Raw genomic sequence first — 57,671 nt, forward strand, 5'->3', positions numbered from 1 at the left:
GGTCGCTCGTGTCACGCAGCCAGTCGCATACATGATGCGCATAGATGCGCCCAGCGCGTCCAGCTGCCTGGATGGATGCTTCCAGATGCGGGTCCCACCAGCAGTGGTAGATGTCGATTGCAACACCAAGAAAGCCCGAGCGTTCCGGGTCTACGTCATCGCAGACCTGCAGGGCTTGCTCTATCGTGCTGAGCACGGAACGGTCGGCGGCGTACATCGGATGCAGCGGTTCCAGAGCAAGCGGCACGCCGGAATCGCGCGCGGCGCCAAGCAATTCTGCTATCCCTTCGCTCACCTGTTCGCGCGCTCCCGCGAGATCCCGGCTGCCTTCGGGCAAACCACCGACCACCATCACGAAACAACGCGCACCGAGTTCGGCGGCATCGAGTAACGCAGCCTTGTTCGATTCGATGTTCGCCGCGAATTGCGCTCGGGTGGCCGCCGGGAGATAAGTCGAGCGACAGTATCCGGTGACCGTGAGACCCAGCGACCTGATTTGCCGCGCGATGTCGCGGACATTCGTGTCTTCAACCTCGCGGCGCCAGGGCGCGATCCCGCCGAAGCCGGCTTTCGCAATGCGATCAATCGTACTGCTGAGTGGTTCTCGATGCCCGAGGGTCGCGGTGTTGATCGAGCACAGATCGAGTCTTCCTTGCAGGGTTCTCATAAATTTCCAGATCGATATCGAAGACTATCAGCCCTTGCACACCGCCATCGAGTGCTTCGATAAGACGCTCCCCGATCGCACGGTGCGTGGGATGTGCGAGATATGAAAAGCACGCGTTGCGGCTCGCAAAGTCCATCATGAAACCATCGGCGAAACCCATCGCATACCCTTCCGGCGAGACATTCGGGCCACCTTGAAAGTTGCTGAATTCGATGCCGGGCACTTCGGTGAGCCGCCGTATCTGCTCGAAGAAAGCCGCCCGACGTTCGGGTGTCACGTCGCGGCTGAACTTGCACAACACCATGTGTCTGACAGGTTGCATCGATTGCGACATGGTCAGTCTCCGCAACCGAGCGACGTCATGGTCCTGCGTATCCGATTCAAAGCGTCCGCAGGATCGCGCAGCAGGCCGGCTTGATCGGCGAGCCGGAAGACATCGGCGAGATAGGCGGGCGGACGCATGCCGTGATGACCGCCCAGCATGAAGAAGTGATCCTGGAAGCCATTGAGGTAAGCGAGGAACACCACGCCCGTCTTGTAGTATTGCGTGGGCGCACGGAAGATATGGCGCGAGAGCGGCACGGTCGGTGCGAGCAGGGCGTCAAAGCGCGCCCGATCGCCGGTGGCCAGCGCCGCGAGTGCTTGCGATGCCGCAGGCGCAATGGCATCGAAGATGCCGAGCAGCGCATGGGAGAAATGCGCGTCATCTCCGGCAATCAACGCTGGATAGTTGAAGTCATCGCCGGTGTACATCTTGACCTGTTGCGGCAGGCGTCGCCGGAACGCGATCTCCTTGTGATCGTCGAGCAACGAGATCTTGATGCCGTCCACTTTCTCCACGTTCTCGCCAATGATGTCGAGGCACACATCGGCCGCTTCTTCGAACGTGGACACGCCCCAGTAACCCGCGAGTTCCGGATCGAACATGTCGCCGAGCCAGTGCAGGATGACGGGCTGGTCGCACATCGCCAGCACCTCGCGATATACACGCCGATAATCCCGTGGCGACTTTGCCACGCGTGCGAGCGCGCGGCTTGCCATGAGGATCACGCGGCCGCCGAGACGCTGCACCGCTTCAAGTTGGTCGGCATACGCGCGGATCACGTCGTCGCAATTTGTGACCGTGTGCAACGTCACGTGATCAGTTCCGCAACCGGAGGCGATCAGCGCATCTGGAATGTCGCGCGTTTCCGCAAGCGTGCGCGTGATGAGTTCAAGCGCGCTGCTCCATGGCAGCCCCATGCCGCGCTGCGCGGTGTCCATTGCCTCGGCAATGCCCAGCCCCTGATTCAACAGGTAACGCCGATAGTCGATGGTACGTGCCCAATCGATCACAGGCGGCGCATTCAACTCACCCGCACGCAAAGGGTCGGCCACGACATGAGCGGCCGAATAAGCGATTCGGTTGAACGGACGCGCGGGCTTGACGATGGAAAGCGGCACGCCCTCCAGGCGATAAGGTTCCATCGTGCCGAGCGCCGTGGGAAGTCTGAGTGTCGAGTTCATGTGCGTATCAGTATTTGTTGACGAGCAGGCCGCCATCGACGCGGATCGCCTGTCCAACGCTATACGGCAAGCCGCCGGTGACGAGTGTCCTGACGGTCGTGGCCACTTCCTGAGGCGTGCCCCAGCGCTTGATGGCCGTCAGCCCTTGTTCCATTTGTGCGTCGTAGCGCGCTCGGGAAGGCGCGGTCATTTCGGTTTCGATCAAGCCCGGCTGGACTTCATACACGCTGATGCCATGCTCAGCGAGCCGCAATGAGAAGAGCGTGCTTGCCATCGACAGCCCCGCCTTCGATACGCAATATTCCGCGCGCAGCGGCGAGGCCGCGACGGCGTTAGACGAAGTGATCGTGACGATGCTTGGATGCGGCGCCACGCTCGGACGACCACGCGCAATGACGTGCCTGGCGAACGTCTGCGTCAGGAAGAACGTGCCGCGCGTATTCACGCCCATGCAACGGTCGAAGCTCTCCGGGCTCACATCGAGCAGATCGCCGCGTGACATCACCGAGACGCCCGCGTTGTTCACGAGGCAATCGATCTGACCACCGAGGCGTTCTTCGATCTCGATCAATGTGGCTTGATGCGTATTGATATCGGCGAGATCGGACGCTACCGCGATAGCGCGAACGCCGGTTTGCTCGACCTCGGCCACCGCGTGATCGAGTTCATCCGACGCAGCCATATCGGTGAGCGCCACATCGAATCCCGCGCGGCCGAGTTCGATCGCAATCGCCCGGCCGATGCCACGCCGGCTTCCTGTCACGAGTGCAATGGGGCGGGCGCTCACAGTTGCGCTCCATTGGCGATGAGATCGCGGGCAATGATCGTGCGCTGGATCTGATTCGTGCCTTCATAGATCTGCGTGATCTTCGCGTCACGATAAAGCCGCTCCACTTCATAGCCGCGAATGTAGCCGCTGCCGCCAAAGATCTGCACCGCGTTGGCGCTGTGCTTGACCGCTGTATCGCCGGCGAAGCACTTGGCCATCGAGCAGGCGATACTTGCCCGGTCGCCCGATTCGAGTCGCGCCGCCGCGTCGTGCACTAGCAGACGTGCCGCCTGAATGTCCTTCGCCATGTCTGCGAGCATCCATTGAATGCCCTGGAACTCTGCGATCCTGCTGCCGAATTGCTTGCGTGTCTGCGCGTAGTCGAGCGCGGCCTCGAGTCCCGCCTGCGCAATGCCCACAGCAAGCGCCGCGATACCTACGCGGCCTTTGTCGAGCACGCTCATCATGATGTGAAAGCCGCGTCCTTCAGCACCGAGCAGGGCATCGCGGGAAAGCTTCACGCGATCGAAATGCAGCTCACCGACTTGCGACGCGCGCTGGCCCATCTTGTGTTCCTTCGGTCCCTTCGATACGCCGGGCAGATGGCAATCGACCACGAAGATGCTCATGCCGCGCTTGCCCGCCGCGGGATCGGTGCGAGCGAGCACGAATGCAAGATCGGCAACCGGCGCGTTGTGAATCCACAGCTTCGCGCCGTTCAGTTCCCAGCCGTCGGCCGTACGCGTCGCGGTGGTGCGAATGCCTGATACGTCGGTGCCGGCATCGGACTCGGTGATGCAGTACGCCGGCCGCAACGCCGCGCTCAACAGCGGCTGCATGTACCGGGCGCGCTGGGCGTCGGTGCCATGCACGCTAAGCAAGGTGCCGACGAGTTCGAGCAGGCCGCATTGATCGGCGACGGATGCGTAACCTCGCGACAATTCTTCCATCACGATCGCATACGCGGTCACATCCAGCCCTGCGCCGCCGAACGCTTCGGGCACCGTGATGCCGAACAGTCCGAGCTCCCCCATCTGCCGGTAAATCTCCGCTGGAAAGCGTTCGTCGCGGTCCAGTTCCTCAACGATCGGACGAATCATCTCTTGCGCAAATCGCCGCGTGGCGTCGCGGATCTGCTCGTGCGTTTCTGAAAGTTTCATGCTGTGTCCCTCTGTTTTGTGGGATCTGCAAAGTGCCGGATCACGCCTCTGCAGGTAAACCCGAGCGCGATGCGACAAGCCTTGAATTACCCGGATCGATGTGCCAACATTGGCAACAAGTAACCATCTGGTTCGTTATTTAAGACCAACGAAGTACCGCTGTCAACGAGCTTTTAGGTCGATCTGAGTGGAGGGTGTGTTGAATAAGTGGATGGATTGCGCAGAGGCGGTCGAGGCAATTTTCGACGGTGCGACGATCGCGCTGGCAGGGTCGGGCGGTGGTTTGCTCGAGCCGGACGCCGTGCTTGAAAAGCTCGAACAGCGCTTTCTCAAGACCGGTCACCCGCGCGACCTGACGGTGGTTCATGCACTGGGTATCGGCGACGGTAAAGGCAGTGGCCTCGGCCGTTTTGCGCATGCGGGCATGGTCAAGCGGGTGATCGGCGGGCACTGGAGCTGGTCGCCGGCCATGCAGCAAATGGCGAAGGACGATGCGTTCGAGGCGTACAGTTTTCCTGCCGGCGCGATCTCCACGTTATTGCGCGAGATTGGCGCGGGTCGTCCCGGGCTGATTACGCATGTGGGGTTGCGCACCTTCGTCGATCCACGCATCGATGGCGGCAAGATCAACGCACGCGCGACCGAAGATCTGGTGGAGTTGATCGAACTCGACGGGCGCGAGTATCTTCGCTACAAGCCCTTCAAGGTGGACTTCGCGATTGTGCGCGGGTCGTCGGCAGATGCGAGCGGCAACGTCACGTTGCGTCGCGAACCGGCGGATCTCGATACCTACGCCGCCGCGCTCGCTGCACACAACAGCGGTGGCCACGTCATCGTGCAGGTGAAGGAGCGTGCGCGCGATGGTTATGTGCCGGCCCGGCTCGTACGCATTCCGGGCATTCTCGTGGACACACTGGTGGAGGTTCCAACCCAGGTGCAGTGCGTTGTGTCGGACTACGATCCGGCGTTGAGCGGCGAGGTGCTGAGCCCGATCGATGACGGGTTTTATGAAGTGCCGACGGGCATCCGTCACATCATCGCTGCGCGCGCGGCGGACGAACTACACGAAGGGCAGTCTGCGAACTTCGGCTTTGGCATTCCCGGCGGCATCCCCGGAATTCTTGCAACGCAAGGACGTCTGGGCACATTCTGGGGGTCGGTCGAACAAGGCATCCACAACGGCGCAATGCTCGACGGTCCCATGTTCGGCACGGCGCGCAACGCCGAAGCCATCCTGTCGAGCGTCGATCAGTTCGACTTCTATAGCGGTGGCGGCGTGGATATCACGTTCCTCGGCATGGGTGAGATGGACGGCGAGGGAAACATCAACGTGTCGAAACTTGGCGCGACGGTGGTGGGTCCGGGTGGTTTCATCGACATCACTCAGGGCGCGCGAAAGATCGTGTTTTGCGGTAGTTTCGAAGCGAAGGGGCTGCAGGTCGAACGTGTGGGAGATGGAGTGAACATCGTCAAGCCGGGAAGCGTTGGCAAGCTGGTCGAACGCGTTCAGCACATTACGTTCAGCGGCGCGCAAGCGCGCATTGCCGGGCAAGAGGTCTTGTACGTGACGGAGCGCGCGGTTTTTCGACTGGAGCCGGAAGGCGTGAGGCTGATTGAAGTAGCGCGAGGCGTGGATCTGGAGCGTGATGTACTGGCGAGAATGGCGTTTCGTCCGCTGGTGGACGACGCGCTTTTGCAGCAGAGCAAGCGCGAGACGGTCGCGTAGAAAACGTGCACGGGGCTTGCCCCGTGCAGCGCGGGCATCAAGGACGCAGCAGTCGAAGCACCGTCTCGACGTTGAAGTCGAGCCTGTTCTTCAAGGCTTCCTTGCTCATGAAGTCGATGTCGAAGATCACGCCGCTGGTGTAGCGGTTAGTGAGGTAGTAGTAGCCGATAGCGGCCATGGTGATATGCAGTTGACGTGCATCGACACCTGGGCGAAAGGTCTTGTCCGCCACGCCGCGATCGAGGATGCGTTGCAGCATGGAGATGAAGCCTTGATGCAGTTCTTTGAAACGTTCGGACTTCTTCACATGGCGCGCTTTATGAAGGTTTTCGCTGTTCACGAGCGTCATGAACTCGGGGTTCTTCAGATAGTAGTTCCAGGTGTGCGTGGAGAGCGCGACGATAGCGTCTTCGGGGGAAAGATGATCGAGGTTGAGTTTCAGTTCGGCAGACCGGATATCGGCATAAGCGTCTTCGAGCACGACCTGGAACAACTCTTCCTTGCTGCCGAAGTAATGGTAAATCATGCGCTTGTTGGCTTTCGCGCGCGTCGCAATAGCCTCTACCCGAGCGCCGGCCAGGCCGAGTTTCGCGAACTCCTTCTTGGCCGCTTCGAGAATGCGTGCGCGGGTTACTTCAGGGTCGCGTTGTCGCGGAGGCTGCTGCGTGCCGGTCGCCGTGGCGGGTTTCGCAGTACGGCTTCTTGGCGTGGTCGCAAGGGTCATGGTGTCGATCTGGATGAGGGGAATGGGCGCGGGTGGTCGCCGCGTCGTTTGAGCGACTATAGACCAAAAAGGCATTGCGATAAAGTAACCGGATGGTGCAGAATGAGCCGCAAAATAGCCCGGGGCGAATGCGCCGATGGGCACGCCGAATGATGCCGCGCTGCCAGCGTGCAGCGTGGAGCAATAAACTGGAGATATCGATGAGCAATCCGAGCAATCTGAGCGAACTCGCATCGCAACTGCGTCTGCCGGCCGAGCCGGTCCGCACGCCGATGTACATCGACGGGAAGGATTATTCCCGCGCCGGCAGCGAGTTTGTCACGCGCAAGAGCCCGGGACATGGCGTGCCGGTGACGGTCACGAGCCGTGCATCGGTGGACGACCTGAACGTTGCGGTAGCCGCTGCTCGCCGCGCATTCGACGACGGCCGCTGGTCGCGTTTATCGGGCGAACAACGCGCCACGGTGCTGCTGAAAACGGCCGTGTTAATCCGTGACAACGTCGAGGTGCTCGCGTATCTGGAAACGCTGGAGAGCGGCAAACCCATTGGGCAGTCGCGGGGCGAAGTGAACGCCGCTGCCGGTATCTGGGAATATGCTGCGGGCCTTGCACGGGTGGCGCATGGCGACTCGCACGACACGCTCGGCGCCGATATGTTCGGACTCGTCGTGCGTCAGCCCGTTGGTGTGGTGGGCATTGTCACGCCGTGGAATTTTCCGTTCTTCATTCTTTCTGAACGTCTTCCGTTCGTGCTCGCGGCCGGTTGCACCGCCGTCATCAAGCCGTCGGAACTGACTTCGACCACCACGCTCAAACTCGCTGCATTGCTCACCGAGGCGGGTCTTCCGGACGGCGTGGTTAATGTAGTGACGGGCTTCGGTTCGGTCGTGGGGCAGGCACTGGCAGAACACATGGACGTCGACATGATCTCGTTCACCGGTTCGACACCCGTCGGCCGCTCGGTGCTCGTTGCAGCGGGTGGCAACATGAAGAAGGTCGGACTTGAACTCGGTGGCAAGAATCCGCAGATCGTGTTCGCGGACGCCGATCTCGACGATGCCGCCGACGCCATCGCGTTCGGTATCTGTTTCAACGCGGGTCAGTGCTGCGTGTCAGGCAGCCGTCTAGTCGTGCATCGCTCGGTTGAGCAGGAGTTAGTCGAGCGTGTGAAGGCGGTGATCGAAAAAGTGCGCGTGGGTGATCCGCTCGATGCCACAAATCATGTGGGCGCGATTGTCGAAGCACGTCAGTTCGACAAGATTCTCGGCTTCATCGAAGCGGGCAAGCGCGACGGTGCGCAGCTCGTTTGCGGTGGCACGGCCACGAGCGAAGGCGAGCGCTTTTTCATCCAGCCGACGGTGTTTCGTAACGTCGATGCCCATAGCGAACTGGCGCAAGAGGAAATCTTCGGTCCCGTGCTTTCCGTCACGTCTTTTGACACCGCGGAGCAGGCGATGCAAATCGCCAACAGCGTGCCGTACGGACTTGCCGCGAGTATCTGGACGCGTGATCTGCAGGGTGCGATTCGCAGCGTGCGCGACGTGCAGGCCGGGCGCATCTGGGTGAACTGCACGATCACCGGCGGCCCGGAATTGCCTATTGGCGGCGTGAAGCAATCGGGTATTGGCCGTGAGACCGGGCGCTACGGAATAGAAGAGTACACCGAACTAAAGTCGGTTCACATCCAGCTCGGTAACCGGCCGCGCTGGATCGCCTGACCGGAATCGCGTGATCCCAAAGCGGCCGGCAAGAGCCGCGTGAACTGGATGCGTTGGCGTGAAGAACAGTATTGGAGACAGCAATGTACGACTATGTGATCGTGGGTGGTGGTGCGGCGGGCTGCGTAATGGCCGCGCGGCTGAGCGAGGATGCGGGCAACCGGGTACTGTTGCTCGAAGCCGGTCCCGCCGATACCGACCCGTACATCCACATGCCCGCCGGTTTCGCCAAGATGACGGGGGGGCCGCTGACCTGGGGTTATCGCACGGCGGCTACCGCCGAAACCCAGCGCCGGGAAATCCCGTTTGCGCAAGGCCGTGTGCTCGGCGGCGGCGGCTCGATCAACGCAATGGTGTACACCCGCGGCCAACCGTCCGATTACGACGGCTGGGAACGCGATGGTTGCGCCGGCTGGGGCTTTCGCGAGGGTGTGCTGCCCTATCTTCGACGCATGGAAGACAACGAGCGCCTTTGCAATGAGTATCACGGAGTTGGCGGCCCGCTTGGTGTGTCCGATCTCATCAGCGTCAACGAACTGACGCGCGCGTTTGTGCTGGCTGGACAGCAGGCCGGCATGCCGCACAACAGTGACTTCAACGGTGCGCAACAGGAAGGGGTGGGCGTCTATCAGGTCACGCAGCGCAACGGCAAGCGTTGCAGCGCGGTGGTGGGTTATCTGCGCGAAGCGCGCTCGCGCAGTAACCTGACGGTCAAGACCGATTGTCTCGTATCACGCGTAGTGATCGAAAACGGCCGCGCGGTCGGCGTGGAATATTCCACGCGCCATGACCGCTCGAATGTGACCCTTGCGCGCGCCGAGCGCGAGGTCATCGTAACGGCTGGTGCGATCGGCTCACCCAAACTCCTGATGCTCTCGGGTATCGGTCGCGCGGCGGATCTAGAACGCGCGGGCGTGAAGCCGCTGCATGCGCTCGACGGCGTCGGACAGAATTTGCAGGACCACTTCGATATCGACATTGTGTACGAGCTCAACGGCCCGTACAGCCTCGACAAGTACGCGAAGAAGCACATGATGCTGCTTGCGGGTATCGAGTACAAACTCTTCAACAAGGGTCCCGTTACCTCGAACATTGCGGAGGGCGGAGCCTTCTGGTACTCGGACCAGAACGTGCCGACGCCTGATCTGCAGTTTCATTTCTTGCCGGGCGCGGGCGTGGAAGCCGGTGTGCCGCCCGTTCCGTCCGGCTCCGGATGTACGTTGAATTCGTATTTTTTGCGCCCTCGCAGTCGCGGCAGCGTGACGCTGCACAGCACTGATCCTGCCGATGCGCCGATTATCGACCCCGCGTATATCCGCGACCCGTACGACCTCAAGGTGGCCGTGGAGGGTATCAGGCAGAGCCGCGAGATCATGAGCCAAAGTGCGTTGAGCAAGTACCTCAAAAGCGAACACTTTCCGGGCACATCGGTCCGTACGCAGGCCGAGTACGAAACCTATGCACAGCAATATGGCCGCACCGGCTATCACCCGGTCGGAACCTGCAAGATGGGTATTGACCCACTGTCGGTCGTCGATCCGCAGTTGCGCGTGCATGGCATTGAAGGGCTACGGGTAGCGGATTCGTCCGTGATGCCGCGCATCGTCAGCTCGAACACCAATGCGCCGACGTTGATGATTGCCGAGAAAGCTTCGGACTTCATCCGCGGCCGCGCCGCGAGTACCGAGCCTGCAAAAAAGCGTTTCGCAACAACGCAGGAGCACGCGGGCCGCGAGGCGACTGCGGTATAGAAGTAGCAGGAAAGCCCGGGTAAAACTGGGTTCTCCCGATATTTTATAAATATCTGGTTATTTATTTATAGCGGCTCGGACCAGCCGCTCATCTTCATACGGAGGAGACACATGTCAGCCAAAGACAATCACTCGGGCGTATCGCGCCGGGACTTCATCAAGCTGGGTGCAGGCGCCGCATTCGCGGTCGCCGGAAGCGCTCTCCCTGGTTTCTCGTCGGGTGCGGACCAGACCACGCTTGCGTGTTCGTTCCGCTCGCTGACCAACCCCTATTACACGTCGTTCAACAAGGGCGCTCAGAACTTCGCGAAGAGTGCCGGGCTGCCGTATGTGCCGCTCACGACCGAAGGCAGTTCGGAGAAAGGTATTGCGGACATTCGCGCGTTGCTTCAGAAAACGGGCGGCAACCTGGTGCTCAACGTGGACCCCAACGACTCGGCCGACGCGCGCGTGATCGTGGAAGCGTGCCAGAAGGCTGGCGCGTTCGTGACCACGATCTGGAACAAGCCGAAGGAGCTGCATCCCTGGGACGTGAACCCGAATTACGTGGCGCATCTTTCCTACGACGGCGTGGAGTACGGCGAAGCCACGGCGACCGAGCTATTCAAGTCGATGGGCGGCAAGGGCGGCATCGTCGCGCTCGGCGGTATCTTCAGCAATGTGCCGGCGATCGAGCGCAAAGCGGGTCTCGACGCGGCATTGAAGAAATTTCCGAACATCCAGTTGCTCGATTTTCAGGTAGCCGACTGGAATTCGCAAAAGGCGTTTCCGATCATGCAGGCGTGGATGACGCGATTCAATTCAAAGGTCAAGGGCGTGTGGGCGGCGAACGACGACATGGCGCTCGGGGCTATCGAAGCACTGCGCGCTGAAGGGCTCGCCGGCCAGATTCCGGTGACGGGCATGGACGGCACGTCACCGGGACTCTCGGCGATCAAGAGTGGCGAACTGGTCGCATCGGTCGATTGGGACCCGTACTGGCTCGGCGGCATTGGTCTTTCCATGGGACTGGAAGCGAAGCAAAAGAAAATCGACGTCGCTACGTTATCGAAGGACAAGCGCGAATCGTTTTGCAAGGCGACCTTTGTGACGAAGGCCAACGTGCAGGACGTGATCAAGCGCGCGGCCGATCCCACGGTTGACTGGAATACGCTCTATGCCCGCGTGGCGGGTCCTGTGGTGTACAGATGAACAAGCTAACCGCAGCGCCTTCCCGGCAGGCCGTGCATGGCACATCGCCCGGGAGCGGGGAGAAGACCGCACTGCACCTGCTGAGAACGCTGCTGCGGCGCTATTCGCCGTTGCTGGTGCTGCTCGCGCTGGGTGCCTGCATCGGCGCGGTCAATCACGATTTCTTCGACCCCATGAACTTCACCCGGATCGCGATCTCGGCCGCGATCCCGCTGACCATCGCGCTCGGCGGAACCTTCGTGATCCAGTTGGGGAGCATCGATTTGTCCGCGGAGGGGATCGTCGCGGTGGCGGCGATCGCTGTTTCGATGCTTGTCGAGAACTCGTACAACGACAATCACTTCGGCCTTTGGGTACTCGCCGTCGCGGTGGGGGCGGGTGTGTTGCTCGGACTTGCGAACGGCGTGCTGCATGTATTCTTGCGTATCCCTTCGTTCATCACCACGCTCGCGATCGGCTTCGTGGCGACGGGTATTGGCACTGCTGTTCTGTCGGGCAATACGATTCGTGTCAGCGATACCGCGCTGCGTTCGATCTCGATCACGCGCTACGCCGGTCTCCCGTTGTCGGTGTGGATTGCATTGCTCGCGCTGGCATTCGCGTGGTTCGTGCATCGCCATACGCTCCTCGGGCGCCACACGCTTGCGATTGGCGGAGGCGAGGATCTGGCGCGTCTGAACGGCGTGCGCGTAGCGCGCATCCGCATCGCGGTATTCGCGCTGGCGGGCGCGTTTTATGGCGTAGCGGGCATCCTCGCGGTCGCGCAGTACGGACAAGGACACGCAATGATCGCGGACGGCCAGTTGTTCGTCGCGATCACGGCGATTGTGGTCGGCGGTACTTCGCTCGCCGGTGGCAACGGCAGTCCGTTCAGTACGCTCATCGGCACGCTGGTGGTCGTGGTGCTCGCGAACGGAATGGTGTTGCTTGGCGTGCCCCCGTACGTGCAGCAGGGCATCCAGGGCGTGTTGATCATCGTGGCAGTGACGCTGGCGCTGAACCGCTCGCGCCGCAGGATCGTCAAGTAGGCGTCAAGCACGCATATCTGCAAGTCATGGCACGCAATAGCCAAGGAGCCACACTTCCATGCTCACACTCAAGAACATCACCAAACGCTTTCCGGGTGTCCTCGCGCTGGACGACGTATCCATTGAAGTCAGGCCGAACGAGATCGTCGGCCTGATCGGTGAGAACGGCGCGGGCAAGTCGACGTTGATGAAACTGCTGACCGGCTCATATCGTCAGGATACCGGCGAGATCACGCTTAACGGCAAGCCGCTTGCCATCAGGAACCCGCGCGATGCGACTTCCAAGGGCATCGCGATGGTGTACCAGGAACAATCGATCCTGCCGAACCTGACGGTTGCGGAGAACCTTTTTCTCGGCCGCGAGCAGGCTTTCGTGACGTTGGGGCGGATCAACTGGACGAAGCTCAAGCGTGCCGCAGTTGCCGAACTTGCGACCGTGCGTTTGGATATCGATCCGCTGACCTACTGCGAAGACCTCTCGTTCGGGCAGCGTCAGATGGTGGAACTTGCCAAGGCGCTGTCACTGGCGAGCCGTGCTGGCAGCATGCCGGTCATTCTTCTCGACGAACCGACTTCAGTACTCGAAGCCGCTGAAATCGAGATCCTTTTCCGGCTCGTGCGCGAGCTTAAGTCGAGGGCGTCGTTCGTGTTCGTATCGCATCGGCTGGATGAATTGCTGTCGCTTAGCGACCGGGTGTATGTGATGAAGGATGGCAAGGTGGTGTCGGAGATGGCGTCGGCCGATGCGTCCGTCGGACGATTGCACGAACTGATGGTCGGCCGCACGATGGACGGTCAGTACTATCGTGAAGCGTTGCAGAAACCTTGCAGCAATACCGTCGCGCTGTCGGTGCGAAATGCATCGCTCGGCTACGCGCTCAAGGACGTTTCATTCGAGGTTCACGCTGGTGAGGTGTTCGGCGTGGCGGGCGTGGTCGGGTCGGGGCGCGAGGAACTATGCCGCGTGCTGGCGGGGCTTGAAAGCCTGGACGCGGGCGAAGTGTGCGTGGGCACGACACGTCTCAAGCCGCAGGCGAACCATGCGGTCGCGCTAGGAATTGGCTACGTGCCGCGCGAGCGGAAGATTGAAGGACTGGTGACGGAGATGACGGTTGCCGAGAACCTGACCTTGCCACGTCTTGGGGCGGTGAGCAGGGCAGGTATCGTGAAAAAAAGCAGGGAGCGCGGATTCGCCAACGACTGGATCGCACGGCTGCACATCAAGACGCCCGGTCCCGATGCGTCTTGCCGCAACCTCTCGGGCGGCAATCAACAGAAGGTCGTGCTGGCGAAGTGGCGTTTTGCAGGCAGCCGGATCCTGGTGCTCGACCACCCCACACGCGGACTCGATGTTGGCGCAAAGGAAGAGGTCTATCAACTCATTCGCGAGTTGACGGCTGAGGGCGTGGCGGTGGTGCTGACCGGTGACACGCTTGAAGAAATCCTCGGTTTGAGTCATCGCGTGATGGTGATGCGCGACGGCCGTGCACAACGCATTCTTCCCTGCGAGGTCGGGCGCAAGCCGTCGCAGATCGAAGTCGTCGAACACATGGTCTGAGGCCGATATGTCATTGATGAACTCTTCTATTAAAGCGAAGCTTGGCGACAACGCGCCCTTCGTCGCGCTCGTCGCGCTGTATTTGCTGATCGAAATCGCGCAGCCCAGCTTTCTCGCGTTGCCCACGCAATTGGGTCTGCTCGCCGACAGCTCCACGCTCTTTATCATGGCGGCCGGTACGACGTTCGTGGTGCTGCTCGGCAGTATCGACTTGTCATTGCAGGCGGTGGCGTCGCTCTCCAGTGTGATTGTCGCCATGCTCCTGCCGCGCTATGGGCCGCTCGCCGCAGTGGTCGCCCTGGCAGCTTCATTCGGCATTGGATTGTTGAGCGGCGTGATCCAGACCGTGCTGCGGATTCCCTCGTTCATCGCGACGCTGGCGGTAGCGGGTATTGCTTCCGCTGCTGCGCTGACGTTGTCGGGAACGCGCTCGATCGCGATCAGCGACGAGACGCGTAACGCGTCGCTTGGCTGGACCACGGGTACGTCGTTCGGCGTTCCGCACGAGATCCTGCTGGCGATCGCGGTGTTCGCATTCTGCCTGTTCCTGCACCGGTCCACGGTGTTCGGGCGGCGTGTCAACGCCATTGGCGCGGGCGAACCGGCGGCGATTGCCTCCGGGGTGCGCGTGTCGGCGACCAAGTGCCTGGTCTTCGCGACCTCGTCATTCTTCGCCGGGCTGGCCGGTGTGATCATGGCAGGCCGCTTAGGCAGTGGATCGCCGACGCTTGCTGATCAGTTCCTTCTGCCGGCGATTGCCGCGGTGATCGTGGGCGGAACCGCATTGACGGGCGGGGCCGGCGGCATTGCGCGGACGCTTGTTGGCGCGTTGCTCGTGTCGGTAGCGCGGGTCGGGATGACGTTCGTTGGGGTTAGCGTGTTTGCACAGCAGATTGTGTTCGGCGTGATCCTGATCGTTGCCGTGACGGTGGCGTTCGATCGCTCGAAAGTGCTCGTCATCAAGTAAGCGACGGCGTTTTCGCGTGCGTAAAACCTTAGCCTCGATGGAGTTGTTTTTAAATGAAAGTGTTAGTAGCGGTCAAACGCGTGGTCGACTACAACGTGAAAGTCCGGGTCAAGCCGGATGGCAGCGCAGTGGACATCGCGAACGTGAAGATGTCGATGAATCCGTTCGATGAAATCGCCGTGGAAGAAGCCGTGCGCCTGCGCGAAGCGGGTGTGGCGACGGAAGTGATCGCCGTGTCCTGTGGCGTGACGCAATGTCAGGAGACGCTGCGCACCGCCATGGCGATCGGTGCGGATCGCGCGATCCTGGTCGAATCGACTGAGGAATTGCAGCCGTTGGCGGTGGCGAAGATTTTGAAGGCGCTGGTCGATAAAGAGCAGCCGCAACTGATCATCCTCGGCAAGCAAGCCATTGACGACGACTCGAATCAGACGGGTCAGATGCTCGCCGCATTGGCCGGTTTGCCGCAAGCGACGTTCGCCTCGAAGGTGACAGTGGCCGACGGTAAAGTCACGGTGGCCCGTGAAGTCGATGGCGGTTCGGAAACGCTTTCCCTGACGTTGCCCGCCGTGATTACCACGGACTTGCGCCTGAACGAGCCGCGCTATGTGACGCTGCCCAACATCATGAAGGCCAAGAAGAAGCCGATGGAAACGCTCAAGCCCGCGGACCTCGGTGTCGACGTGACGCCGCGCCTGAAGACGCTCAAAGTTGCTGAACCGCCGCAACGCTCCGCAGGCGTGAAGGTGCCGGACGTGAAGACGCTGGTCGAGAAATTGAAGACCGAAGCCAAGGTTCTGTGAGGGAGTTTCCAAAGTGACTATTCTTGTAATTGCAGAACACGACAACGAGTCGATCAAATCGGCGACGTTGAACACCGTCGCGGCCGCGCAGAAGATCGGTGGCGATATCCACGTGCTGATCGCAGGTTCGAACGCGCAAGCAGCAGCCGATGCAGCGGCGAAGATTGTGGGCGTATCGAAGGTATTGCTTGCCGACGCACCGCAACTCGCCGACGGCCTGGCCGAGAATATCGACGGAACGGTGGTCCAGATCGCGAAGAACTACTCGCATATCCTGGCGCCGGCGACCCCGTACGGTAAGAACATTGCCCCGCGTATCGCGGCGCATCTTGATGTGGCGCAGATCAGCGACATCACGGCTGTAGATTCGCCGGATACCTTCGAGCGTCCGATCTACGCGGGCAACGCAATCGCCACGGTTCAATCGAGCGATGCAATCAAGGTCATCACGGTGCGCACCACGGGTTTCGATCCGGTGGCGGCAGAAGGCGGCAGTGCTACGGTGGAAAAGATCGAAGCTTCGGCGGACACGGGTATCTCCAAGTTCGTGAGCCGCGAGTTGACGAAGCTGGACCGCCCGGAACTGACGTCGGCGAAGATCATCGTGTCGGGTGGGCGGGGTTTGGGCAGCGGCGAGAACTACACGAAAGTGCTCGAACCGCTGGCGGACAAACTCGGCGCGGCGCTGGGCGCATCGCGTGCGGCAGTCGATGCAGGGTTCGTGCCGAACGACTATCAGGTCGGTCAAACCGGCAAGATCGTGGCGCCTAACTTGTATGTCGCGGTCGGCATCTCGGGCGCAATCCAGCATTTGGCGGGGATGAAGGACAGCAAGGTCATCGTCGCGATCAACAAGGACGCGGAAGCCCCGATCTTTGGCGTGGCGGATTATGGACTCGTGGGCGATTTGTTCACGGTCGTGCCCGAGTTCACAGAGTCGGTCTGATAAAGCTTCCGCGTCAGTTTCAGGTTAGCGAAAGTACCGAGTCTCCAGGAGATGGCTTTGCGCAAGACACGAATAGCGATTATCGGTGCGGGTCTTGCCGCGACGCCTCACGCATTGGCGCTGAACGAGTTGCGTGACGACGTCGAGGTGGCGTGCGTGACGGCAACAGGCCGGTCGCGCGAGCAGCTCGAGACGTTCGCGCGAACGCATGGCTTCCCGATCGGCTCATCACCAGACGAGGCCTTGAGCGACACGCGTATCGACGCCGTCCTGATACTGACACCGCCCAGCACGCATCTCGAGCTGGTTCAAAAAGCGGTCGCGGCGCACAAGCATGTCCTGCTGGAAAAGCCGTTGGAGATATCGACTGACCGTGCTGAGCGTCTCGTCGCCATGTGTGTCGATTCTCGTGTGAAACTGGGCATCGTATTTCAGAATCGCTTCCGGCCGGCGGTCCGGAAACTGGCCGCAATCATGAAAGCAGGCGAACTGGGCAAGCTCGCTTACGCAGGCGTTGACATGAGATGGTGGCGGCCGCAATCCTACTACGATGAGCCCGGCCGAGGCACCTACGCGCGTGACGGCGGCGGCGTTCTCCTGACTCAGGCAATCCACGCGCTCGATATCCTGATGTGGCTGGCCGGCGACGTGGCCTCGTTTACATCCATGCCCGCTACCACCGTCCTGCACGCAATGGAAGCCGAGGACTTCGTGTCAGCCGGGCTGACCTTTGAAAGCGGCGCGGCAGGGCACGTGCTTGCCACCACGGGGGCGTTCCCAGGCTTTCCCGAACGAATCGAATTCGTGGGGTTGAAGGGGACGGCGGTACTCAACGGCGGTCATCTGCAAGTCTTCTATCAAGACGGCCGGGCCGATGAGTTCAAAGATACCGCCGCCACGGGATTCGGCGCGCGGCCGATGGATTTCTCCCACACAGCGCACCGCGAGTTGTTGCACGATTTCGTGAACGCTATCAGGGAGAATAGAAATCCTTCTGTCACGGGCAATGATGCACTGCGGGTCCAAAAGCTGATCGAGCGGATGTCGCCGCGACCTGAGCGAGTTTGATCGATGACGAGAATCGATGGAGAAACCCAGGTTGTCGCCATACTCGGGGACCCGATCGCCCAGGCAAAATCGCCTGAGCTGTTCAACGCGTTGTTCGCCCGGCACGGCATCAACGCGGTGCTCGTACCCTTTCACGTAGCCCCTGAATGGCTTGGATCCGTGCTGGACGGCATCAGCGGGATCCGCAATCTCGCCGGTGTGGTGGTGACTGTGCCGCACAAGGTCGCGGCCCTGGTGTTCGCCGCCAGGCTGGCAGGCCCGGCGTTGCAGACGGGTGCGGTGAATTGTCTGCGTCGTGAGATGAACGGCGAATGGACCGGCAGTATGTTCGATGGCACTGGCTTCGTGCAGGGCTTGCGCTCACAGGGATGTGAGCCATACGGCAAGCGCGTACTTCTTGCCGGCGCTGGCGGTGCGGGAACCGCTGTCGGACATGCGCTGGTGGAAGCGGGGATTGCGTCGCTGGATATCTTCGATATGAACACCGCGTCGGCCGCCCGTCTTATCGATGCATTGCGTCTTCGGCGCACAGGCGCCGTCATCGGCGAAGGCTGCGCAAACGCTCGCGCATTGCACGATCTGATTATCAACGCGACGTCGTGCGGCATGCGGATGGACGATCCGCTTCCCGTCGACCTGAGCGCGGCGAACAACCATGCCGTTGTCGCCGATCTGATCATGAAGCCTGCTGAAACACGCTTGCTGGGCGAGGCGAAAGCGCGTGGATTGATCACCCATCCGGGCCGACACCTGCTTGAACATTCGATCGAGGCGATCGCCGGATTCTTGAACTTGCTATCTGCGCTGGAAGTCAGGGAAAACCCCCTTTGATACAAGCTCCCATGAGACATAATATCAACCTTAAGTAACTATCCGGTGAGTTACAAAATAGCAGAAACGAGTTCCATAGATGAACCGCACAAGGAGAGGGCGATGGACCCGGCAGCAAAACGAAAATGGCCCCGTTCGGGGCTTGAGACAACGGTGATGGGCTTCGGCGCCGCGCCGATCGGCAACATCTTCAGGCCGATCAGTGAAGAAGATTCCACGGCACTCGTCAAGGCCGCATGGGACGCCGGCGTGCGCTACTTCGACACGGCGCCTATGTATGGACACGGCTTGAGCGAAGCGCGTTGCGGGCAAGCGCTGCGCTGGTATCCGCGTGACCAGTTCGTGCTGTCGACGAAAGTAGGGCGCTTGCTCAAGCCACGCAAGCGCGCCGAAATCAACTTCGCGCCGTGGGTCGACGGACTGCCGTTCGAGCCGCGTTTCGACTACAGCTATGACGGCGCGATGCGTTCGATAGAAGACAGTTTGCAGCGGCTTGGACTGGAGCATGTCGACATCGCGTTGATCCATGACGTGGATGTCTTCACGCACGGCAGCGAACATCAGCCGGCCATCTTCGACGCCGCGATGTCAGGGGCAGCGAAGGCCTTGCTCAAGCTGCGCGATGAAGGCGTGGTCAAGGCGGTGGGAGTCGGGGTGAACGAATGGCAAGTGGCGCACGAAGCGATCAGGCAGCAGGACTTCGATTGCCTGCTGCTGGCCGGACGTTACACCTTGCTCGAACAGGACGCGCTGGACGGCTTCTTGCCGTTGTGCGAAAAGCAGCAAGTCTCCGTGATCCTGGGCGGCGGCTATAACAGCGGCATCCTGGCGACAGGCGCCGTGCCGGGCGCGAAATACAACTACGCGCCGGCGCCTGAAGCGATTCTCGACCGGGTCCGCAAGATCGAAAATGTCTGCCACGACTTCGCGATCCCGCTCAAAGCCGCATCGCTCCAGTTCGTGCTCGGGCATCCTGCAATCCCGACGAATATACCGGGCGTACGCACGGTCGCTCAACTCGACGACAATCTTCAGACTTTCAAGGCAACGATTCCGCCCGAGTTCTGGACCGAACTCAAGCGGCGCGAACTGATCCGGCCGGACGCGCCCACGCCACACCAGGTAGTTGATAAAAACAGATAAGTATCGCTAAACAATTAAGACCCGGCTCCGGTGGGACCTTGACGTCTCGCCGGATGGGTCATGCCGTCCCGACGCTTCAAGTCAGAGAGAACGCTCATGAAAGCAGCCGTGCTCGTCGCACCGAGGCAATTCGAATTACGTGACGTACCCGTGCCCGAATGCGGTACTGGTGATGTGCTGGTCAAGGTCGAGCGTTGCGGCATCTGCGGCACGGACCTGCATATCTATCACGGCAACTATTCGCTCGACAGGTTGCCGCTGATTCCCGGCCACGAGTTCTCGGGAACCATCGCGGAAATGGGCTCATCGGTCAGTGGTTTGCACATTGGCCAGGCCGTTACCGCTGATATCAACCTGGGCTGTCGCAGCTGCTTCTATTGCCGCAAGAACGAGATTCTCAACTGCACGAAAATGGTCCAGATCGGCATTCATGTCGACGGCGGCATGGCCGAGTATGTACGAGTGCCGGCGCATGCAGTCGTGCCGTTACCCGCTGCAATGTCGTTGCAGGAAGGCGCGATGGTCGAACCGCTGTCGTGCATCGTGCGGGCGTTTCGCAAGAGCCAGTTGCGGCTTGCCGAGAGCGTGCTGGTCATCGGCGCGGGACCGATCGGTCAGATGCATTTGCAACTTGCGTTGCGCGCGGGCGCGGCGCCGGTCATCGTCGTCGAACCTAATGTGCAGCGCGCGCAACTGGCGAAAGAGCTTGGCGCCGATGTCGTCATATCCGATGCCTCTCAAGTCGATGCAGCCGTGCGCGCGGCAACCGACGGCCGCGGCGTCGACGTGGCGATCGAAAGCGTGGGTTCTCCCGAGCTTTATGAAAAAGCCTTCACGCTGATTCGCCCCGGTGGCCGCGTGATCGCGTTCGGTCTCGCAAAGCCTGGGCAAACCTTCCGGATCAGTGCGCTCGATTTCGTCCTGCGTGAGCAGGGTCTGCAGGGCAGCGTTGCCGGCATGGGCGACGACATGCGCGAAGCGGCCACGCTGCTCGGCTACAAACGTATTGACGTTGCGCCATTTCTCACCACGATCTACCGGATCGACGATGTCGAACATGCCTTCGCGCGGCTCGCGGAAGACAAGAGCGTGCTGAAGATCCAGTTGCAAGTCGCGTAGATGAAGCGAGGCGCGCGAGCACGTTGCATCCCGTATGTCGACGAGTTACAAGAGGCGGCAATGAATGCTCTGGAAGTGAAGGGAATCAGCAAGGCCTATCCGGGTGTGCGCGCGCTGGACCGGATTGGATTTGCGTGCCGCAAAGGCTCGGTCCACGCGCTCGTGGGCGAGAACGGCGCGGGCAAGTCCACGCTCATCAAGATCCTGAGTGGCGCGAGCGCACCCGACGAAGGCGAGCTGCTGCTCGACGATCAACCCTATTTGCCGGCGTCGCCGAGTGAAGCGGTGGCGTCGGGGGTATCGACGATATACCAGGAGTTCAACCTGATACCCGGCTTGAACGTCGCGGAGAACATCTTTCTCGGACGTGAGCGCATGACAAACGGACTGCTCGACAGTGCTTCGATGCGCAAGGAAGCGCAAGCGTTGCTTGCTCGTATCGGTGCGCCTATCGATGTACGCCGGCGGGTGGGTACGCTATCGGTCGCCGAGCAGCAGCTTGTGGAGATTGCGAAGTCGCTCGCCGTATCCGCTCGGGTGCTGATCATGGATGAACCATCGGCCACCTTGTCCGATCACGAACTCACGTTGCTTTACAACGTGGTGCGAAAGTTATCGGGCGAGGGTGTCACGATCATTTATGTCTCGCATCGGATGGATGAGATTTTCGACCTCTGCGATACCTGCACGGTGATGAAAGACGGCCGATCGGTTTGCACGCGGCCGGTTGCCGAACTCAGCCGGGCCGCCCTGATACAGCTTATGGTTGGCCGCGAAGTGGATACCCGGTTCCCCGATAAGCGGACGGCCGGTTGCGGTGAGATCGTGCTTGAAGTCGACGGCCTGCGCCTCGGCCAGCGCGTGCGCAACGTCAGCTTCAACATTCGCGCAGGTGAGATCGTCGGGCTGGCAGGACTCGTTGGCGCAGGCAGGACGGACGTGGCGCGAGCCATTTTCGGGTTGGAGCACGTCACCGCCGGGCGAATTTCACTTCACGGTCAATGGCATCAGCCTGCGTCGCCGGCGCAAGCGATCGCAGCGGGCGTCGCCCTCGTTCCCGAAGACCGTAAGGCGCAAGGAATCGTACTGGGCCTTAGCATCCGCGAGAACGCGATTCTGCCGACCTTGCGTAGCATTTGCCGGTTCGGTTTCGTCGGACGCCGCAAGGAAAGGGAACGGGTTGCTCGGGTCTGCGAACAACTCGCGGTGTCGGCTTCGAGCATGGAAGTGCCGGTTGCCACGCTCTCCGGCGGCAACCAGCAGAAGGTGGTCTTCGGCAAGTGGATGGCGCATTCATATTCGTTGCTGATCCTTGATGAACCAACACGCGGTGTCGACGTGGGGGCGAAGATCGAGTTTTATCGCCTCATCGATGAAATTGCGCGTTCAGGAAAAGCAGTACTGCTGATTTCTTCAGAACTGCCAGAACTGATCGGCATGGCCGACCGCATTGTAAGCCTGCGCGATGGTGTGGTCACCGGCGAAGTCATGGCGCTCGCCGCCACCGAAGAGTCCGTCCTACAAATGATCGCGAGGTAATCATGGCTGTTGCCGAATCAATATCGAACGCCGCATCGAGCGAGCGGTTTTCCAGCAATGCCTACCGGCGCGTCGAACTGGTTCAGCGCTATGGCATTCTCGTCATCTTCCTTTTGCTGTGTGTCACCGCCGCTTTGTCGTCACCGTTCTTCCTGGCGCCGGAAAACCTGCTTAACGTGGTGCGGCAGGTATCGGTAGTCGGGTTGACCGCGCTCGGCATGACGTTCGTTATCCTGACTGCGGGTATCGACTTGTCGGTCGGGTCGATCCTCGCATTAACGACGCTGGCAGTGGCAGGATTGAAGCCCTATGGACCGGTGGCATCGCTCGCAGGAGGACTCGCTGTTGCGCTCGCTTGCGGCTGGCTCAACGGTTTCATCACCACCAAAGGGCGCATTCAGCCGTTCATTGTCACGCTCGGCATGATGACAGCGCTGGTGGGCGTGGGCCTCGCTTATTCCGATGGCCAGCCGGTGATTGGCGTGCCCGCGTCCCTTGCGTGGATCGGCCGCGGCAGGCTCGGCGGCGTGCCGGTACAGGCAATTCTCTTCGTCGCGATGGCGGTGGCGTCGGCCGCCGTCCTGAAGATGACACGCTATGGCCGGCATGTCTATGCGGTCGGCGGCAACGCCGAGGCGGCGCGCTTGTCGGGCGTCGCAGTCGACCGGGTCCGCGTGATTGCGTACTGCCTGTCAGGGTTATTCGCAGGACTGGGCGGCATCGTCATGGCGGCGCAACTGAATATTGGCGAGGCGAACCTTGGGAAGGGTCTCGAGCTCGATGCGATCGCGGCCGTCGTGGTCGGCGGCACCAGTCTTTCGGGCGGCGCGGGCGGCATTGGCGGAACCATCATTGGCGTACTGCTGATCGGCGTGCTCAACAACCTGCTCAACCTTCTCAACATTCCCGCTTATACGCAACTGATCGTGAAGGGCGCCATCATCGTGATAGCTGTCTTGATTCACGCGCAGCTAAGCCGTTCCCGGGGTCGATAAGGATTCCGACATAAAGGAGACGAAAATGAATCAATCGAAAATCATGCTGGCCGTCATGACTGCGGCCCTGACACTCGGTGGTGCAGCAACGGCCTGGGCCGCGCCCGAGACAATCGGGCTGTCGCAGGAAAGTCTCGACCATCCGTGGCTCGCGACCCAGCGCAGGCAGATCGATGCGGCTTCAAAGGTGGCGGGCGTAAGGCTGCTTGCCACTGACGGCCAGGGCAATGTCGCCACCCAGATTGCGGGCATCGAGGACATGCAGTCGAAGGGCATACAACTGTTGATGGTGCAGGCGGGCAAGGCCGAAGGATTACGCCAGGAACTGCAGAGCCTGAAAGAGCGCGGCATTCCCTACATGTTCGTGGGCAAGCCGATCGAGAACGCGGGCGCAATCACAATGGTCTCCGGCGACAACCGCGCGCTCGGTGTGGACGCGGGCCAGTTTATCGTCGATACCTTGACTCAGAAGAACGGAGCGCCCAAGGGTAACATCGTGTTCATTGAAGGGATTCCTGGCGACGAGACGTCGCTCAATCGTGTTGGCGGAGCGACCTCGGTCACCAGCAAGTATCCCGGCATCAAGGTCGTGGCAACTCAACCGGGCGATTATCGGAGGCCCAAGGCGTATGCCGTGATGCAGAATATCCTGCAGGCGCATCCGCCGGGCACGCTCGACATGGTGTTCGCGGCCAACGGCGAGATGGCGCTCGGCGTGATCCAGGCGGTCAAGGAGAGTGGCCGGTCGAAGGAAATAAAGGTGATTGGACTCGACGGGCAAAAGGAAGAGTTCGATGCAATCCGCGCCGGCGACGAAGCGGCCACCTGGCTCTATCCACCCGCCGGCACCGAAGGCATGGCCGTCGCACTGAAGATCTTGAAGGGCGAAAGGGTGCCGCCGAGGATTGTGCTGCCGACGGTACGCGTGACGAAGGAAAACGTCGATGCGGTCCAGCCGGCATTTTAGTTCCACATAGCCCGCAACCGCGATTAATTCGGCATGTTTATGGATCGGCCAACCCTGCGACAACATGAGGAGAACGCCTGGTGAAACTCTATGGCATGGAGAAGGTACGCCGGACGCAGTGGAGGGTATTGCTGCGTTTCGTGATAAATGTCCCCCGGTGTTAAAAAGGATGGAAAAACGAGAACCGGACTGGCGAACACGTGGCTGGCACCGCTGCTGCCGGCTATGGCGAAGAACATCGAGGTCTTTGAAGGAGCAGCGTCATGGGTGGCAATTTTTATTTGAACATTGGCGAAGAAGTCGTCCTGAAGAAAGAAGTGACGGCTAGCGCCATAGATGAGTTCGCCCGTTTGAGCGGTGACTTCTCTCCTGCCCACATGAACATGGAAATCATGTCGCAATCGCCTTATAAGACGCGTATTGCGCACGGTGCCCTGCTCGTTGCGTGGATGTCGCATTGTTCGACCGAGGTGGTAGAGCGGCTCCCGGATTTGCGCAGTGCAGGTGAGACTCCTGTTTCGCTTGGTTATGACCGGATTCGCTTTCTCAGGGCCGCGCTTATCGGTGAGACGCTGACTTATACCTATCGAGTACATGCTGTTGACCTGGAGAAGCGGCGCGCCGTGTCGAAGCTGGAGGTGGTGAATCAAGAGAACGAACTGGTTTGCGTGGCCGAACACATCCTCAAGTTCATACCATTGGCCGGCTGGTGAACCGGATCCGTTTTCGATGCTTTTGCAGGACATGGCGTTGTTTCATCTGGTCGTCGTGCGATCCGGTCGGCCTGAGAAATCGCATGTCAGGAGGTTTACGGGCGCTCCCGGGTTGCGTCATCTTTGTGCCTGTTCAGTAATGCAAACCGTTTCTTCAGATGATGCAGGGGAGAGCGCCGGAACATCTCGCGCCGCTCCTCTTCCTCGAAGAACGCGAGCGACGGCTTCACGAGGTCGCTACGGCTTATCAAGCCGACTAGACGACGCGACTGCGCGTCCGACACCACCGGCAACCGCTCGAGTCCATGCACCGCCAGCCGGTTGGACACGATCCGGCAAGTTTCCTCGGGAAATGCCATGATCGGTATGTTTGCGCCGAACAGGTCGCTCATGACCTGGATGGCTGGATTGCCGGTGCGCGAGATCAATCCTTCACGCTCGATCATTCCCACCAGCGCGCCGTCTCGCGTCACCGGAAACGCGCGATGGTTTTGTTTTTCACCAAAGTATTTCGCCATCACCTCGGCGACCGGCAGCTCTGCATCGATCGTCTGGACCTTGCGCGTCATGACTTCCTCGACGAAATGGCGTTCGAGAGGATCGATGCCGTACTCCCGATAGATGTGGTAACCACGCCGTGCGATCTTCTCGGTCAGGATGGAGCGCCGCATCAGCAGCACCGTGAATCCGTAGGCAACAGCCGAAGCCATGAGCAGGGGCAACAGTACGTTGGCGTCATGGGTGAGTTCGAACGCGAATACGGTTGCCATGATCGGTGCGCGCATCATTCCGCCGAGCGTCGCCGCCATGAAGACCAGCGGCCATACTGCCGGCTCCCCGCCAGGCAGGAACGGTCCGACGATGGTTCCCATGGCCGCACCCATCATCAGCAGCGGAGCGAGTACGCCTCCAGACGTGCCGGAGCCGAGGGCGATGACCCAGATGATCGCCTTCACCAGTATCAAGCCGGCCACGACGCTGATAGCAAGATGGTTGTGCAGCAAATCGCCGATGACGTCATACCCTACGCCGAGCGCGCGTGGCTCGACATATCCGCCGATGCCCACGGCAATGCCGCCAAGCGCCGGCCACCACATCCAGTGGATCGGCAATTTGCCGAAGAGGTCCTCGACCTTGTACAGCGCCGATGACAGGCCCCAGGACATCGCGCCGGCCATGAGACCCGCAACCACGCATGAAACGAGGCCGAGCGGACCCAGTGCGATGGTTTGCAACGGGAAGAGGGCGCCGCTGCCGATCAGAAGGGGCCGGGTGAAACCGGCCACCGCACACGCGACGGCAACGGGCAGCAGGCTACGCGGGCGCAGTTCGAACAGCAACAGTTCGACCGCGAGCAGGACGGCGGCTACAGGCGTACCGAAAACCGCGGTCATGCCGGCGACGGCGCCGGCAACGAGCAGCGTCTTGCGTTCACCCGCTGTCAAATGGAAATACTGCGCGAGCAGCGACCCCAGTGCGCCGCCTGTCATGATGATTGGCCCTTCCGCACCGAACGGGCCGCCGCTGCCGATGGCGATGGCGGAGGAAAGAGGCTTGAGCACGGCGACCTTCGGCGACATCTTGCTCTTGCCGAACAGGATGGCTTCGATCGCTTCCGGAATGCCATGCCCGCGGATGGCTTCGCTGCCATAGCGCGCGATCAGTCCAATCACGAGTCCGCCGATTACGGGAATCACGATCACCCACAGACCGAGAGTATTTCCGGCGGGCGAGCGACCGTCGAACGATAGCGACTGGAAGAAGAAAAGGTTGGTGAAAAAATTGATCAGGTGGAGCAGGACATAGGCCGTGACCGTGCTCAACGCGCCGATCACTACTGCAATGGCCGTGATGCGCAACAGGTGAGCATTCGCTGCAAAATCCCCTCTTGAAGCGTTTTCGTGCACATTAACTCCTCATCAATTCAGATTGCGTTGCATCGGTTGCCGGAACGGCGTGACCTTGCTGAAATTGAAATGCCAGCAAAGGTGGGCAGTGTCGGTATGCCCGATCTAAAGGTCGATCTGCGGAACGCGGAAGGTGCCCGCGAGGGACTTCAGTTCTGCCCGATGCAATTGGGCGAGCCGCGAGAGGATCTTCTCTCCGGGTTTCAGCAAATGAACCTCGACCTGACGGCGATCGATTTCGCTGGGCTTTCTCTTGACCAAGTCCAGCGCCTCGCATCGCGACACGAGCGAAACCACTCCGTGGTGATGCGCCTGAAGCCGTTCAGCCAGTTCGCCGACAGTTGCCCAATCCCGGTCCGGGTAGCCCTTGATATGCAACAACAGCAAATACTGCAGCGGAGTAATGCCTTCGTCCTGAGCAGCCTGCTCGGAGAACCGCTCGAACCGCCGCATCTGGTAACGAAATTCGGACAGCTGTTCAAAGTCTTCTTTTCTCAAGGTGCGAAAGGTTTCTTTCATGGGGATAGTCCAGTCAGGATCCTGGGTTAAAATAATATCACATCATGATATATATGGGCGCGTGCTGAATGTGCAGGGCCGGGAGGCCTTGGCGTGACGAGCGCTTGGCTGATGGGCGGCAGCGCAAGCAGTGAGCGCGGCCACGCACGTCAGTGATAGCAACTATATGGGCTGCGGTGACTGCTTGGAAATTTGGAGTACGAACGAATTGTCAGGGGCGCGCAAGTCCCGTAGATTCCCTATTCCCTTTTGCGTGCACGGAGGGGGGCGACGCACCCCCAAGCCAGAACATGAGGCGGACCAGAAGCGGCGTTCCACGCAAGATCGGGACAACCATGCCGATCGCGCTTTTCAATAACCATTCCGGGGGCCGCCGCCCTGCCCCTTAAACCACTCCAAGCAACTCTTTCAATTGCGCGGTTCTCGACCGGCTAACCGGAACCTGCGTCTGATCGGCGTCGTCCATTACAAGGTTGACGCTCTCCTCCGACTTGACCAGTTCGACCGCATACGGAAGGCTCACGATATGACTGCGGTGCACGCGCAAATAGATGCTGTCGTCGAGTCGCAGTTCCAGATCCGCTAGCGAAAGATTGGAAAGATACCGATCATCCCGGGTGACAATTGTCGTGTAATGTCCGTCTCCCTGAAAGCGGACGATGTCCTTGAGATCGATCAGGATCACGCGGTTCTTCCGGTAGACGGGAATCTTGAACAGCCTGCGCGGCAGTGCAGCATTGCCGCCGGATTGCTGCCCCGACGGTTCGGTCGTGAGATCGGTGACATCGTAGAAAATCATGCAGGTGCCGCAAGCACCCTGGGCGCCGCTCATTTTCGACACCTTGATCATCAGGATCCGGTCGGGGATGTTGATCATCATCGCTACCGGCGGCGGCGACTTGATCGGGCAGCCGCCCGCGTCCTTCGATTGCAGCAGGAAGCGCAGCTTGTCGCGGCTCTTCTCCGGGTGCAGTTGCACCACGTCGATGCCGAACAGCTTGTCCTGGCTGACCCCCAGCGACTGCTCGCCGGCCGGCCCGAGGATCTGCAGTGCGACGTCGTTAAAAGCCGTCACGTGCCCTTGCTCGTCGAGCCAGACCATCCCCGGATTGAACTGCTCCAGCTTGTGCTGGAATGTCTCGTTGCGACGATGTTCCGACGTCGGCGGCCCGGCGTGTTCAAACGGTTTCATCCAAGGCCTCCTGCCCTGAAAAGCGGTCGCCGCTCTCTGGCGGCTGTTCTTCGTTGTATGTCTTTTCCGAAATTCGCGCAAGTTTTCGAGCCGTTCACGCAGGTAAACCCGCCATTCAGGAAATCCGCTTGAACTGCTGCGCTGTGTCGTGAAATCGTGATTTCTCGGGCCGGGCGGGCGAAGCGTCGCGCATGGCGGGGTCACTCGGCCCGTCTCGGGTTTCATGCCCGTTTTCCGTTAATTGGCGCAAGCGAACTGCCGTTCGGGAAATCGCGTTGAATGGCGGCGCCAGAATGTGAAATGCTCATCAAAGGCTAATACAAAGCGCTTCATTTACGCTTCAGTTCGCCGGCGGATGAAAACCAAAGGAGGCCAGTGTGATCCCCCGTCCATTCGACTATTACGCTCCGCGTACCTTGCCCGAGGCTGTCGCTCTGCTGAGCGAGCATGGCGACACTGCCAAGCTGCTTGCCGGCGGCCACAGCCTGCTGCCAATGATGAAGCTGCGCATGGCCGAACCAGGTCAACTGATTGACCTGGGCAAGCTTGCGGAGCTAAAGGGCATCCGCGAGGCTGGCAACGAAATTCGCATTGGCGCGATGACCACCGAGAACGAACTGATCTGGTCCAGGTTGCTGCAGACTCAATGCCCGCTGATCGTGGAGGGCGCGCGCCAGATTTCGGATCCGCAAGTCCGCTACCGGGGTACGCTGGGCGGCGACATTTCGCACGGCGATCCAGGCAACGATCACCCGGCGCTGATGTTGGCGCTCGATGCATCGTTCGTGCTCGTGGGGACAAGCGGCGAACGTGTCGTGCCCGCCGATGGGTTCTTTCTCGGCACTTATATGACGCTGCTCGAACCCGGCGAGATCCTGACAGAGATCCGCATACCCATTCCCGCCGCGGGAAGTGGCTATTGCTACGCGAAGCTCAAGCGCAAGACCGGTGACTTCGCGACCGCGGCCGCGGCAGTGACGCTGCACATGAGCGGCGGCACTGTGGCCGACGTGCGCATTGCTCTGACGAATGTCGCGGAAATCGCCTTCCGGGCGACCGGTGCGGAGCAGTCGCTGCTAGGCAAGCCCATCGATGAACAAACGATAGCCGAAGCCGCGCGTCAGGCGATGGCCGCTTGCGCACCGGTTGCGGATCTGCGCGGCGACATCGAATACAAGACGGCGATGGCGGGCGAAATGACGCGACGGGCTCTCGCCACCGCCTTTTCGCGCGCAGTTCACTGAGCATTGGGTAATTGAGTATCGAGCGCGATTTCCTGGAGATCGAGACATGAACAAGAAAGTCATGGTGTCGTTCAAGCTGAACGGCAAGGAAACCGATGTGGTGACCGAGCCGCGCGAATTGCTGATTCATACGCTGCGCGAAAAGTGCCTTCACACCGGGCCGCATATCGGTTGCGAGACTTCGCATTGCGGCGCATGTACGGTCGATTTCGACGGCATGTCGGTGAAATCCTGCACAGTGCTGACCGTGCAGGCCGAAGGCGCGCAGGTGCTGACCGTCGAAGGCCTTGCGCAGGGCGGTGAACTTCATGCACTGCAGGAAGGGTTCATGCAGGAGCACGGTCTTCAATGCGGCTTCTGTACGCCGGGCATGCTGATGCGTGCCTATCGGTTATTGCAGGAAAACCCCGACCCGAGTGAAGAGGAGATCCGTTACTGGATGGCGGGCAACCTGTGCCGCTGCACAGGTTATCAGAACATCGTGAAGGCCGTGCAATACGCCGCGCGCAAGCTGCGCGGCGAACCGGTCGAGACCTCGCATCCGCTGATGGCAGCGCACGCGCACTGACGACCGCAAGCAGCTTGCATGGGACCGGAGTAGGCGCTGAAGCGCTAACTCCGGTCGACAGGAGAACCGTGATGGGAAACATTGACACCAATCTCGATCGTCTTGCCGCGCTGGAAGGCATGGGCTGCTCGCGCAAACGCCGCGAGGATCCGCGCTTCATTCAGGGCAAAGGCACTTACGTCGACGACATCAAGATGCCGGGCATGCTGTTTGGAATAATGGTTCGTAGTCCATACGCTCATGCGCGAATCAAGAAAATCGACAAATCGCGCGCGCTCGCCCATCCTGGCGTGCATGCGGTACTGACCGCCGACGACCTGAAGCCGCTAAAGCTCCACTGGATGCCGACACTCGCGGGCGATGTGCAGGCGGTGCTCGCTGACGAAAAGGTCTGCTTCCAGAACCAGGAGGTGGCATTCGTCGTGGCTGATGATCGTTATGTCGCCGCCGATGCCGCGGAACTGGTGGAAGTGGAGTACGAGGAACTGCCGGCGGTAGTCGATCCGTTCGCCGCCCTTGCCCCGGATGCGCCAGTGATCCGCGAGGACATCCGCGACAAGCAGACTGGCGCGCACGGCGCACGCACGCATCCGAATCATATTTTCACGTGGAATATCGGCGACAAGGACAAGACTGATCGCGTATTCGACAACGCGGACGTCACCGTTGTGCAGGACATGCTGTATCCGCGCGTGCATCCGTGTCCGCTGGAGACCTGCGGTTGCGTTGCATCGTTCGATAAGGCGCGAGGCGATCTGACGGTCTACATCACGTCACAGGCGCCGCATGTCGTGCGCACGGTGGTGGGCTTGCTGTCGTCCATTCCGGAGTCGAAGATTCGCATCATCTCGCCGGATATTGGCGGCGGTTTCGGCAACAAGGTCGGCGTGTATCCCGGCTATGTTGTATCGATTGTCGCGTCGATCGTGCTCGGGCGGCCGGTCAAGTGGATCGAGTCGCGTATCGAGAACCTGAGCTCGACGGCTTTCGCACGCGACTATCACATGACGGGCGAACTGGCCGCTGACAGCGACGGCCGGATCAAGGCGCTGCGGGTGCACGTCACGGCGGATCATGGTGCGTTCGATGCCTGTGCCGATCCCACCAAGTGGCCCGCCGGCATGTTCCACGTCTGCACCGGTTCCTACGCAATCCCCAACGCGTTTGTCTCGGTCACTGGCGTTTATACGAACAAGTTTCCAGGCGGCGTTGCTTATCGATGCTCGTTCAGGGTGACGGAGGCGGTCTATCTGATTGAGCGGATGGTCGACGTGCTGGCGCAGAAACTCGGTATCGACAAGGCCGAAATACGCTTGCGCAATTTCATCCACAGGGAGCAGTTCCCGTACACCACGCCGCTCGGACTTGAATACGACTCCGGCGACTACGAGCCGGCGTTCAAGAAGGTGCTCGCGGCTGTCGACTACCCCGCGTTGCGCGCCGAGCAGGCCGCGCGCCGTGCCGATCCGCACGCCGAGTGGCTGATGGGTATCGGCATGGTGAACTTCACTGAGATCGTGGGCGCGGGGCCGTCGAAGATGTGCGACATTCTGGGCGTCGGCATGTTCGATTCCTGCGAGATACGGGTACATCCGGACGGCTCGGCGATTGCGCGCATGGGCACGATCACGCAAGGGCAGGGCCATCAGACCACCTATGCGCAGATCATTGCTTCAGAGGCCGGGATTCCTGCCTCGGTGATTACGGTCGAGGAGGGCGATACCTCCACGGCGCCCTACGGGCTCGGCACTTATGGCTCGCGCTCGACCCCCGTGGCGGGAGCGGCAATCGCGCGAGCGTCGCGCAAGATCCGCGAGAAGGCCCGGCAGATTGCCGCGCATTTGCTGGAAGCCAGTCCGAACGACGTCGAGTTTGATCTCGATCGTTTCGTGCTCAAGGGCTCGCCGGAGCAGTTCAAGACCATCAAGCAAGTGGCCTGGGCCGCGTATAACAACGTCCCCAATGGTATGGAGATGGGGCTCGAGGCAGTGGACTACTACGACCCGCCCAATTTCACATTCCCGTTCGGCGCGTATGTCTGTGTGCTCGACGTGAATCGCTACACGGGTGAAACACGCGTGCGCCGCTTCTATGCGCTCGACGATTGCGGCACGCGGATCAATCCGATGATCATCGAAGGGCAGATCCACGGTGGCTTGACGGAAGGGTTCGCGGTAGCGATGGGACAGGAAATGCCCTACGACGAAGCGGGCAATCTGCTGGGCGCAACGTTGCTGGATTATTTCATACCGACTTCCGTGGAGACGCCCCATTGGGAAACCGATTTCACCGTGACGCCGTCGCCGCATCATCCGATTGGCGCGAAGGGTGTGGCTGAATCGCCGCACGTTGGATCGATTCCGTGTTTTACGTCGGCCATGGTCGATGCGTTCGCGCATCTCGGTGTGACGCACATGAATATGCCGCACAACGCGTATCGAGTGTGGCAGCAGTGCCATTCGTTGGGCCTGACCAGGCAATAGTGATCCGGTTGCGGCGAAACTCGATTATGCAAAGGGTGATGGAATGAAAGTCGTACTCGAAAAGGTGTTTCCACTAGACGCTTCGTCGGATAGCGCCTGGCAATTGCTGCAGGACATTGAGACGGTGGCCGGATGCATGCCCGGCGCGAAGATCACGGAACGCGTGGACGCGACCCATTACAAAGGCACGATCACCGTTCGGCTCGGTCCGGCAACGATGTCGTTCAAAGGCGATATCGAGGTGTTGAATCTCGACACGGCGGCGCGCAGTCTGCATCTGGTGGGTAAGGGAACGGACGCCACGGGCAGCTCGGCGGCATCGATGGATCTGGTCGCGAGCGTCCAGGCCACCGGCAATACGTGCGAGCTGACGGGCAGGAGCGAGGTGACGATGAGCGGCAAGGCCGCCGCGCTCGGAAGCCGGCTGATGGGTCCGGTCGCTGACCAGATGCTCAAGCAGTTCGTCGCCAACTTTGCGGCGCGGCTTCAGGCCTCTGCGACCCCGCAGGTGACGCCTGCGGCATCGGAAGCATCCGGGAGCGTGCCCCAATCCGTCATGTCCGTCGCGCCGGAAGCCGCTCACGTCCCGCCCTCCGAGCTCAATGGCCTCGCGTTGGCGTGGGCGGTCATGCGCGAGTGGTTCCGTGGGCTTTTCGCCCGCAAGTCGGTCTGAGAGCGGACAGAGGCAGTCATGGTGACCGACCGGATGAACGATGTCGTGAGCCTGCAACACAGGCTGGAGGGTCATGGTTTTATCGCCGAGCGCAGCTTTGCGGCGACCCTCCTGCTGACGATGGAAATGCGCCGGCCCCTGTTGCTGGAGGGTGAGGCCGGTGTTGGCAAGACCGAGGTGGCGAAAGCGCTTGCGCGGCTTCTCGATACGCGGCTGATCCGACTGCAATGCTACGAAGGCCTTGATGCGCACTCCGCGCTGTACGAGTGGAATTACCAGCATCAACTGCTCGCGATCAAGTTGTTTGAACAGGACGAGCGATCGGTTCTCGACAAGGAGCAGGATATTTTCTCCGAACGCTATCTGCTCAAGCGGCCGCTGCTCGAAGCGATCACGACGACGCCGGCGCCTGTCCTGCTGATCGACGAGATCGACCGCACCGATGAAGCGTTCGAAGCCTATTTGCTGGAGTTGCTGTCCGACTTCCAGATGTCGATTCCCGAGCTTGGTGTGATACGCGCCACAGAAAAGCCTTTCGTTATCCTGACTTCAAACGGAACGCGCGAGATTTCCGATGCGTTGCGCCGCCGCTGCCTGTATCAGTACATCGACTATCCGGGCTTCGAAAAGGAGTTGCTGATCGTGCGTACCCAGATTCCGGAAGTGCCGGAGAAACTGGCTCGGCAGATGGTGGAGTTCGTGCAGTCGGTCAGGCAGATGGATTTGCAGAAAAAGCCCGGCCTGGCCGAGACACTCGACTGGGTATCTGCGTTGCTTCGTCTGGGGGTGAGCGTGATTGATACGGATGGCGTGGAGCAGATCATGGATTCGCTGTCCGCGCTCGTCAAGACGCGCGAGGATCAGGCCGGCCTGACACGGCCGGTCGTCGAGAAACTGGTGGCCGCATGTTGAGCGTGAATACTCGCACCGATGATCGTGCGCCTCCGTCGGGCGTTGAGGAGGTTTTGGTCGCCCGCTACACCGGGTTTGCCGGGTGGCTGCGCGCGAACGACTTTCGCGTGACGACCAGCGACATCGCGACATCAATGGAAGTCGCCCAACTCGCGGGCCAGACCAACAGCCAGATCTTGCGCTGGAGCCTGCGTGCCGTGCTGTGCTCGCGCGCCGAAGAATGGCGGCGCTTCGATGACCTGTTCGACGCTTACTTCCTGATGCCGAATCGGCCAGCGCTGGTTGAAGTGCGTGCTGGCGGCACCGGCCGGATCGAGCGGGATAACGAGCGCGACAAGAACGCTGGCCAGCGCGACGGCAGCGAAGGTTTGCCGTTGTCCCTGGCCGGAAGCGGCGCGGACCCGGAGCATGCAGACGGCAGCACAGCCGACCAGGGCGCCTCAGGCGAAACTCCGCTCTCCCATGCGGACTTTCGCCACCTCAACGAGCCGGACGAACTGTTTGCAATCGACGAGGCAATCCGGCGTTTCGCGCTTCGGCTGCGAGGCATCCAGATTCGCCGTGAACGCCGCGCGAACGCCGGCCGTGTGATCGATATGGCGTGGACGATCCGTCGCAGCGTCTCACGCGGCGGGCTGCCGCTCGATCTCGGCTGGCGCAGGAAGCGGCGTCTGCGTCCACGCATCGTGCTGTTGCTGGACGTCAGCCGTTCCATGAGCCTGTACAGCTTTTTCTATCTGAGGTTGGCGCGCGTGCTGAGCGCCCGGGTGACCGATGTCCATAGCTTCATCTTCCACACGCGGCTCGTGAGTGTCGCGCAAGCGTTGCGGGACCCCGACCCGCGACGCTCGCAGGAGCGCCTGCACATGTTGTCGGCCGGGTGGGCGGGAGGCACGCGCATTGGAGAGAGTCTCGATGAATTCATCCAGCAGCACGCGACCCGGCTGCTGCACTCGCGCACTGCGGTCGTGATCGTCAGCGATGGCTACGATGCAGGTGAGCCCGACAGCCTGCAGCAGGCGCTCGCGAAAATCCGGCGGCGTTGCCGCCGTCTGGTCTGGCTTAATCCTCTCGCGGACCGCGCTGACTTCACGCCATCGAGCGTCGGCATGCAGGCTGCGATGCCTTATATCGATTTACTGGCAGGCGCACGCGATCTGGCGAGTCTCGAGCGTGTGCTGCCCCAAGTGCTGTCCACCCTGCAATGAGCACCGATACCCTCCTGCAACTCGAACAACGGCTGATTGAAGAGGCGCAGCCGTTTGCCGTGGCCACTGTTATTCGGGCCGGCCCGCCAACGTCTACCTGGGTCGGTGCGCAGGCGCTGATAGACAGTGAGGGCGCGCTGCACGGCTGGATTGGTGGCGGCTGCTCGCGAGCGATCGTGATCCAGGCGGCGCTGGCAGCGATCCGCTCGGGGCAGGCCAAACGCATTCGCATCAGCAACGAGCCGGCGACGCAAGACGCGGACGTTGAACTCCACACCATGCCTTGCGCGAGCAACGGCACGATCGAACTTTTCATCCAGCCGACAGTGCCCGCGCCATTGGTGCTCGTGCTGGGCTCGACACCGACCGCGCTCGAAGCATGCGTGCTCGCGCAACGCATGGGGCTGCGCGTGTGCGCTGCGGCGAACGTGAGCGCACCGTTTGCCGCTCTCGGCCTGACGCGCGTCATTCAAGGTTTCGATGCCGATGCCCTGGGCCAGATCAAGCCGCAACTGATTCTGGTTGCTACGCAAGGCGACTGCGACGAGGACGCGCTTGAGGCGGCATTGCGCACGTCGGCGGCGGCTGTGTTGCTTGTGGCGAGCGAGCGCAAGGCGGACAAGTTGCGCGACACCATGCGTTTGCGCGGTATTGCGCAGGAGCGCATGGCCGCGCTGCATGCGCCCGCCGGCCCTCATATCCACGCGCATACACCGCAGGAGATCGCGCTTGGCGCCGTCGCCGGGTTGGTGACGCAGTGGCGCGAACTCGAACTGGCAGCGGCCGATGCCGGTGCGCCGCGTATCACCGGCGACGACGCGGTGCCGAGCGTGCCGCCATGCGAATCGATGGCATCGGTTGAGCCCGCGGTGGCGCGCTATGTCAATCCGGTGTGCGGCATGCCAGTCGATATCGCGTCGGCGAAACATGTTGTCGACTGCGGCGGACAGCGTGTCTATTTTTGCTGTGACGGTTGCAAGATCGAGTTCGAACATTCGCCCGATAAATATCTTGCGATTGCGCAAGGCAGGCGGGAACGGGAGAAGACATGAACGATGCGCGGAACATGACGGGGCCGGCGTTTTCGGTCGTGGTGCTGGCAGCGGGCTTGTCATCGAGGATGCAGGGACGGCACAAGCTGCTGCTGCCCGTTGATGGGCAGCCCGCAGTCAGGCGCACCGTGAGCGCCTTGGCTGCTGCAGGTCCCGAGGAAATCGTGGTGGTGACGGGCTTCAAGGGGCGCGCCGTCATGGAGGCGCTGGACGGCTTGCCGGTCATCTTTCAGTGCAACCCGCGCTATGAGGATGGGCAGATGACGTCGGTCGCCGCGGGTGTTGCCGCGCTCCGGTCGCCGTGCAGCATTGTGCTGGTCTGCCTTGCAGATCAGGTGCTGCTGGAGGCCGCCGACTATCGCGAACTTGTCGACGCTTTCGCCGCCATGCCGCGCGGGTCGATCCTGATTCCCATGTTCAACGGACTGCGTGGTAACCCCGTGGCCTTTTCCGCCAGCTATGCAGCCGAGGTCATCAGCGGACACGTCAATCCAGGATGCCGCAAGCTGATCGCCGAGCATCCGGATGAGGTGTTCATTCATGAAGCCGCGCATGATCGCTTTGTCGTCGATATGGACACGCCGGAGGACTACGCGGGCATTCTGGCGCGCGTGGCGCAGATGTCCGCCGAAACGGCCGGTCCAGCTTGTAGGGCTTGACGACTGGCAGCACGAACTCGAGCGTTCCGGCAAGCACGCCAGCGGCACATGCACGACCAACTGCCTGAACGTGACGCTCGCAACGTCACGTGCCCGCAAACCCGCTACGCCGAGCGCGGGTTTAAAGACCCAATGCCTGGCCGTCGCTACGCGGATCGTGAGCCCCTGACAGCGCACCGTCCGATTCAATTCGAATCACCCCCGGATGACCCGCAAGCGGACTTTGCGCTGCAATAGCGCTCACCTCATGCCCGCGCGCCGCCAGCGCGGCGAACACATCGGCACCGGCGTCTTCCTCCAGTTTCAGCGCATCGCGGGTATCCGAGAAGGTCTTGCCTAGCAGAAAACGTGGACGAGCCAGCGCGCTCAACGGGTCCATCCCGTAGTCGATCAGTCGCGTCAACACCGCTGCCAGCGTCTGCGGCTGACCGTCCGCGCCCTGCGTGCCGAACAGCAGATGCGGCCGCCCATCCTTCAGGTACATGCCGGGATTGAGCGTATGAAATGGCCGCTTGCCCGGCCGCACGGCATTGTGATGCGCGGGGTCCACGCTGAACGACGCGCCGCGGTTATGCCAGAGGATGCCGGTGTCGCCCGCTACAACACCGCTGCCCCAATCGAAGTAGACCGTCTGCAACATGCTGACGCTGCGGCCTTGCCCGTCCGATGCACCGATGAACACCGTATCGCCCGGACGAAATACATGCGGCCAGGCCCGCGCTTTATGAAGGCTGATCGAGCGCGCGTGGGCGTCGAGCGTGTCGGCCGAGAGCATGTCACCGACAGGAACGTGATTGAACTCGGGGTCAGAGACCCAACGGTCCCGATCGACGAACGCGCATTTCACGGCCTCCACCAGCAAGTGATAATAGTCGGCGCTGCCCTCGGCAATAGACGACAGATCGAAGCGTGCCAGCGTGCCCATGATCTGCAGCGTGGTGACGCCCTGCGTTGGCGGTTGCAGGCTCACGAGTTCCCCGCCGCGATACGCTATGCGCAGCGGTGCTTCGTCGCGTGCGCGGGTGTTTGCAAGGTCGGTTTGTGTCAGCGGCGAGGCGGCCTGCTGCAGGCCGCGTGCAATGCGCTCCGCGAGTTCTCCTTCGTAGAATTCGCGCGCGCCATAGGTCGCGATGCGTTCAAGACTGCGCGCGAGCGCCGGTTGAACGAAGCACTCGCCAATCTCGGGAATGTGGCCGTCGGGTGCAAATACCGCGGAAAAACCCGGCATTGCGCGCAATTCATCGGCGCGAAACTGCTGCCAGAAATGTTGCGACGGCGTGACCGGAAATCCCTCCGACGCATAGCCGATAGCGCGATCGAACAGAGACGACCACGTGTGTTGGCCGCCCCATGACGTCTGGCTGATTGCGTACGCCTGGTGCCAGGTATCGACCGTTGCCGCCGTGGTCAGCGTCGAACCGGCGCCGCGCAACGGAATGGCCGCAGAGAACGAAGGCAGCGTCTGCGCCGCCTGCCCGATGCCCGATAACGTACGCAACATTCCCGTCCGGTCACCGATGACGCAGAATGCATCGCCGCCAAGACCGGTGAAATGCGGGTAGGTCACGCTCAGCGCGGCGCCAATCGCGATGGCCGCTTCAATCGCGTTGCCGCCCGCGCGCAGCACCTCGAGTCCTGCTTCGCTCGCAAGGGTGTGCGGGCTGGTGACTATGCCTTCGGTGGACGTGGCGAGGGTTGTGTTGTGCATGGTTTACGTCGCCGGTCAGCCGAGCGTGAAGCGCTCGCGGGTGGTCACATAGTCGCTCGCGCCGAACCGTCCGACCGGGAAGTAATGCTGAAGCCGCACGCGCCATGTTTCTGTATCGATCAGTTCGTCGCGTGCATGCAGCCTGTGGACGCAGCCAATGAAGATCTGCCGGCTCGTGGTTTCCAGCGTCTCCCACAACGTGCATTCGAACGCCACCGGCGCTTCCGCGATCCGTGGCGGCGCGACCCGTGAACTTGCAATCGGCGTCAGTCCGACCTTCTCGAGCTCGCTGACATCGGGCGGCAGACGTTCCCCGCACCGATGCATTTTTTCGGCCATCGCTTCGTCGCAAAGATGCACGACGAACTCGCGGCTGCGTGCAATATTCACGGCCGTGTCCTTGAGCGAGCCATCGTCGAGACGGTTGATGCTGATCATCACAATGGGCGGTTCTTCGCCCAGCATATTGAACATCGAGAAGGGCGCGGCGTTGATCGTGCCGCTCGCGCTCATGGTTGTCACCAGCGCGATCGGACGCGGCACGATCAGGCTCGCCATGAGCTTGTATCGCTGATATTCGGTGATGGCTTCGAAGTCTATTTCCATGATGGCGGGAATCTGTGAGCTTAGGTTTGACGTTCGGATTCAACTCATGCCGAGCAGTTGCCCGAGGCTCTTCTCGCCCAGCATGCGCGAGGTCTCAATGCGCTCTTCCAGTTCGCGTAGATGCGCTTCCATGCGCGCAATGGCGCCGGCCGCATCGCGCGCTTCGATGCAGTCGACAATCGCCGCATGTTCCTCGTGCTCGCAGGGGGCGTGGCCCGGCGGCTCGTAGACGCCCACGATCAGCGAGCATCGCGACACCAGTTCCGTCAGGTAGCGTTGCAGGATCGAATTGCCGCCAAGCGCCGCGATACGCAAGTGGAAGTCGCTGGCTAGTCGCGCCCACGAAGGCTGGTCGAAGCGATGCATGGCTTCGTGCTCATCGGCTAGTTGACGGCGCAGTTCCTTGATGTCGCGTGCGGTCGCCCGTTGCACGGCGAGTTCTACCAGCACGCGCTCCATCGAGCGGCGCGCTTCAAAAATCTCGCGCGTTTCCTCGGGCGTCGGCTCGGCGATCACCGCGCCCTTGTTTGGCCGCAATGCAACGATGCCGTCGTACGCGAGCTTTTCCAACACGCGTCGCACGACCGCGCGACCGACGCCGAACAACTGGCACAACTCTGGCTCTGGAAGTTTGGTGCCGGGCGTCAGGCGATGGTTGAGCACACCGTCGAAGATGGCCTGGTAGAGGCGGGCGTCGGCGTCCTGCGCTGTATCGGGCACGGTTTTTTGGGGCGGCTTTGCAGCCACTTTCAATGCGGGTTTCGGAGTCATTTTTCTGCGGGAAGGAGGGTCTGTTTCTTCGTGCCGACGAGACCCATGCGTTCCATCTCGTCCATATGGCGAGCGATTGCGCCGGGTGTTGTCATCCACACGTCGCCGTTCGCGCGGGCGGCGGCAATGTGCTGCAATGCACGACGCAAATGGCGCAACCGGTAGGGCTGTCCGACGAGGTAGGGATGCAGCGCGACGCCCATCACGAGCGCCTGCGGATGGCGGCTGCGGTTCGCCTGTTCGAGCATCTCGTCGAACTGGTCGATGATCATGTCGGCGAAGTCGCGCGCGTCGAGATGACGGCCGACCATCATCGGCAAGTCGTTGAGTTCTTGCGGGTAGGGGATGGACCACAACGAACCGGCGCGGGTTGCCATGCGCACCGGGCGGTCGTCGTGGCACCAGTTGAGCGTGTAGCCGTAGCCGGTTTCCGCGAGCAGGTCGGGCGTGACGCGGGACTCGGAGATCCATGGCGAGAGCCAGCCCGAAGGCGGCGTGCCGGCATGCGCGGTGATGCGCTCGCGGCAGTGCAGCAACAACGCGTGTTCGCTGTTTTCGTCCAGGTCGCTCTGGCGGTGCGCATTCGTATGGCCGTGTGCGATCAGTTCGTCGCCGCGTGCGAGACAGGCGTCGATGACCTCCGGGCAATGGTCATACAGCGATGTATTGATCAGCGTGCCCGACGGCAGTTCAAGCTGATCGAAGAGTTCGATACAGCGCCATACGCCCACGCGGTTGCCATATTCGCGCCAGCTGTAATTGAGCACATCGGGCTGCGGCGAGACCGGGCCGAGGGCCGCGCCAAGTCCCTCACCGAACGCAAAATGTTCGATGTTAAAGCCGAGATAGACCGCGAGGCCAGTGTCGCCCGGCCAACGAAACGCGTCGGTATCGGTGATCGGCCGGTATGGAAAACGGCCATGCGTGGTGAGCGGACCGAACGCAGGATCGTGCGACGCGCAAGCGTGGCGGATAGTGTCCATGTACAAAAAGCCCTGAGTGACAAACGTGCTGACAACGTGCCGCGCGTGAACCTTTTTGGGGGATCGCGCCCCGTGGCGGACCCGCGGCGCACCGCGATTGTGCGAATTAGCGGGTTTGATCGCCGACAGTTCGATTTCGAATTGTGTGCAATTTACACGCCATATCGTCTACGTTCAATAGAGGTGATGGTTTGCAATAAAGTTATCAATATGCGGACAAAGTGGCATATGTCTTGCATTCGGGGTCTCGCAGAGATCTTGCCTCCGCCGCTGATTGCGCCTGATTGCCGCTCGCCGGCGCTCTTATTGAGGAAATGCCCTGCATGAGCTCGTACTTATGAGTCAGCCCACTTCAGCCGTGCTTAAGACCGAGCCCGCCGATATCGAACTGGTGCATGTATCGAAGCAATATGGCGATTCGCTCGCCGTCGATTCGATCGACTTGCGGATTCCCGGCGGCCAGTACTGCTGCCTGCTCGGGCCGTCGGGCTGCGGCAAGACGTCGACGTTGCGGATGATCGCCGGCCATGAGTCGATCAGCGACGGCGACATCCTCATCGGCCAGCGCAACGTGACGCGCGCGCAACCCGCCACGCGCGGCACCGCGATGGTCTTCCAGAGTTATGCGTTGTTCCCGCATCTGTCCGCGCTCGACAACGTCGCGTTCAGCCTGAAGATGCGCGGCGTAGCCAAGGATGTACGCCGCCGGCGGGCGGGTGAACTGCTGGAACTTGTCGCGATGAGCGCCTATGCCGAACGCAAGCCGTCGCAACTGTCGGGTGGCCAGCAGCAGCGTGTCGCACTCGCCCGCGCGCTGCTCAATGAGCCGCGCTGCCTGCTGCTCGACGAACCCTTGTCCGCACTCGACCCGTTCCTGCGCGTGCAGATGCGTGCCGAACTCAAGCGCTGGCAGAAGGAGCTGGGCATCACGTTCGTGCATGTAACGCACTCGCAGGAAGAGGCGCTGGCGCTTGCGGATATGGTTGTTGTGATGAGCCACGGGCGCATTGAGCAAAGCGGTTCGCCCTACGAAGTATTCAACCGGCCGCGCACCGAATTTGTCGCGCGTTTCCTCGGCGGACATAACGTGCTCGGCGCCAACGGCCGCGCGTTTACCGTACGCGCCGATCATCTGCGGATTGCACCGCATGGGTTCACGCCGGTCCAGTCGCCCACGAGCGAAACCGGCTTCAGCCGTATCGGCGGCATTCCTTGCACGGTCCGCGAAACCGAATATCAGGGTACCCACTTGCGCATGACGCTCGCACCGCTCGACGGTTCGCCCGACCTGGTTTCACTGCTCCCCGATAACGAATACGACCCGCAGCGCCTGGGACCCGATGCGCGTGTCGTGGTCTGGTGGAACGAGCAGGACGCCCATGCGTTGGCCGCATAAGAGACCGCTTTGCGTTGTACGTTGCAGCAAACGACAATTTCAACCAAGGGAGATGGCCATGACCGAGCGTTACGAACACCCGTCCGAACCGACCACGAGCGAGACACCTGCAAGTGCCGCCACGACGGAAACCAGGGGTATGTCGCGCCGCACCTTGCTCAAAGGCGCGGTAGCCGCGGCGGGAATTGCCGGGTTTCCGTACGTGCATGCGCAGGAAAAGATCACGCTTCGCTACCTTGGCACGGCGGTGAACCAGAGTTCGGACATCGCGAAAAAATTCCAGGAAGATACCGGCATCCAGATCCAGTACATCCCGGTGACCACCGACGACGTCGCCAAGCGGATCATCACGCAGCCGAATTCATTCGATATTGTCGACACCGAATACTTCTCGCTGAAGAAGCTGATCCCCGCCGGCACGCTGGCCGGCATGGACGTAAAAAAGATCAAGCTCGCCGACAAGATCACGCCGGTGCTTACCCGTGGCGAGGTCGACGGCAAGAAGATCGGCGACCAGGGTACGGCGCCGAAGAAGGTAATGTTCCTGACGGGTGCGCGCTCGACTGAGTTCTCCGCGACGCCCACCGAATGGATGACGCTGATTCCCACCACCTACAACGCCGATACGCTCGGCATCCGTCCCGACCTGATCAAGCGCCCGATCACTAGCTGGGCCGAGTTGCTTAACCCAGAATTCAAGGGACGTGCCGCACTCCTGAATATTCCCGCAATCGGCATTATGGATTCGGCCATGGCGATCGAGGCAATGGGTCATGTCAAGTACGGCGACAAGGGCAACATGACCAAGGCCGAGATCGACCAGACCATCAAGATCCTGATCGAGGCGAAGCGCGCGGGCCAGTTCCGCGCGTTCTGGAAGGACTTCAACGAGAGCGTGAACCTGATGGCGTCCGGCGAAGTCGTGATCCAGTCGATGTGGTCGCCCGCTGTTACGAAGGTCCGCACGATGGGCATTGCATGCAAGTTCCAGCCGCTGAAGGAAGGGTATCGCTCGTGGGCGTCGGGCTTCGGGCTGCCGCGCTCATTGCAGGGCCGCAAGCTCGACGCTGCCTATGAGTTCATCAACTGGTTCCAGGACGGCTGGGCCGGGGCATACCTCATGCGCCAGGGCTATTACGCGGGTGTGCTCGAGACCGCCAAGACCCATATGCAGCCGTATGAATGGGACTACTGGATCGAAGGCAAGCCGGCCGCGCAGGACATCAAGGCGCCCGACGGCCAGTTGCTCGAAAAGGTCGGCACGGTGCGCGACGGTGGTTCGTACAACCAGCGCATGGGGGCAATCGCGTGCTGGAACGCGGTGATGGACGAGAACATCTACATGGTCCAGAAGTGGAACGAGTTCATCGCGGCTTAGTGTGATTTAGCGCATGGCCGGCGTGCATGTCGCGTGCTTCATGCACGCCGGCCACCTCTGTTTATCCAATAGGTAAAACCGCGATGGCATCGATCGAGCTTCCCATCCAGCCGCTGGAGGCGACCGTCAAACACCGGCGTGCAGCCGCATGGCTCCAGGCGACGCCGCTCGCGTTGACCTTCGTCCTGTTCTTTCTCGTGCCGCTGGTTATCACGCTGATCGTGAGTTTCTGGGACTTCAACGAATACCAGATCATCCCCGCGTTCACGTTCAAGAACTATGCGGCGATCTTCGACGGCTGTTCTTCGATGACCGATGTCTGCGTGACCTTCAAGACCTACTGGTCGACGATAAAATTCTGCGCGATCGTCTGGGCGGTGACGCTCGTGATCGGTTTTACGATCGCCTACTTCCTGTCATTTCACGTTCGTTCATCAGGTATGCAGACGGTATTGTTCCTCGTTTGCACAATTCCGTTCTGGACCTCGAACGTGATCCGGATGATCTCGTGGATACCGCTGCTCGGCCGCAACGGGCTCGTGAACCAGGCGCTGCTTTCATCGCATATGATCGACAAGCCGCTCGAATGGCTGCTCTATTCGAACTTCTCGGTCGTGCTCGCCTTCGTGCATCTCTATACGTTCTTCATGATCGTGCCGATCTTCAACGCCATGATGCGCATCGACCGGTCGCTGCTCGAAGCCGCGCGCGACGCGGGCGCGAGCGGCTGGCAAGTGATCCGCGAAGTGGTGTTGCCGCTGTCGAAGACGGGGATTGTGATCGGCTCGATCTTCGTGATCACCATCGTCATGGGCGATTTCCTGACGGTCGGCGTGATGGGTGGGCAGCAGATTGCGTCGGTCGGAAAAATCATCCAGGTGCAGACCGGCTACCTGCAGTTTCCTGCCGCCGCGGCCAACGCGATCATCCTGCTGGCCGTCGTGCTGATGATTGTCTGGGCGCTGACGCGGGTAGTCGATATCCGCAAGGAGCTTTGACATGGCCGCGACTCGTCTGAATCTGAAACACCGCGAGCGGCGTCCCGCCAGTTTCTACTGGCTCGCGCTGGTGTTCGGGCTGTTCGTGCTGTTCCTCTACGGCCCGATCATTACTATCTTCATCCTGTCGTTCCAGGGACCGGAAGGCGGTCTCACGTTCCCCATGCGCGGTGTTTCGCTGCACTGGTTCGCAGTATTGCGTCAAGGCGTGGGCGACATCGACATCTGGGCCGCGTTCGGACGCTCGGTGCGTCTTGCCGCAGTCGTCACGGTGTTGACGGCGCTGTTCTCGGTCGCGGCAGGGCTCGCGTTTCGCAAGCGTTTTCGCGGCGACACCGCCGTGTTCTATGTGTCCGTCGCGAGCCTGATCATGCCGTCGATCATCGTGTCGCTGGGAATCGGGCTCACGTTCCGGCTGCTCGATAACGGCGTCAAGTATCTTGCCGGCGCGTGGGGCCATCAATCGTTCGTCGACAACTACACCACGTCGATGGGCCTTTATACCTCGGCGCTCGGCGCACATTTGACGTGGACGCTGCCCTTCGGATTACTCGTGATGTTTGCTGTTTTCAACCGCTTCAACCCGGCGTATGAAGAGGCGGCCCGCGACCTTGGCGCGTCGCCCTGGCAGAGCTTTCGCCATGTAGTGTTGCCGATCATCGGGCCGTCGGTGATTGGGGTCGGGATGTTCGGCTTCACGCTGTCGTGGGATGAGATCGCGCGCACGTCGCAGGCGATCGGCGACCAGAACACGCTGCCGCTGGAACTTCAGGGGCTGACGACTTCCGTCACCACGCCCGTGATCTACGCGCTCGGCACGATGACCACGATGCTGTCGCTGACAGTGATGGTGGTGGGGCTTCTGACGGTTCAGTGGCTGAGCCGCCGACGGTCGAGGGCGCTTGCAGGCTGACGGTCGAAAGCTCCGTTGCGGATCACGCCGCCGATAACGACCGTTCCAGCGCGGCCACGCCGGCGGGAAGATCCACTGGCACGCCGAGGTCGATCATCGTCCGGCCGAGTGCATGGATGGTCCTGAAGAGATGATGCTCGCGGCATTGCTCGCCCATCTGACCGATCCGTACGATCGGTGCGCCGAACGAACCTGCAATCTCGACATGATGATGGCGCGAGATATGGGCGCACACATCAGAACCGCTGACGCCTTGCGGCAACGCGATACCCACGACCGAATTTAGCCGGCTCGGCTTCGGAACATAGAGCTTCAGCGCCAACGCTTCAACGCCCGCTTGCAGCGCGTTCGAACATCGCAGATGGCGCGCGAACCGGCGCTCGAGCGTCTCGGCGCAAACCAGCCGCAGCGCCTCATGGAGCGCGAGCACGCCCGACACTGGCGCCGTGTAATGGTAGGACGCGTTGTGCCAGAAGTTCGTTGCCAGCGCCGCGTCGAGGCACCAATGCGTGGGTGGGACGGGACGCGACATGATGCGTTGCCAGGCCGCTTCAGAGAACGCGAGCAGCGAGACGCCCGGGATCGATGACAACCCTTTCTGGCCCCCGGTGATCACGGCGTCGATACCCCATGCGTCCATCGGCAGCGGCATGGTGCTCAGCGTGCAGACCGCGTCGACAATCACCAGCGCGCCGGCGGCGCGGGCGACCGAGGCGATCGATTCGAGGCTGCGATTCCAGACGGTGTTGGACGTCTCGCCATGTACGATCGTCACGATCTCCGGGCGAAACCGGTCGATAGCGTCCGCCGCTTGCTGCGTGTCCGCCGCGGTACCGTCGACCACGTTCAGCGTTTCCACTTCAGCGCCGGTTCGCCTCGCCATCTCCGCCATGCGTTCGCTGAAGAAGCCGTTGCAGATGCAGAGTACGCGCGAGCCTTTCCACGCGAGATTCGTGATCGCCATTTCCATGGCAGCCGATCCCGGTCCCGCCACGCCCATCACCCATTTCGATTCGGTCTGGAACACATACCGGGCCATCGTCTTGACCTGGCCGATAACCGCGGCCATGGTCGATCCAAGATGGTTGATCACGACGCCGTTGGCTTTCGCCACGGCGTCGGGGATGGGTACGGGGCCGGCGCCCATCATCAGCAGAGGTTCTTCGGGAAGAATTGAAGAGAGCGGCAGGACCGTCGGACACGCGATGCTGAACGTATCCGGCGTGCCGGAATCTGCGGAAAGGGGGTATCGGTCGTTCATCAGGTTTCGTTTAATAAAGGCGTTGTCGGATGGCTAAGCGGCGGGCCGCGGCCGCGATCCGTTCACATTGCCCGCGTCCTGCGCTGGCCGAAGCGGATCAGCAACCAGTAGAAAGCGAATCGCCGAGTGGGTGAGAATACCGGCGCCGAGGCCAAAACGAAACGGCTATTCGGCTCGGATGTGCTGATCCAGACCTTCGAACGCGGCGCAAGCTCAAGCGTTTCGCCTTCCCGCAGCCACCAGTCTTCCGACTCGCCTTCAATGGTCAGCCACACCGTACCCCGGCAAACCGTCAGGGTATGAGGCCGATCGATGAGCCAGCAGGCTGGCGCATCATGGGGTTCCTGCTCCAAGGTCCGGATTTCACGCATGTCCCTCTCCCAACACGGCCGCTCACAGAGAGACGGCCTCTTGACTGCATTATTTATTTAAACTCCAATCTTAGGAATGTACAGTCGCGAACAGTTGTGCCGTACTGTTCAGTGATTTTCCCTGCACACTTGAAGAGATCACGCACGCGATGAACCTCGTCATCGATCCGCATAATGGTGTTCCCATGACCGATCAGCTTGTGACCGGCATTTCGGGCCTGATTCGCTCGCGGCAGCTTTTGGCCGGCGTGAAGCTGCCGTCCATCCGGGCGCTCGCGGCTACCCAGCGGATCAGCCGCTTCCCGGTTATCGAGGCATATGACCGGCTTTCGTCACTGGGGTTGATTGTGCCGAAGCATGGTTCGGGCTTCTACGTGGCGAATCACGTGGGGGGCGAGAGCGGCGCGTCGGGCGGTTCGGACCCTCGTCTTGCCGAGGAAGAATCGCATCAGATTCTGCAGCAGTTCAACTATCCCGGCGAGACCTTGAAGCTGAGTAGCGGCTTCGTGCCCGAAGCGTGGCGAGACATCGAGGGCATTGCCCAGACTGTGCGTCAGGTCATGCGGATGGACCCGAGCTGCGTGATCGACTACGCCATGCCGCATGGCGATGCGAACCTGAGGCACCAGATCCAGATGCGTCTCTCGATAGTCGGCATTGAGGCGGACATCTCGAACGTCATTGTCACGAGCGGTGCGAGCCAGGCGCTCGATCTGATTGTCCGCTTCATGCTGAAGCCGGGCGATACCGTGTTCGTTGAAGACCCTGGCTACTACAACTTGTTCGGACTGCTCAAGCTGCAGGGCGTCAGGATTGTCGGCGTTCCACGTCTGGCGAGCGGGCCGGATGTTGATGTTGCCGAGCATTTGCTCAAGACCATCAAGCCGAAACTGTTCTTCATCAACACCGTGTTTCATAACCCGACCGCGACGAATGTCGCGCCGCAAGTCGCATTCAAGTTGCTGCAACTCGCGCAGCAGCACGACTTCATGATCGTGGAAGATGACATCTATGCAGACTTCCAGGCAACGCCGACTCAACGGCTTGCATCGCTGGATCAGCTCGATCATGTGATTTACGTGGGCGGGTTGTCGAAGACGTTGTCGTCGTCGTTGCGGATCGGTTATCTGGCGGCCAAGCGCGAGCTGATCAAGGATCTGGTCGATGTGAAGGTGCTCACCAGTCTGGGCGGTTCGCGCTTTAGCGAGTGCGTGGTGGCGGCGTTGCTTGAGCGCGGCACGTACCGCAAGTATCTCGAGCGTTTGCGGCGGCGCATTCACGACACACTGTCAACGGCTGTTCAGCGTCTTGAGGAGAACGGCTGGGAAGTTTTCGATGAACCCAGCGGTGGCAATTTTGTGTGGACGCGTGTGCCCGGAATAGAGGACTCGATGGTCCTGGTCGAGCACGCGTTGAAATTTGGTATCACGCTTGCGCCGGGGAGCTACTACCGTCCGAATGGTGAGGTGTCGGCGTGGGTGCGGATCAATACGGCTCATACCGACGATGCGCGTGCGATCCGGTTTTTTGAGTTTATGGGGGGAGGTTGATGTTCTCGCGCCGGTGGACGGGGGTTTTTAGGTTCTGGGGTTAGCGGTTCTGGTGCTATGGCGGGGGGTGATTTTGGGGTTCGTGGTCGGGGTCTATGCCGGGTTGGTGCTTTCGGTGTTAGTGGTCTGCGAGAGTCGGATTTTCTCTTTATCACTATTAGCCACTGTGCGTGGCGGCACGTCATTTCTTTGTCCAAAGCGACAAAGAAACGAAGCAAAGAAAACGCTTTCAACCACGCTACCCTAAGTGTCCACAGCGTGCAGTTTTGATTCATAGGTGCCCCAAAAGCACGGTGCTCGCCAGAGCCACGGATGTGTGAACCCCTCCTTCTCGCGAATCCTGACACGAACACGCTTCGCCCCGTACGCTCTCGGGCAAGCACAATTGCTAAGGAACCCACACGGCCTCACGCAGTCTTCACTGCGTCATGGCTTGGCAGGTTGGCGGCGTAGTTGGCGCGGTCGTCTTTGCAGGTTACGGTCGGACGCATATTTAAAGCTTCGTTCTTTTTGGATTGCTTGCGCGGCCTGCACCTTATTTTCGCCTACTATGGCCTCGCGCATTTCGATGGCCTCGTTTTTGTGCGGGTTAGTAATATGGTTCGAAGTGCGTACTAATCTGGTGGTTGGTTGTCCGCGGATAGCGCGGGGTGATTGGCGAAGCTGGCCACGGGGGCCCTCCAGCGCAAGCCACTCACCCAACCTACCAAGAAACGAAGCCTTAAATGCGGGTGGGCCGAGCGGGTTGCCGGGCGAATTGTGCTTGCCCGAGAGCGTACGGGGCGAAGCGTGTTCGTGTCAAGATTCGCGAGAAGGAGGGGTTCACACATCCTCCGCTCTGGCGAGCACCGTGCTTTTGGGGCACCTATGAATGAAAACTGCACGCTGTGGACACTTAGGGTAGCGTGGTTGAAAGCGTTTTCTTTGCTTCGTTTCTTTGTCGCTTTGGACAAAGAAATGACGTGCCGCCACGCACAGTGGCTAATAGTGATAAAGAGAAAATCCGACTCTCGCAGACCACTAGCACTGAAAGCACCAACCCGGCATAGACCCCGACCACTAACCCCAGAACCGACCACCCCGACCGCCATCCCCAACCCCACCAGCCCCCCAAACCCCGTCCACCGGCGCGAGCACCCGCCCCCCCCAATCACGTCTCCACGTCTTCCAGGCTGAACAGCTCGGTCTGGTCGTTGTACGAAAACACCTCGCCATAACGCCCCCAATTGATCACCGAATCTAGCGTATCTTCCGCGGCGCCATCGGTCAGGAAATCCTCCAGCTCCTGTTCAAAGCGCACCCGCGGAGCCCGATGTCCCGGTCGCTCGTTCAACACCTTCTTGATGCGCGCGGCCAGCGGCACGTGCTTCAACAAATGCTCGGCGAACATCATCTTGCGTTCATGAGTACCCAGGTCGGCGAACACATGAGCCGAAGGCGTCAGATAAATATCCCCTTCGCGCAGTTCGGCGAAACCCAGGTGCTGCAACATTTCCGCGATCGGGAACAGGTCATCAACTTCCAGGTGCAGCGAACGTGCGATCACCGGCATGTCCGCGCGCCCGTTATACGGCGCCGCCGCGAGCGTTTCAATCAGGCCGGCCAGCAGGTTGGTCGACACATGCGGTAACCGGCTGCCGAACTCAAGCGTCTGCTTGGTCGCCTCGCCGGATTGCCGCGCGGTCATCTTGGCGTAGATCTCGTCGACGAGGGATCTGAACGCCGTGTCCAGCCGATTGCGAGGATGCTTGAACGGCACCTGGATCTCGGCGATCACCCGGCCCGGATTCGACGACAACACCATGATCCGGTCGCACATGAACACCGCTTCTTCAATGTTGTGCGTCACGATCAGCACCGACTTGATCGGCATCTTGCCCTGCGTCCAGAGGTCAAGCAGATCGGTACGCAAGTTCTCGGCCGTCAGCACGTCGAGCGCGGAGAAGGGCTCATCCATCAGCAACAACGTCGGGTCGACGACCAACGCGCGCGCAAATCCCACCCGCTGACGCATCCCGCCCGACAGTTCACGAGGATACGCGTTCTCGAAACCGTCCAGCCCGATCAGATCGATTGCGGCAAGCGCTCTCGCACGTCGAGGCGCAGCGCCCACTCCCTGCGCCTCCAGCCCCGCTTCCACGTTCTGAAGCACTGTCAGCCACGGGAATAGCGCGAAGGTCTGGAATACCATCGCGACGCCGTCGGCGGGACCTTCGAGCGGCTTGCCTTTATAAGTGACGTCGCCGGTGGTCGGCTCGATCAAGCCCGCAATGATCCGCAATAGCGTTGACTTGCCCGAGCCCGAGCGCCCGAGCAAGCCGACGATTTCACCCTCGCGCAGGGAGAGATTGACGTCGTCGAGCACGAGCAGGTCGCCCTGGCTTTTCTTGAAACCCCGGGACACGCCCTTGACGCTCAGGATCTCTTGGGCCGCACGGGGAGCAGGGCTTGTCGGCGTAGCGGGGGAGGCCACGTTGAAGTCTGAATTTGGCATGGAATGGATCCTCAATCGACTCGAAGCCTGGCTTCGGCAAAGGTGAACATGGGGCGCCACAGCAGGCGGTTGAAAAGCGTGACGAACAACGACATGACGGCGATGCCCAGGATGATCTTCGGATAGTCGCCCGCGGCGGTGGTCTGCGCGATGTAAGCGCCGAGGCCATGCGCGGCCACCTTGGTGTCGCCCCACTGCACGAACTCGGCGACGATACTGGCGTTCCACGCACCGCCTGAAGCGGTGATCGCACCCGTCACGTAATACGGGAAGATGCCCGGCAGCATGGCCTGCCGCCACCATTGCCAGCCGCGAATCCGGAAGTTGGCCGCCACCTCGCGGTAATCGTTCGGGTAAGCCGTCGCGCCCGCGATCACGTTGAACAGGATGTACCACTGCGTACCGAGCACGATGAGCGGCGACAACCAGATATCGGGGTTCAGGTGAAAGCGGACAATCACGATCACGAAGATGGGAAACAACAGGTTCGCCGGAAACGCCGCCAGGAATTGTGCGAGCGGTTGCACTTTCTCGGCGAGCGCGGGACGCAATCCGATCATCACGCCAAGCGGGACCCAGATCACCGACGATATCGCGATGAGGATCGCCACACGTAGCAGCGTAATCAGGCCGAGGACCAGCACGTGGCCGACTTCATCGAGATCCACGCCGGTGCGCACGTAGCTGACCACGCGCCAGACCACATAAAGCGTGACCGCGATAACCACGACGCTCCAGATGATGTCGCCGAAGCGCGACGGCGCCCGGCGCTTCGTCACACGCAAATTCGCGCGATCGAACGAGGGCATGCGCAGCGGGACGCGGGCGGCGGTGGCGAAGACCCAGCCGGCCGGCACGAGCAAGCGGTGAATCAGATGTGTGCGTCGAACCAGGCCAAGCACCCACGACTCCGGGGCGACACCGGAACTGGTTGTTTCCATGCGGAACTTGTCGGCCCAGGCAACGAGCGGACGAAACAGCAGCTGGTCGTAGCCCAGGATCACGACGGTCATCGTGAGGATGACCCAGCCTACCGCGCCCATGTCCTTTTCGGTGATCGCCTGCGCGAGGTACGCACCTATGCCCGGCAGCGTAATCGTATTGTTGCCGACCGTGATGGCCTCAGAGGCAACCACGAAGAACCAGCCGCCGGACATCGACATCATCATGTTCCAGATGAGACCTGGCATCGAGAAGGGAACTTCCAGTTTCCAGAATCGTTGCCATGCGGTCAGGTGGAAGCTGCGAGCGACTTCCTCCAGATCTCGCGGCGTCGTGCGCAACGACTGGTAGAAACTGAACGTCATGTTCCACGCCTGGCTCGTGAAGATCGCGAAGATCGCCGCGCATTCGGCACCCGCCACGCGCGTTGGAAACAGCGCGATGAAGAACGTGACCGTGAACGAGATATAGCCCAGGACCGGAACCGACTGAAGGATGTCCAGGATCGGAACCAGCACTTTTTCCGCCCGGCGGCTCTTGGCCGCGAGGGTGCCGTAGATAAGCGTGAAGACCAGCGAAGCGATCATGGCGGCGAGCATACGCAAGGTCGTGCGCAGCGCGTATTCAGGCAGGTTCGATGGCGCGAGCGAGATCGCCTGGGCCTTAAGCGTGGCGATAGGCGCCATGGTCTGATGGAAGCCGATAGCCGCCATCGCAATCAGGCAGATGATCAGGGGGAAGGCGACGAAGTCCCATCGATTAGGCAAGAGCCGCCAGGCAGACGCGTTAGCCGTGCGGTTCAGGTTGAATCCGAAGTCCATATATTCTCCGAACAGCGATGCTTGAAACATGACGACGTGCTCTTCGAACTTCGAGCCTTGAATGCCGCCATGCATTGATTCACCAATGCATACGCATACGTAAATAAGAAGGCATTGGCATGCGACCAGGCCACGATAAAAACGTGAACTGTAAGCTTCGATCGTTAAGAAATGCGGCTAAGCGACAGCGTGCGCGCGACTTGTCCGGACATGATTTGTCCGGGTAATTTCGACCGTTCTTTCTGGACGGCCCGACACTACTACAAACCGTGTTTCAGGCACAACCTCGGAGGCGTAACTTGTCCATTTTTGCCGGGCGGGCTGCGGTTAAAACGATCGTCTGTCAAGGATCACGCGCATGTGAGCGCCGCAACGGAGTGCGTGGAGTCGGGTCAGCGTCTGCTTAATGCGTGTGTGCATGAGGGTGCTTGTCGGCTGTTTGAAGGCTGAGGCGCAACGGGAGTATTTCGTTTCCCTTACGGATACCTGGAGAATGGGATGAATGCGGTTTTGCCGGCTTGGCGGTGATATCAGCGTTCACGCTGCCGTAGTGCGATGGCAAGGGTCGTCTTGGTTTTACTCAGTGCATGGTTTGGTTCGTGCCGTGTCGATTTAAGAAATTTAGTTATGCTTTATTATTCGGAGCCTTCATTTCAATCGTCAAGGCATATAAAAACGCGCTGATTTCCACCACTTGTGGTGGAAATCAGCGCGGTGAAGCCGGGGATGTTCCTGCCTACGGTCAGGCGCTCATGTGCAGATCGCCATTGACACCCGCCGGGAAGAATCCGCCCTGCGTGACCGCCGCATTCGTCAGATAGACGATGTTCAGGACATTCGGGTAATTGCGGCTGAACGCGAGGCCGTTGGAATCGAGCGGTACGATGTTCGAGCTGCCTGCCGTTGCTCCGGAAATGCCTTGGTCATCGTTGCCCACGTTGTCGAGCGCGTCGCGTGCAGCGGAGATTGCATTAGCCGACGCGATGAGGCCGAGCGCCGGGTTAGCAATACCTTTTGAATAAAGCACCGTGCGCACAAGACCGGCGTGATACGCCTCCGCTGCCAGAATGCCGGCGGCTGCTTCCAGATAGGTCTTGTTCGTGATCAGCGGCGCGGCGCCTTTATAGGCCGTTACGCCGACGTCTTCAAAAATGAAGGCGGCGAGCAGGAAGGTCTCGTCGTTCAGATAAGGGTCGAAGGCCGTGCCCGCGGGAACCAGCCCGGCCGCTTGCGCCGCTTTGGAGAACGCCCCGTTCGGACTTTGATAGCCGACGTCGAGGGCCGGCATGGCGACCGCCGACGCACCGAGCGCCGTGCGCAGGAACGTGACATGTTCGAGTTCGTCTTTGGCGATCTCGTTTGCATACGCCTGGACCACCGGGTCGGAGAAGGTCACTGCATGGCCCGGGATGACCGTTCCAGGCGTGCCCGCACCGCTCACCAGGCTCGCTGGCAGGCCCGCGCCGGTAGTCGCGTACGCATAGAAGGTTGCTTCGAGATATTCGAGGTTCAGTGCGAAGTTGAGTATTTCCGGATCGGTCGGGCCGCTACTTTGCGCCGATGCACCCGAGGAGCCGCCGCCACATGCGCCAAGGATCGTGCCGCCGATAAGTCCAAGCCCGACGCCCCCTGCGCTTCTAAAGAACTGTCTGCGTCTTGCCAGCTTGTCGGCGCGCTGCACGAGCACATCCATGACCTTTGAATCTTCTGACATGATATCTCCTTGAACCGTTCTGTGAACTAACCAATACGGCGACTGCGTCCGATGAAAGCCCGAGACGGAAAGAGCAGCGGACAGCAGACGACGAGGCGCCAGGCGAGCTGCCTGTGTCAAACGTGAATCACGAACGCGTGACGAAGCACGACGCGGAGCAGCAGAGCTGATCCGGCGCCTCTCATGTCACGTACGGGTGGATACGCACGCTGACCGCGAGACGGATGCGTGCGCGATCAAAAATATTTCGAGTGATTACCCGGCGAACGACGATGAATTTTTTCAGATGATCGTTTTGACGGAACGCAAAGATGTGTCCGGCATTCAATACCGACGTCCATGCCAAAGAGGTATGTGGCACTGCAAGCAGTACGGGATTGACGCGGATGCCTATTGCGAGAAAAAGCTCAGGCCAGCGCCGAGTACGCCGGCCGCGGACACCAGCGTGGCAATGCCGCATACAAGCCATAGGTAAACGCCGCGAGGCCGGTGCTGAGGTGGCAGCGCGGTCACGCTGAGCGCGATCAGCAAACCCACTACCAGCGGCAACATCAGCGCGTTGACCACCTGGGCGGCCACGTTCAGCGAAATGAGGTTGGGCGCAAGCCACACGACGGTCGCGCTGCCAACGACCGAGGCCACATACACCCCATAGAACCAGGGCGCACTCCCGGGCCGGTCTTCAAGTGAGCGCTTGTATCCCGCCACCTCGCCCAGCCCCCACGCGAGCGACAGCGAGCAGACAATGGCCGCCACCATCGATGCCCCGAGGACACCCGCGCCAAACAGAAAACGTCCGACGTGCGGTCCCACTGCTGTCGCGAGGACATCGCTGATTTCTCCCACGCTTTGAAAAGCGTGTCGCTGACCGTCTCTCGACAGCGTTGCCGCGACCGCGACCAGTACCGCTGCTGTGAGCAACTGCGTGAGAACCGCACCGGCGGCAGTTTCGATTCGGGCCGCGGAATAGTCCTGGGCGCCCAGCTTTTTATCGGCCACTGCGGCCTGCTGATAGAAGATCATCCAGGGATTGAAGGTCGCGCCAATCAATGCAGCCGCGAGATAACCGTAATGATGATCGGAGAGCGGAAGCTGGGTCATCTGGCGAAACATGCCGGGGATGTCCGGGTGGGCGTGCCAGGCGACCGCAAAGAAGGACAGTTCGAAAGCGCCAATGACGATGGCGAACTTGTCCACGCGTTTATGCGAGCCGGTGAACACAATGCCCACCAGGAACGCGGCGGCGAGCGGCAACGTGACGGACCGCGAGACGCCGACCATCTCTCCTATGCCGGCGACCCCGGTGAACTCGGTCACCAGCGAGCCGAGCACGGCGATGCCTAACCCGACGGCCGAGACCCATGCCCAACCAGGACCGAAGTTCGCGCGAACCAGCTCTCCATGACCCATCCCGGTAAAGATACCCAGCCGCACGGTGAGTTCCTGGACCATGTAAAGCAGGGGGATGAGTGCCAGCAAGACCAGTAGTAGCTGAGGGCCCCATTGCGCGCCGCTCTGCGCCGCTGTCACCACATTACCGGCGTCGCAGTCGGCGAGCATGACGAGCAGGCCGGGTCCCCACAGGGTGAGCCAACGCAGACTGGGTGAAACCTTCGGTTTGAGCAGCGAGGAACCAGTCATGCGTTTTGAAAGGAAACGAAGCGTGTAGAGGGTGACCGATTGTATCGAGATTTCGGTTTTCCCAAGCCGGCACATCGTGTCCTTCACGTGTTCTTCGGCGGTCCTGGTTCGTGCCGGAGCTTCAGCTACTCCTGATACTTTTGACGAAGGCCGCGATCGCGGCATCGAGCATGGCGGGGCACTGACGGTGTGGAGAATGTCCGCAAGCCGGGAGCTTGGCGAGCTGTGCCTGCGGCACATGCGACCCGATGGCGTCGATCTGCGCCATGGTTGCGTACTCGTCGTCGTGTCCTTGTACGGCGAGCAGAGGGCACCGGATGGAAGACAGCCGGTCCGTGATGTTCCAGTGCCTGAATTCGGGATTCAGCCAGATATCGTTCCATCCGTAGAAAGCTGAATCGACATCGGCGTGATAACGCGACAGCCTGGCGCGCAAATCGCCTTGCGTGTACAGGGCGGTTGCCTCCGAGATCGCCTTGACCGACACATCTTCAACGAATACATGCGGCGCAATCGCAATCACGCCACCTGGCGCGTCAGGGAAAGCCGCCGCATAAAGCAACGCGATAGAACCGCCGTCGCTATGACCGATGACCCACATCCGGGTGCGTTCGGCGCTGTCTATGCCGAGGACGTCGAGCAATGCGGGCAGGACGTCATGAGCCTGCCGTTGCATGAAATCGACCGGCCATTTAACGTCCGGTGCGCGTGGGGTCGAGCCGCCATAACCCGGTCGCGAATAGACGAGGCCACGCAACCCCAGTTGTTCGCATAGCTTCTGCGGCCAGTCCTTCCACATGGAAATGGAGCCGAGCCCT

Annotated in this window: 50 protein-coding genes (2 of these 50 running past the window's edge); 30 read left to right on the plus strand and 20 right to left on the minus strand. The window is 60.9% G+C overall.

Annotated features, from left to right (window positions below; all coding sequences use genetic code 11):
- The 5 genes in view from ACSQ36_RS20425 to ACSQ36_RS20445 are tightly spaced (at most 7 nt apart) and all read right to left on the minus strand, a layout consistent with a single transcriptional unit that may run on beyond the window.
- Nucleotides 1-667, minus strand: partial view of a sugar phosphate isomerase/epimerase family protein gene (locus ACSQ36_RS20425; protein ID WP_436183357.1) — the 5' portion only. Its footprint begins 185 nt before the window's first position; the window shows 667 of its 852 coding nt (coding positions 1-667); its start codon is at nucleotides 665-667; the stop codon falls past the left edge of the window.
- The gene (locus tag ACSQ36_RS20430) at nucleotides 582-1,001 is read right to left on the minus strand and encodes a Dabb family protein (protein ID WP_436183358.1); all 420 of its coding nucleotides are present in this window, start codon (nucleotides 999-1,001) and stop codon (nucleotides 582-584) included. The genes ACSQ36_RS20425 and ACSQ36_RS20430 overlap by 86 nt, the downstream gene beginning before the upstream one ends.
- Nucleotides 1,002-1,003: 2 nt before the next feature.
- Complete coding sequence (locus ACSQ36_RS20435; protein WP_436183359.1) at nucleotides 1,004-2,173, minus strand: dihydrodipicolinate synthase family protein; 1,170 nt, start codon at nucleotides 2,171-2,173, stop codon at nucleotides 1,004-1,006.
- Between the two features lie 7 nt (nucleotides 2,174-2,180).
- Nucleotides 2,181-2,960, minus strand: coding sequence for a 3-ketoacyl-ACP reductase (locus ACSQ36_RS20440; RefSeq protein ID WP_436183360.1), 780 nt, complete (start codon nucleotides 2,958-2,960; stop codon nucleotides 2,181-2,183).
- Nucleotides 2,957-4,102, minus strand: a complete 1,146-nt coding sequence (locus ACSQ36_RS20445) for an acyl-CoA dehydrogenase family protein (RefSeq protein ID WP_436183361.1) — start codon at nucleotides 4,100-4,102, stop codon at nucleotides 2,957-2,959. Before ACSQ36_RS20445 ends, ACSQ36_RS20440 begins: the two co-directional genes overlap by 4 nt.
- Nucleotides 4,103-4,313: 211 nt before the next feature.
- Here ACSQ36_RS20445 and ACSQ36_RS20450 point away from each other — a divergent pair, with 211 nt between their 5' ends.
- Complete coding sequence (locus tag ACSQ36_RS20450; protein ID WP_436184902.1) at nucleotides 4,314-5,828, plus strand: acyl CoA:acetate/3-ketoacid CoA transferase; 1,515 nt, start codon at nucleotides 4,314-4,316, stop codon at nucleotides 5,826-5,828.
- A 37-nt stretch (nucleotides 5,829-5,865) separates the two neighbouring features.
- Here ACSQ36_RS20450 and ACSQ36_RS20455 read toward each other — a convergent pair whose 3' ends face one another.
- Nucleotides 5,866-6,552 carry a TetR/AcrR family transcriptional regulator gene (locus ACSQ36_RS20455; RefSeq protein ID WP_436183362.1) on the minus strand — a complete coding sequence of 229 codons (687 nt, stop codon included), beginning with the start codon at nucleotides 6,550-6,552 and terminating at the stop codon, nucleotides 5,866-5,868.
- Nucleotides 6,553-6,752: 200 nt separating this feature from the next.
- Here ACSQ36_RS20455 and ACSQ36_RS20460 point away from each other — a divergent pair, with 200 nt between their 5' ends.
- The 16 genes from ACSQ36_RS20460 to ACSQ36_RS20535 all read left to right on the plus strand — a co-directional run bounded on the left by ACSQ36_RS20460 (nucleotide 6,753) and on the right by ACSQ36_RS20535 (nucleotide 24,889).
- Nucleotides 6,753-8,270, plus strand: a complete 1,518-nt coding sequence (locus ACSQ36_RS20460; RefSeq protein WP_436183363.1) for an aldehyde dehydrogenase family protein — start codon at nucleotides 6,753-6,755, stop codon at nucleotides 8,268-8,270.
- Nucleotides 8,271-8,353: 83 nt separating this feature from the next.
- The gene (locus ACSQ36_RS20465) at nucleotides 8,354-10,021 is read left to right on the plus strand and encodes a GMC family oxidoreductase (protein ID WP_436183364.1); all 1,668 of its coding nucleotides are present in this window, start codon (nucleotides 8,354-8,356) and stop codon (nucleotides 10,019-10,021) included.
- Between the two features lie 111 nt (nucleotides 10,022-10,132).
- Nucleotides 10,133-11,212, plus strand: a complete 1,080-nt coding sequence (locus ACSQ36_RS20470; protein WP_436183365.1) for a sugar ABC transporter substrate-binding protein — start codon at nucleotides 10,133-10,135, stop codon at nucleotides 11,210-11,212.
- A complete protein-coding gene (locus tag ACSQ36_RS20475) occupies nucleotides 11,209-12,240 on the plus strand; it encodes an ABC transporter permease (RefSeq protein ID WP_436183366.1) in 1,032 nt (343 codons plus the stop codon). Before ACSQ36_RS20470 ends, ACSQ36_RS20475 begins: the two co-directional genes overlap by 4 nt.
- Before the next feature lie 58 nt (nucleotides 12,241-12,298).
- On the plus strand, nucleotides 12,299-13,798 hold the full coding sequence (locus tag ACSQ36_RS20480) for a sugar ABC transporter ATP-binding protein (RefSeq protein ID WP_436183367.1): 1,500 nt from the start codon (nucleotides 12,299-12,301) through the stop codon (nucleotides 13,796-13,798).
- Between the two features lie 16 nt (nucleotides 13,799-13,814).
- A complete protein-coding gene (locus tag ACSQ36_RS20485; protein WP_436183368.1) occupies nucleotides 13,815-14,765 on the plus strand; it encodes an ABC transporter permease in 951 nt (316 codons plus the stop codon).
- Nucleotides 14,766-14,818: 53 nt separating this feature from the next.
- Complete coding sequence (locus tag ACSQ36_RS20490) at nucleotides 14,819-15,568, plus strand: electron transfer flavoprotein subunit beta/FixA family protein (protein WP_436183369.1); 750 nt, start codon at nucleotides 14,819-14,821, stop codon at nucleotides 15,566-15,568.
- Nucleotides 15,569-15,581: 13 nt separating this feature from the next.
- Nucleotides 15,582-16,514 carry an electron transfer flavoprotein subunit alpha/FixB family protein gene (locus tag ACSQ36_RS20495; RefSeq protein WP_436183370.1) on the plus strand — a complete coding sequence of 311 codons (933 nt, stop codon included), beginning with the start codon at nucleotides 15,582-15,584 and terminating at the stop codon, nucleotides 16,512-16,514.
- 57 nt (nucleotides 16,515-16,571) lie between these two features.
- Nucleotides 16,572-17,582, plus strand: a complete 1,011-nt coding sequence (locus ACSQ36_RS20500) for a Gfo/Idh/MocA family protein (RefSeq protein ID WP_436183371.1) — start codon at nucleotides 16,572-16,574, stop codon at nucleotides 17,580-17,582.
- Nucleotides 17,583-17,585: 3 nt separating this feature from the next.
- Nucleotides 17,586-18,413: a shikimate dehydrogenase family protein gene (locus ACSQ36_RS20505; RefSeq protein ID WP_436183372.1), complete on the plus strand. Its 828-nt coding sequence runs from the start codon at nucleotides 17,586-17,588 to the stop codon at nucleotides 18,411-18,413.
- A gap of 102 nt (nucleotides 18,414-18,515) precedes the next feature.
- A complete protein-coding gene (locus ACSQ36_RS20510; protein WP_436183373.1) occupies nucleotides 18,516-19,556 on the plus strand; it encodes an aldo/keto reductase in 1,041 nt (346 codons plus the stop codon).
- Between the two features lie 96 nt (nucleotides 19,557-19,652).
- Complete coding sequence (locus ACSQ36_RS20515) at nucleotides 19,653-20,675, plus strand: zinc-dependent alcohol dehydrogenase (RefSeq protein ID WP_436183374.1); 1,023 nt, start codon at nucleotides 19,653-19,655, stop codon at nucleotides 20,673-20,675.
- A gap of 60 nt (nucleotides 20,676-20,735) precedes the next feature.
- Nucleotides 20,736-22,214, plus strand: a complete 1,479-nt coding sequence (locus tag ACSQ36_RS20520; protein WP_436183375.1) for a sugar ABC transporter ATP-binding protein — start codon at nucleotides 20,736-20,738, stop codon at nucleotides 22,212-22,214.
- 2 nt (nucleotides 22,215-22,216) lie between these two features.
- A complete protein-coding gene (locus ACSQ36_RS20525) occupies nucleotides 22,217-23,209 on the plus strand; it encodes an ABC transporter permease (RefSeq protein WP_436183376.1) in 993 nt (330 codons plus the stop codon).
- Nucleotides 23,210-23,234: 25 nt separating this feature from the next.
- Nucleotides 23,235-24,176: a substrate-binding domain-containing protein gene (locus tag ACSQ36_RS20530; protein ID WP_436183377.1), complete on the plus strand. Its 942-nt coding sequence runs from the start codon at nucleotides 23,235-23,237 to the stop codon at nucleotides 24,174-24,176.
- Between the two features lie 263 nt (nucleotides 24,177-24,439).
- Nucleotides 24,440-24,889, plus strand: a complete 450-nt coding sequence (locus ACSQ36_RS20535) for a MaoC family dehydratase (RefSeq protein ID WP_436183378.1) — start codon at nucleotides 24,440-24,442, stop codon at nucleotides 24,887-24,889.
- A gap of 95 nt (nucleotides 24,890-24,984) precedes the next feature.
- On the opposite strand, the gene ACSQ36_RS20540 is transcribed toward ACSQ36_RS20535, so the two are convergent.
- The 3 genes from ACSQ36_RS20540 to ACSQ36_RS20550 all read right to left on the minus strand — a co-directional run bounded on the left by ACSQ36_RS20540 (nucleotide 24,985) and on the right by ACSQ36_RS20550 (nucleotide 28,507).
- Nucleotides 24,985-26,796 carry a chloride channel protein gene (locus tag ACSQ36_RS20540; RefSeq protein ID WP_436183379.1) on the minus strand — a complete coding sequence of 604 codons (1,812 nt, stop codon included), beginning with the start codon at nucleotides 26,794-26,796 and terminating at the stop codon, nucleotides 24,985-24,987.
- Between the two features lie 105 nt (nucleotides 26,797-26,901).
- Complete coding sequence (locus ACSQ36_RS20545; RefSeq protein WP_213768153.1) at nucleotides 26,902-27,315, minus strand: MarR family winged helix-turn-helix transcriptional regulator; 414 nt, start codon at nucleotides 27,313-27,315, stop codon at nucleotides 26,902-26,904.
- 385 nt (nucleotides 27,316-27,700) lie between these two features.
- Nucleotides 27,701-28,507, minus strand: a complete 807-nt coding sequence (locus ACSQ36_RS20550; RefSeq protein WP_213768155.1) for a LytTR family DNA-binding domain-containing protein — start codon at nucleotides 28,505-28,507, stop codon at nucleotides 27,701-27,703.
- Nucleotides 28,508-28,884: 377 nt separating this feature from the next.
- Here ACSQ36_RS20550 and ACSQ36_RS20555 point away from each other — a divergent pair, with 377 nt between their 5' ends.
- From ACSQ36_RS20555 to ACSQ36_RS20590, 8 genes are all read left to right on the plus strand, one after another.
- Complete coding sequence (locus ACSQ36_RS20555; protein WP_436183380.1) at nucleotides 28,885-29,751, plus strand: FAD binding domain-containing protein; 867 nt, start codon at nucleotides 28,885-28,887, stop codon at nucleotides 29,749-29,751.
- A gap of 46 nt (nucleotides 29,752-29,797) precedes the next feature.
- Nucleotides 29,798-30,319, plus strand: a complete 522-nt coding sequence (locus tag ACSQ36_RS20560) for a (2Fe-2S)-binding protein (RefSeq protein ID WP_213768157.1) — start codon at nucleotides 29,798-29,800, stop codon at nucleotides 30,317-30,319.
- Nucleotides 30,320-30,390: 71 nt separating this feature from the next.
- A complete protein-coding gene (locus ACSQ36_RS20565) occupies nucleotides 30,391-32,802 on the plus strand; it encodes an aerobic carbon-monoxide dehydrogenase large subunit (RefSeq protein ID WP_436183381.1) in 2,412 nt (803 codons plus the stop codon).
- A gap of 43 nt (nucleotides 32,803-32,845) precedes the next feature.
- Entirely contained in the window at nucleotides 32,846-33,475 is a 630-nt protein-coding gene (locus tag ACSQ36_RS20570; protein ID WP_436183382.1) for an SRPBCC family protein, read from the plus strand.
- A gap of 18 nt (nucleotides 33,476-33,493) precedes the next feature.
- The gene (locus tag ACSQ36_RS20575) at nucleotides 33,494-34,387 is read left to right on the plus strand and encodes an AAA family ATPase (protein WP_436183383.1); all 894 of its coding nucleotides are present in this window, start codon (nucleotides 33,494-33,496) and stop codon (nucleotides 34,385-34,387) included.
- Nucleotides 34,381-35,595, plus strand: coding sequence for a vWA domain-containing protein (locus ACSQ36_RS20580; protein WP_436183384.1), 1,215 nt, complete (start codon nucleotides 34,381-34,383; stop codon nucleotides 35,593-35,595). Before ACSQ36_RS20575 ends, ACSQ36_RS20580 begins: the two co-directional genes overlap by 7 nt.
- Entirely contained in the window at nucleotides 35,592-36,647 is a 1,056-nt protein-coding gene (locus ACSQ36_RS20585) for an XdhC family protein (protein WP_436183385.1), read from the plus strand. The genes ACSQ36_RS20580 and ACSQ36_RS20585 overlap by 4 nt, the downstream gene beginning before the upstream one ends.
- A complete protein-coding gene (locus tag ACSQ36_RS20590) occupies nucleotides 36,644-37,306 on the plus strand; it encodes a nucleotidyltransferase family protein (protein WP_436183386.1) in 663 nt (220 codons plus the stop codon). Before ACSQ36_RS20585 ends, ACSQ36_RS20590 begins: the two co-directional genes overlap by 4 nt.
- Before the next feature lie 121 nt (nucleotides 37,307-37,427).
- On the opposite strand, the gene ACSQ36_RS20595 is transcribed toward ACSQ36_RS20590, so the two are convergent.
- The 4 genes from ACSQ36_RS20595 to ACSQ36_RS20610 are packed head-to-tail and all read right to left on the minus strand — an operon-like array spanning nucleotide 37,428 to nucleotide 41,374.
- Complete coding sequence (locus ACSQ36_RS20595) at nucleotides 37,428-39,014, minus strand: gamma-glutamyltransferase family protein (RefSeq protein WP_436183387.1); 1,587 nt, start codon at nucleotides 39,012-39,014, stop codon at nucleotides 37,428-37,430.
- Between the two features lie 15 nt (nucleotides 39,015-39,029).
- A complete protein-coding gene (locus ACSQ36_RS20600) occupies nucleotides 39,030-39,620 on the minus strand; it encodes a flavin reductase family protein (protein ID WP_436183388.1) in 591 nt (196 codons plus the stop codon).
- A gap of 39 nt (nucleotides 39,621-39,659) precedes the next feature.
- The gene (locus tag ACSQ36_RS20605) at nucleotides 39,660-40,391 is read right to left on the minus strand and encodes a GntR family transcriptional regulator (protein WP_213768169.1); all 732 of its coding nucleotides are present in this window, start codon (nucleotides 40,389-40,391) and stop codon (nucleotides 39,660-39,662) included.
- Nucleotides 40,388-41,374, minus strand: coding sequence for a polysaccharide deacetylase family protein (locus ACSQ36_RS20610; RefSeq protein WP_436183389.1), 987 nt, complete (start codon nucleotides 41,372-41,374; stop codon nucleotides 40,388-40,390). Before ACSQ36_RS20610 ends, ACSQ36_RS20605 begins: the two co-directional genes overlap by 4 nt.
- Before the next feature lie 337 nt (nucleotides 41,375-41,711).
- Between ACSQ36_RS20610 and ACSQ36_RS20615 the strand changes: the two genes are divergently transcribed.
- From ACSQ36_RS20615 to ACSQ36_RS20630, 4 genes are all read left to right on the plus strand, one after another.
- Nucleotides 41,712-42,770, plus strand: a complete 1,059-nt coding sequence (locus tag ACSQ36_RS20615) for an ABC transporter ATP-binding protein (protein ID WP_436183390.1) — start codon at nucleotides 41,712-41,714, stop codon at nucleotides 42,768-42,770.
- 139 nt (nucleotides 42,771-42,909) lie between these two features.
- Nucleotides 42,910-44,148: an ABC transporter substrate-binding protein gene (locus tag ACSQ36_RS20620; protein WP_213768186.1), complete on the plus strand. Its 1,239-nt coding sequence runs from the start codon at nucleotides 42,910-42,912 to the stop codon at nucleotides 44,146-44,148.
- 83 nt (nucleotides 44,149-44,231) lie between these two features.
- Nucleotides 44,232-45,146, plus strand: a complete 915-nt coding sequence (locus ACSQ36_RS20625) for an ABC transporter permease (RefSeq protein WP_213768187.1) — start codon at nucleotides 44,232-44,234, stop codon at nucleotides 45,144-45,146.
- A 1-nt stretch (nucleotide 45,147) separates the two neighbouring features.
- Nucleotides 45,148-46,059, plus strand: coding sequence for an ABC transporter permease (locus ACSQ36_RS20630; protein WP_436183391.1), 912 nt, complete (start codon nucleotides 45,148-45,150; stop codon nucleotides 46,057-46,059).
- 22 nt (nucleotides 46,060-46,081) lie between these two features.
- Here ACSQ36_RS20630 and ACSQ36_RS20635 read toward each other — a convergent pair whose 3' ends face one another.
- Nucleotides 46,082-47,320 carry a pyridoxal-phosphate-dependent aminotransferase family protein gene (locus ACSQ36_RS20635; protein ID WP_436183392.1) on the minus strand — a complete coding sequence of 413 codons (1,239 nt, stop codon included), beginning with the start codon at nucleotides 47,318-47,320 and terminating at the stop codon, nucleotides 46,082-46,084.
- A gap of 62 nt (nucleotides 47,321-47,382) precedes the next feature.
- A complete protein-coding gene (locus ACSQ36_RS20640) occupies nucleotides 47,383-47,691 on the minus strand; it encodes a DUF2917 domain-containing protein (protein ID WP_213768176.1) in 309 nt (102 codons plus the stop codon).
- Between the two features lie 149 nt (nucleotides 47,692-47,840).
- Between ACSQ36_RS20640 and ACSQ36_RS20645 the strand changes: the two genes are divergently transcribed.
- Nucleotides 47,841-49,241 (plus strand): PLP-dependent aminotransferase family protein, encoded by a 1,401-nt coding sequence (locus ACSQ36_RS20645; protein WP_436183393.1) that lies wholly within the window; start codon nucleotides 47,841-47,843, stop codon nucleotides 49,239-49,241.
- A 1,150-nt stretch (nucleotides 49,242-50,391) separates the two neighbouring features.
- On the opposite strand, the gene ACSQ36_RS20650 is transcribed toward ACSQ36_RS20645, so the two are convergent.
- The 5 genes from ACSQ36_RS20650 to ACSQ36_RS20670 all read right to left on the minus strand — a co-directional run.
- Nucleotides 50,392-51,735, minus strand: a complete 1,344-nt coding sequence (locus tag ACSQ36_RS20650) for an ABC transporter ATP-binding protein (RefSeq protein ID WP_213767954.1) — start codon at nucleotides 51,733-51,735, stop codon at nucleotides 50,392-50,394.
- An 11-nt stretch (nucleotides 51,736-51,746) separates the two neighbouring features.
- A complete protein-coding gene (locus tag ACSQ36_RS20655; RefSeq protein ID WP_213767955.1) occupies nucleotides 51,747-53,498 on the minus strand; it encodes an ABC transporter permease in 1,752 nt (583 codons plus the stop codon).
- Between the two features lie 742 nt (nucleotides 53,499-54,240).
- The gene (locus ACSQ36_RS20660; RefSeq protein WP_436183394.1) at nucleotides 54,241-55,212 is read right to left on the minus strand and encodes a ferritin-like domain-containing protein; all 972 of its coding nucleotides are present in this window, start codon (nucleotides 55,210-55,212) and stop codon (nucleotides 54,241-54,243) included.
- A gap of 390 nt (nucleotides 55,213-55,602) precedes the next feature.
- Nucleotides 55,603-56,853: an NRAMP family divalent metal transporter gene (locus tag ACSQ36_RS20665; RefSeq protein ID WP_436183395.1), complete on the minus strand. Its 1,251-nt coding sequence runs from the start codon at nucleotides 56,851-56,853 to the stop codon at nucleotides 55,603-55,605.
- A 121-nt stretch (nucleotides 56,854-56,974) separates the two neighbouring features.
- Nucleotides 56,975-57,671: the 3' portion of an alpha/beta fold hydrolase gene (locus tag ACSQ36_RS20670; protein ID WP_436183396.1), read on the minus strand. 140 nt of this gene lie beyond the right edge of the window; only the last 697 of its 837 coding nucleotides appear in the window; the start codon falls outside the window, past its right edge; its stop codon occupies nucleotides 56,975-56,977.

This window comes from Caballeronia sp. LjRoot34, from assembly GCF_964253815.1.
GTDB lineage: Bacteria > Pseudomonadota > Gammaproteobacteria > Burkholderiales > Burkholderiaceae > Caballeronia.

Coding starts and splice junctions, on each gene's coding strand:
- ACSQ36_RS20655 (WP_213767955.1), bottom strand. CDS start 53,498: ATGGACTTCGGATTCAACCTGAACCGCACGGCTAACGCGTCTGCCTGG.
- ACSQ36_RS20515 (WP_436183374.1), top strand. CDS start 19,653: ATGAAAGCAGCCGTGCTCGTCGCACCGAGGCAATTCGAATTACGTGAC.
- ACSQ36_RS20485 (WP_436183368.1), top strand. CDS start 13,815: ATGAACTCTTCTATTAAAGCGAAGCTTGGCGACAACGCGCCCTTCGTC.
- ACSQ36_RS20625 (WP_213768187.1), top strand. CDS start 44,232: ATGGCATCGATCGAGCTTCCCATCCAGCCGCTGGAGGCGACCGTCAAA.
- ACSQ36_RS20505 (WP_436183372.1), top strand. CDS start 17,586: ATGACGAGAATCGATGGAGAAACCCAGGTTGTCGCCATACTCGGGGAC.
- ACSQ36_RS20585 (WP_436183385.1), top strand. CDS start 35,592: ATGAGCACCGATACCCTCCTGCAACTCGAACAACGGCTGATTGAAGAG.
- ACSQ36_RS20605 (WP_213768169.1), bottom strand. CDS start 40,391: ATGACTCCGAAACCCGCATTGAAAGTGGCTGCAAAGCCGCCCCAAAAA.
- ACSQ36_RS20460 (WP_436183363.1), top strand. CDS start 6,753: ATGAGCAATCCGAGCAATCTGAGCGAACTCGCATCGCAACTGCGTCTG.
- ACSQ36_RS20525 (WP_436183376.1), top strand. CDS start 22,217: ATGGCTGTTGCCGAATCAATATCGAACGCCGCATCGAGCGAGCGGTTT.
- ACSQ36_RS20520 (WP_436183375.1), top strand. CDS start 20,736: ATGAATGCTCTGGAAGTGAAGGGAATCAGCAAGGCCTATCCGGGTGTG.
- ACSQ36_RS20510 (WP_436183373.1), top strand. CDS start 18,516: ATGGACCCGGCAGCAAAACGAAAATGGCCCCGTTCGGGGCTTGAGACA.
- ACSQ36_RS20610 (WP_436183389.1), bottom strand. CDS start 41,374: ATGGACACTATCCGCCACGCTTGCGCGTCGCACGATCCTGCGTTCGGT.
- ACSQ36_RS20650 (WP_213767954.1), bottom strand. CDS start 51,735: ATGCCAAATTCAGACTTCAACGTGGCCTCCCCCGCTACGCCGACAAGC.
- ACSQ36_RS20595 (WP_436183387.1), bottom strand. CDS start 39,014: ATGCACAACACAACCCTCGCCACGTCCACCGAAGGCATAGTCACCAGC.
- ACSQ36_RS20640 (WP_213768176.1), bottom strand. CDS start 47,691: ATGCGTGAAATCCGGACCTTGGAGCAGGAACCCCATGATGCGCCAGCC.
- ACSQ36_RS20465 (WP_436183364.1), top strand. CDS start 8,354: ATGTACGACTATGTGATCGTGGGTGGTGGTGCGGCGGGCTGCGTAATG.
- ACSQ36_RS20550 (WP_213768155.1), bottom strand. CDS start 28,507: ATGAAACCGTTTGAACACGCCGGGCCGCCGACGTCGGAACATCGTCGC.
- ACSQ36_RS20560 (WP_213768157.1), top strand. CDS start 29,798: ATGAACAAGAAAGTCATGGTGTCGTTCAAGCTGAACGGCAAGGAAACC.
- ACSQ36_RS20480 (WP_436183367.1), top strand. CDS start 12,299: ATGCTCACACTCAAGAACATCACCAAACGCTTTCCGGGTGTCCTCGCG.
- ACSQ36_RS20545 (WP_213768153.1), bottom strand. CDS start 27,315: ATGAAAGAAACCTTTCGCACCTTGAGAAAAGAAGACTTTGAACAGCTG.
- ACSQ36_RS20615 (WP_436183390.1), top strand. CDS start 41,712: ATGAGTCAGCCCACTTCAGCCGTGCTTAAGACCGAGCCCGCCGATATC.
- ACSQ36_RS20630 (WP_436183391.1), top strand. CDS start 45,148: ATGGCCGCGACTCGTCTGAATCTGAAACACCGCGAGCGGCGTCCCGCC.
- ACSQ36_RS20475 (WP_436183366.1), top strand. CDS start 11,209: ATGAACAAGCTAACCGCAGCGCCTTCCCGGCAGGCCGTGCATGGCACA.
- ACSQ36_RS20620 (WP_213768186.1), top strand. CDS start 42,910: ATGTCGCGCCGCACCTTGCTCAAAGGCGCGGTAGCCGCGGCGGGAATT.
- ACSQ36_RS20435 (WP_436183359.1), bottom strand. CDS start 2,173: ATGAACTCGACACTCAGACTTCCCACGGCGCTCGGCACGATGGAACCT.
- ACSQ36_RS20600 (WP_436183388.1), bottom strand. CDS start 39,620: ATGGAAATAGACTTCGAAGCCATCACCGAATATCAGCGATACAAGCTC.
- ACSQ36_RS20665 (WP_436183395.1), bottom strand. CDS start 56,853: ATGACTGGTTCCTCGCTGCTCAAACCGAAGGTTTCACCCAGTCTGCGT.
- ACSQ36_RS20450 (WP_436184902.1), top strand. CDS start 4,314: ATGGATTGCGCAGAGGCGGTCGAGGCAATTTTCGACGGTGCGACGATC.
- ACSQ36_RS20455 (WP_436183362.1), bottom strand. CDS start 6,552: ATGACCCTTGCGACCACGCCAAGAAGCCGTACTGCGAAACCCGCCACG.
- ACSQ36_RS20530 (WP_436183377.1), top strand. CDS start 23,235: ATGAATCAATCGAAAATCATGCTGGCCGTCATGACTGCGGCCCTGACA.
- ACSQ36_RS20590 (WP_436183386.1), top strand. CDS start 36,644: ATGAACGATGCGCGGAACATGACGGGGCCGGCGTTTTCGGTCGTGGTG.
- ACSQ36_RS20570 (WP_436183382.1), top strand. CDS start 32,846: ATGAAAGTCGTACTCGAAAAGGTGTTTCCACTAGACGCTTCGTCGGAT.
- ACSQ36_RS20535 (WP_436183378.1), top strand. CDS start 24,440: ATGGGTGGCAATTTTTATTTGAACATTGGCGAAGAAGTCGTCCTGAAG.
- ACSQ36_RS20660 (WP_436183394.1), bottom strand. CDS start 55,212: ATGTCAGAAGATTCAAAGGTCATGGATGTGCTCGTGCAGCGCGCCGAC.
- ACSQ36_RS20565 (WP_436183381.1), top strand. CDS start 30,391: ATGGGAAACATTGACACCAATCTCGATCGTCTTGCCGCGCTGGAAGGC.
- ACSQ36_RS20575 (WP_436183383.1), top strand. CDS start 33,494: ATGGTGACCGACCGGATGAACGATGTCGTGAGCCTGCAACACAGGCTG.
- ACSQ36_RS20645 (WP_436183393.1), top strand. CDS start 47,841: ATGAACCTCGTCATCGATCCGCATAATGGTGTTCCCATGACCGATCAG.
- ACSQ36_RS20580 (WP_436183384.1), top strand. CDS start 34,381: ATGTTGAGCGTGAATACTCGCACCGATGATCGTGCGCCTCCGTCGGGC.
- ACSQ36_RS20470 (WP_436183365.1), top strand. CDS start 10,133: ATGTCAGCCAAAGACAATCACTCGGGCGTATCGCGCCGGGACTTCATC.
- ACSQ36_RS20490 (WP_436183369.1), top strand. CDS start 14,819: ATGAAAGTGTTAGTAGCGGTCAAACGCGTGGTCGACTACAACGTGAAA.
- ACSQ36_RS20635 (WP_436183392.1), bottom strand. CDS start 47,320: ATGAACGACCGATACCCCCTTTCCGCAGATTCCGGCACGCCGGATACG.
- ACSQ36_RS20430 (WP_436183358.1), bottom strand. CDS start 1,001: ATGTCGCAATCGATGCAACCTGTCAGACACATGGTGTTGTGCAAGTTC.
- ACSQ36_RS20445 (WP_436183361.1), bottom strand. CDS start 4,102: ATGAAACTTTCAGAAACGCACGAGCAGATCCGCGACGCCACGCGGCGA.